This is a genomic window from Nocardia sp. GP40, assembly GCF_050434125.1.
GTDB lineage: Bacteria > Actinomycetota > Actinomycetes > Mycobacteriales > Mycobacteriaceae > Nocardia > Nocardia albiluteola.
Map to the genome: position 1 here is coordinate 170,274 of NZ_JBNPVW010000011.1, position 55,374 is coordinate 225,647.

The window sequence follows — 55,374 nt, forward strand, 5'->3', positions numbered from 1 at the left end:
CTCGGCGGTCAGCGCGCCGCCGGTGTAAACGTTGGCCATGGTTACGCTCCCAGCCGTGCCATCTCGGTGGTGAAAGTTTCTTCGGTCCAGGGTTTTCCGTCGGGACCGTGGATGCCGAGGCCGTTGAGCCCGGCGAGCAGGGCCTCGAGCGTGTGCTCGCCACGGCCGAAGACCTCTTCGATCGCCCCGGCGAGCTTCATCTCGTACGGCGTGGGTTCGGCCGAACGGGACTGGTGGACAACGAGATAACTCATCATGTTCTCCTAGAGGTCGAGCACGAGCTCGTCGGTGAGCGCGCGGGAGACGCAGATCATCATGGTTTTTCCGGCTTCCCGCTCGGCGCTGGACAGCACGTCGTCGCGGTGATCCGGAACACCCTGCAGCACAGCCGATTCGCAGCTGCCGCAGATGCCTTCCCGGCAGGAATTGGGGAGGTCGAGTCCGGCCCCCTCGAGGACGTCCAGGATGCGGTCGCCGGGAGCGGCGACGGCCTCGATACCGGACCGGTGGCAGATCACCCGCACCGCACGCTCACCCGAGACATCCTGTTCCGGGCGGGCTTTCGGAGCGAATCGCTCCAGCCGGACGGCGTCGGCGGGCCAGGTCGCGCCGTGCCGTTCGACGGCCGCGAGCATGCCCTCCGGGCCGCAACTGTAGACCAGCGTGCCCGGGCGCGGGGCGCCGAGCAGGCCGGGCAGATCCAGCATGCCCTCGCGGTCCTCGCTGACGAAGTGGACCCGGTCTCCGAAGGCCCGCAGTTCGTCCTGGAAGGCGAGGCCGGCGCGGGTGCGGCCGCCGTAGTGCAACTCCCAGTCGGCGCCACGGCGCTGTGCCTCGCCGATCATGGCGAGGATCGGGGTGATGCCGATGCCCCCCGCCAGGAACAGGTAGCCCGGCGCGTCCAACAGCTCGAAGTTGTTGCGCGGCACGCTGATCTGGATCTTCTGGCCGGGACGCAGCGAGTCGTGCACGTATCGGGAGCCGCCGCGGGTGTTCGGATCGCGCAGCACGGCGATGCGGTAGCCGGTCTTGTCGGCGGGGTCGCCGCACAACGAGTACTGCCGGATCAGGCCGTTGCCGAGATGCAGGTCGATGTGCGAGCCGGGGCCCCAGTCCGGTAGGACGGCGCCGTCGGCGTCCTCCAGCCGCACCGAGACGACATCCTGTGCCTCCCAGCGCAACTGGCGCACAACGAGTTCCAGGGTGTCACTCATCGCCGATCACCGCCCGCCGTGGGCACCGAAACCGGCGGGGTGAAGGCCGCGGGCATCGGGCCGTACGCCTCGAGATCCACCTCGACGATCACCGGCGACTGCAGTGCCGCGGCCCGGGCCAGCACCTCGTGCGCCTCGCCGGCGCCCCTGATCACCTCGTAGGGCACGCCGATCGACCGGGCGAGCAACGCGAAGTCGGGATTTACCAGATCGACTGCGTATGTACGTGTTCCACTGGCGCGCTGCATGTTTCGCAGTACGCCGTAGCCGCCGTCATTGCATACCAGCAGCACCAGCCACGGCCGCTCCTGTGCCATGGTGAGAATCTCGCCGAAGTGCACGGCCAAGCCGCCGTCACCGCACAGGGCGAGGGTGGGCCGGGTCTCGTCGGCCAGGGCAGCGCCGATCGCCATGCCCAGGCCCTGGCCGATCCCGCCGCCCCGCGGAAAGACATTGGCGCGTGGATCGTACATGGGCAGCAGCCGGTTGCCCCAGGAGCTGGAGGCGATGGTGACGTCGCGGGCGATCACCGCGTCCTTCGGCAGCGCCGCGCGCACCGCATCGCTGAGCACGGCGTGGTCGCCCAGCCCGGCCCGCTGCGCGGTCCGCGCCTGCTCGCGGGTCTCGCGGCCGCGCTCGGTCCATTTCTCGTCCACAGCGGTCAGACAGCCGGAATCCACAACGGCCCGGAGGAATTCGCCGACCTCCCCCACCACCGGCACCGTCACCGGGAACACCCGGCCGGGCGCGGCGGGATCCAGATCCACCTGCACGTGCGCGGCCGGCACGGCGATGGTGTAGTCCGCGGTCTCGTTGGAGCGAAAGTGCGTGCCCAGCGACAGCACCAGATCCGCGTCGGCCAGCAGCGACCGACCGGCCGGGGCGGTGGCGTAGTTGCCGATGCACAACGGATGATCCTCGGACACCGCACCGCGACCGGAGTTGCTGGTGAACAGCGGAGCACCCCACATCTCCAGCAGTTCCGCGAGTTCGGCTCCGGCGCGCGCCACACCGCCACCGGCCCAGATGACCGGGCGCTGCGCCGCGGCCAGCGCGGTGAGCGCGGCCGCGATCCCCGCCGGATCTGCCGGAAGCGGGGTCGGCACCACGAGTTCCTCGGTCGTGACGGTCTGCTCGGCGTACTGCAGATCTATCGGCCACTCGATGCTCACCGGACCGCCGGGGCGCGACAGCGCCCGGACCACCCCGTCGCGCAGCACCTTGCCCGCACTGTCAACGTCGAGAATCGTTGCGGCATGCGCGGATACCGCCTGCAGCATGCCGAGCTGATCCTTGGTCTCGTGGATGAAGCCGCGACCGGAGCCCAGATACCGCGTCTCCACCTGACCGGTCACGTGCAGCACCGGCGTTCCAGCGGACAAGGATTCGACCAGGGCTCCGGCCGCGTTACCCGCCCCGGTACCCGTGCTGGTCAGGGCGCAGCCCAAACCGCCCGTGGCACGGGCATATCCGTCCGCGGCGTTGACCGCGGTCGCTTCGTGCCGCACCGGCACGAAACGCAGCTCGCGGGCTACCGCCTCCACCAGCGGCTGGTTGTGCACGCTGACGATGCCGAAGACCGTGTCGATACCGGCCTCGCGCAGCACCTGCACCAGTAGATCTCCACCGTTGGGCATGGGTTCTCGTTTCCTCTCGGACGTATCAGACGTAGCGGGCGACGCCACCACAGACGTCGAGATCGGCGCCGGTCACGTAGGACGAGCGCGGGGACAGCAGCGTGACCACCATCGCGGCCACCTCCTCGGCGCGGCCGAACCGGCCGAGACCGACGCCGCGGTCGGCGGCGATCTCCGCCTCCCATTCGGCGAAAGACCGTGCGGTGCCGGATTCTTCGTAGCGGCGCCGCCACTGTCCGGTATCGACCAGGCCCAGCGACACCGTGTTCACCCGCACGCCCTCCGGCGCGAGTTCCAGTGACAGCGACTTGGTCAGGTTCAGCAGCCCGGCGCGGGCGGCGCTGGTGGTGACCAGCCGGGTCTCCGGCTGCCGGGCCAGCACCGCATTGATGTTGACGATGGCCGCCGCGTCGGACCGTCGCAGCCAGGGCAGCGCGGAATCGACGGTGTTGAGCACGCTCGTGAACTTCAAGTCGAATTCGTCGCGCCAGTCGTCGAGGGTCGCCTCGGCGCGCGGCACCATGCGGGACTTGCCCGCATTGTTCACCAGGCCGTCCAGGCCGCCGAAACATGCTGCGCCGGAGGCGATCAGCGCGGCGACGGCCTCCGGATCGCGCACGTCGCAGGACTGCGCGTACACCCGCTCGGCGCCGGGGAGATCGTCGATTGCCGCCTGCAACCGCGACAGATCGCGGGCACAGGTGATCACCTGTGCCCCCTCCTGCAGCAGGAGCGCCACCGTGGCGTGGCCGACGCCCGAACTACCGCCGGTCACCACGTAGGTGCGTCCCGTCAGATGCAGGTCCATTGTCGAAATCTCCTCGATGCCAAGCGAAATCAGTAGAGAACAAAGCCGCCGTCGACGACGAGCTGCTGTCCGGTGATGTACCCGGCCTCGGGGCCGAGCAGGAACGCCACCGCGCCGACCAGATCGGACGGTTGCTGCGGCCGGGTCAGCGCCCGGTTGAGCCGATACAACTCGTGCCGGTGTGCCGGAACGAATTCCGCGGATTCGCTCTCGGTGAGCCCCGGCGACACCGTGTTGACGGTGATGCCGTACTCACCGAGATCCCTTGCCGCGGTGCGGGTCAGCGCTGCCACCCCGCCCTTCGAGGCGACGTAGTGCGACAACCGCGGCGAGCCGTAGATCGCGGCGTCGGAGCCGATGGTGACGATCCGCCCGCCGGCGCCGGCGTCGATCAGCGCCCGCGCCGCGCCCCGGGTCACCAGGAAGGTGCCACGCAGGTTGACCCCCAGCACCCGGTCCCACTCCGCGACCTCGAGTTCGTGAACCATCTTGCCGCCCACGCCGTCCGCGAGCGCGGCATTGTTCACCACACCGTAGAGCGGCCCGGCGGCGGCGATGGTGGCGAACAGTGCGTCCACCGACCGCTCGTCGCGCAGATCGACCGGCACAAACCGGGCGTCGACACCGTCGGCGCGCAGTTCGGAGGCGGTCGCCTCACCCCAGTCGGCGCGCACATCGGCCAACCACAGTGTGGCCCGCTCCGCGCCCAACCGGGCGGCGATCGCCTTCCCGAGGCCGCGACCGGCACCGGTGATCAGGATCGTCTTGCCCTGCAACATCAGTCGCGGGTGATTCCGTGCATGGCGGAGGTCTCCGGGTAGGTCGGGACCTGCGGCTTCTGCGCGCCGATGATGACACAGAACAGGGCGGTCGTATCGCCGTTGTTCTTCAGGCTGCGCGGCACCCCGGCGGGCACCACGATCATGTCCCGGTAGCCGAGCGTGCGCTTCTCCACCTGGCCGTCGCGGTGGATGCCGACCTCGACCTCCCCCTCCAGCACGAAGAACGCCTCCTCGGCGTCGTGATGGGTGTGCTCGGGGCCCTCGGCGCCCGGCGGGAGCATCATGTTGGAGAAGGTGAAGCCCTGTGAGGGAATGATCCGCCGATCATCCTCGTGGTTGCCGGTGGCGCCAGAGCCGACATAGCGAATCTGCGCCCGCCGGAACTGGTCTCCGGCCTTGGCCTGGAAACCCAGTGCGTCCCAGTCCTCGTGGCGGCTGGCCTTGGTGAGGATCAGCGAATCGGCATATTCCTTCAGATCCGCAGTCTGGTAGTCCATCGGATGTCTCCTTACTCGATCGGTGTAAAACTCTCTGACAGGGAAGAATTCAGGCCGCGCGCAGGCGTTCGGCGATCTGGACGAAGGACTCCACCCAGGCGCCGAACGCCTCCGGCCGCTCCTGATTGGCCAGATGCCCGGCCCCACGCAGGGTGACGAATACCGCGCCCGGGATGCCGCCGGCCAGCGCCTGACTCGCGGGCGGGCCGGTGACCGTGTCCAGGTCGCCGCACAGCACCAGCGTCGGGACCTCGATGCGGGGCAGGTCGGCGGTGTGGTCGGTGGCGGCCATCGTGGCCGCGGCGCTGCGGTATCCGGCCGGGCGGATCGAGTCCGCCATGGCCGCGGCCACCGCCCGCACCAGGTCCGGATCGGCCTGCGGTGACAGAAGTTTCGCCGCACGCCGGGCCGCGAACGTCGCCGCGCCGTCGGCGTCGAGCTCGTCGGCTCGCGCTCGCATGGCAGCCGAGCCTGCCGCGGTGGCGCCGGAGCCGACCGTCGAGCTGCCGAGGATCAGGCTCCGCAGGAGTTCCGGATGCCGCAACGCCACCCGGGTCGCGATCACCCCGCCCCAGGACATGCCGACCAGGTGTGCACCCGCTCGACAGCGGTCCCGGATCAGGCCGGCCACCAGATCGGCGTAGTCGTCCAGGGTCAGCGGCGCGGCCGGATCGTCGCTGCGTGCGTAACCCGGTGCGTCCCAGGCCAGTAGCCGCAGCCGCGCCTCCCAGTCTGCGAATTGCGGCGCGAAAGTATCGGCGCTGCCGCCGATTCCATGAAGCAGGACCAGATCAGGCCCGGTGCCCAGATCGGTGACGTGCAGATCGGTCATCGGGATCAGTACCTTCCGGGCACGGCGACCGGAACCTCCGAGCCGATCTCGGAATCCGGTACGGCGCCGGGGATCTGCCGCCGCAACTCCGGGAACCGTTCGAAGGCACCGGCATCGGGCACGCCCGCCATGTGGGTACGCACATCCTTCGACGGCGGGCCTGCGGTGCCCCACGTGTCCGAGAGCTCCGGGACCCGCCGCCACACCCGGCACAGCCAGCTGTCCTCGTCGACCTGCGCGATGCCGCTGGTGTATTCGCACACCAGGCCGGCCGGGTCGGCGAAGTAGGAGAAGGTGTTGTCACCCGGACCGTGCTTGCCCGGCCCCCACAGTGGGAGTACGCCGTGGTGCCGCAGCCGCCCGATACCGCGCATGAAGTCGTCGACGGTCGGCATCTGATAGGCGACGTGGTTCACCGAGGTCCAGCTCGCCTGGTTGAACGCGATGCTGTGATGGTCGGCGCTGCAGCGCAGGAACGCCATCTGATGCTCGGACCAGTCCGAGACCCGCATGCCGAGCATGTCGGTGTAGAACGCGACGGCGGCGTCGATGTCGACGGTGTTGAGCACGACGTGGGTGACACCGACCGGCATCGCGTCGCCGGCCCGCCGGGGCACGGCGAAGGTGTCGGCGAGCAGTTCGATCACCCGGCCCTCCAGATCGGCGAACTGCAGCCCGTACCCGCCGCCGACCACGCAGGTCGGTCCGGGTCCGGCGAGCACCGGAATCCCCCGCGCCTCCAGACGCCGCGCCGCAGCATCCACCTCGGCCGGCGTCGCGACGGCGAAGGTGATGCGCCCCAGGCCGTTTCGCTGCGCGGTGGTCAGCTGCAAGACGTGATGCTGAGTGCCGGTACCGCGTAGCCACACCGCGTCCTTCTCGCGCTCCACGGCCTGCAGCCCCCAGATCCCGCTGTAGAAGTCCGCGGAGTCGGCGCAGGCGGTGGTGCGGAGTTCCACGGACCGCAGGGCGCGCAGGCGGACGATCGGTTCGTTCATGCGACACTGCCTCCAGTTAGCTTAGATATCAATAGTTTAGCACTAAGGTATTTGATCGCGCCAGACCCTCAATCCGCCCAGGGATTGGGTTCCAGGTCCATGCCCAGGTAGAGACTCTTCTGCCGGGAGTACCCCACGATTGCGGCGCGGCCCTTCTCGACGCCCAGCCCGCTCTCCTTCACCCCGCCGAACGGAGTCGAGATGCTGAACTGCTTGTAGGTGTTGATCCAGACCGTCCCTGCCTGCAGCCGCCGCGCCAGCCTCAGCGCCCGCCGATAGTCACGGGTCCAGATGCCCGCAGCCAGTCCGTAGACGGAATCGTTGGCCTGCGCGAGCAGATCGTCCTCGCTGTCGAATGGCAGCGCGACCAGCACCGGCCCGAAGATCTCCTCCTGGCACACCCGCGCCGAGTTCGGGACGCCGTCGATGATCGTCGGCAGGTACCAGGCGCCGGCCGGATCCAGCCCCGGATCATCGGGAATCGTTCCGCCACAACGGACCCTGCCGCCCTCGGCGCGCGCGAGATCCACATATCCGGCGACCGCGTCGCGATGCCGCACATGCACCAGCGGCCCGACCTGCACCCCGGGCCGCCGCCCCGGCCCCACCCGCAGGGCGCGGGTCTTGGCCACCAGCCGATCCAGGAACTCGTCGTAGATGCTCGCGTCCACGAACAGCCTCGCCCCGGCGACGCAGCTCTGTCCGGACGAGGAGAAGATGCCGTAGACGACCCCGTTCACAGCCTGCTCGAGATCCGCGTCGGCGAGCACCACGGTCGGCGACTTGCCGCCCAGCTCCAGCGAGATCGGCATCAACTTCTCCGCGGCCACGTGCGCCAGCGCCCGGCCGGTCGAGGTGCCGCCGGTGAACGTCACCTTGCCGACACCCGGATGCCGAACCACCGCGTCGCCGACCACCGAGCCCTTACCCGGCAGCACCGACAGCAGTCCGGGCGGCAGCCCCGACTCATCGATCAGCCGGGCCAGCGCCAGCGACACCAGCGGTGTCCATTCGGCGGGCTTGAGCACCACGGCATTCCCGGCGGCCAGCGCCGGCGCGATCTTCTGCGCGTCGCTGGCGATCGGCGAATTCCACGGCGTGATCGCGCCGATCACACCGATCGGCTCATAGGTGTTCATGGTCAGATAGTCGCCGCGCGGGGTGGTCAGATCTTGGTCGAAGGTCTCCACCGCGGCGCCGAAATAGCGGAAAGTGCCTGCGGCGCTGGCCACCAGCGCCCGCGTCTCGGCGAGCGTCTTGCCGGTATTGAAACTCTGCAACAGCGCCAACCGCTGTGCCGAACCTTCGATCGCGTCGGCGATCCGAGACAGATAACGAGCACGTTGATGCGGCAGCAGGTCCCGCCACGCCGGGTCGGCGGCGGCCGCGGCCCCGGCCCGCACGGCCTGATCAGCGTCCGCGGCGGTGGCCTGGCCGATCGTCTGCAGCACCGCACCGGTGGCCGGATCCACCACCCGACTCTGCGGGCCCGAGCCCTGTTTCCAGTGGCCGCCGAGCAGCATCTCGTCCGGAATCGGTTCGAACACCGAGGCTTCCCCGACGGTCATATCGGCAATCTCCTGAGTAGTAGATATCTTAGCGCTAAGGTATAGTCTCGGATCACACCCACGTCAACCCGCTCTCCCGGAGGAGACCCCGTGTCCACAACCGTGATCGCCCAGCACCCGTACAGCCCCGCCGTCGTGGCGGGCGGATTCGCCTTCGTCTCCGGCGCCCTGTCGGTCGATGAGAACTACGTGCCGGTCCCCGGCCGGGAGGCGGCCCTCGATGCCGCGGTGCAGCGCACCAGCGAGCGCCTGGCCACCGTCGGCGGCACCCTCGCCGACATCGTCAAGCTGACCTATTACGTCACCGACCTGTCACTGCGCGAGGAGGCCAACCGCCAATTCCTCGAGCTGTTCGCCGCGCCGCGCCCGGCCCGCACGTTCGTCGAAGTCAGCGGGCTGCCCTATGGCGCCACCGTGGAGATCGACGCAATCGCGCAGGTGCGCAACGGATCCACAGCGGCCGCCGGGTAGCCTGACCCTTATCGTCGTTTCGACGTCGGAAACATTGTCCGGCACAGTGGGAGGAACCGTGGCGCGCCAGTCGAAGCTCGACCGGGACGCGGTCGATCACATTGTCGCGCAGTGGAACGAGCAGTGGCCGGCCCTCGACGTTTCGGCGCTCGAGGTGTTCGGCCGGATGCATCGCACCTATCTGCGCTATCAGTCCTCGCTGTCGGCCCTGTTCGAGCAACACGGCATCAACATGGCAGCCTTCGACGTCCTCGCCGCCCTGCGCCGCTCCGGGCCGCCGTACCGGATGACCGCCGGCCAGCTCGCCGAGACCGCGCTGGTCACCACCGGCGGGATCACGCTGCGGGTCGACCGGCTCGAGAAGGCCGGGCTGGTGGAGCGCGAGCGCGATCCCGACGACCGCCGCGTCGTCTACGCCTGCCTCACCCCGGCCGGGCTGCAGGTCCTGGAGGAGGCCGCCGCCGAGCATTTCGCCAACGAGGCACGCATGCTGGCGGGGCTCACGGCCACCGAACAGCGCCAATTGGCCAAACTGCTGCGCAAGCTCGAACAGTCGATCGTCACGGCCGAGGCGGGCGATCCGGCCGCCGTGGACACGGCATAGCCCAACAGCGGCACAGCCGAGTCCACGCGACCGGAATCGATTACCCACAGGCCGGCCCCCGCCAACTCCACAGCCGGATCGGCAGAGCGGCGGGGGTCCGATTCGCATTCGAGTCAGCGTGGCCGATCCGCAAGAGCGGTACGGCGGCGAAGTTCCGCCACCAGGAGTAAGGCGGCCACCACCGGGACGCATGCGATCAGCACGATCGTGCGGGTCGGCACTCCGAATCCGAGCAGGATTCCGCCCACGATCGGGCCCAGCACGGATCCCGCCCGTCCCATCGAGGCGGACCAGCCGACGCCCGTAGTCGCCGTCCGGCTGGGGTACATGGCCGCCGCCATGCCGGTCTGCCCGATCATGGCAGCCTGCAGGCCGAGCCCCACCCCGCCGAATACGGTGAGCAGCAATGCCTTGTCCGCTCCCAATCGCGATGACAGTGCGAGAAAGACGATCGCCAGCACGGTGGTACCGATGAGGACCGAGGACATCCGGTACCGCAGCGCGGCAGCCATGATCACGATCGCGCCGATGATGCTGCCGACACCCAGGGCGGCCGATCCCAGCGGAGCCAACGTCACGGCGAAACCGTAGCTGGTCAGCAGGGTCGGCAACCAGGACGAGAAGATGAAGTACACGGTGAACATGAGAAATCCGAACGCCCACAGCAGAACAGTGCGTACCCCATAGCCGTGGTCGAACAGGCGCGCGACCGACGATGACTGTGCAGTGGGCCGGTCGGCGTCGTCGAACGTCGTGTCGGGCCCTTCGTCGGGCAGCCCGTACCACAGTGCAGGGAGCAAGAGCGCCGACGCTACCGCGCCCGCGACGAATACCGATCGCCAGCCGGCCAGGCCGATCAGCCGAACGCCGAGTAGTCCGGCCACCAGCGTGCCGACCGCGATAGCCATGGCGACGAAGATGGCGAGCGTCTGCCGGTAGCGAGCAGGGTTGGCCGCGGTGGCCAACGAGACCGCCGCCGGCAGCACCGCTCCCAATCCCAGCCCGGTGAACAGCCGAACGAGATCCAGTCCGATCATGGTGGTGACCATCGCGGTGAGCGCCGACCCTACGGTGAATACGAGCACCGCCGACATCACCACCCGTCGTCTGCCCCAGCGCGCCGACAGCCGGCCGCAGGTGAGATATCCGACCGCCACACCTGCGCTGGTGAGCGACAGGGCCGCGGTGAAATGCGATGCCGGAACATGCCAGGCCCGACTGAGTGACGGAATGCAACCGCCGAGCGCGGTGGAGTCGTAGCCGTCGAGCAACACGGCCAGAAACGCGAGAATGAGTACTGACCACCGCAATCTGGCATCACCCCGCGCGGGGTGAGCCACAACGGACGTTGTAAGCGATTCGCTCACGATGACACTCCCTTGTAAGGCCGATCGGGCCGGTACACGACCCGGATGCGCCTCGAAGAACGGCCGCCGACTGTGCGGCACGCCACATAAAAACCTTTGCGCTAAGAGTTCTAAAGTCTTAGCGCAAAGATGTCAACCCGCAATCAAGCCCTCTTTCGAGCGGATGAGGCGATCTTGCGGGTCCGTTCGAGCGCCTCGGCGACCGGCCCAACCTCGACGATATACCTTATCTATAAGATAATTTTCGAGCAAGCAGTCCTGCCACCAGCCGAAACGCAGCAAACCGGGCAGCTTACCAACAGCAATGGGGTTGACAGAGGTGTGATCCACGACTATATCTGAGCACTCAGAAATTGAGGCCTCAGATAGCTGCACGCGGCCCCGGTCGCGCAAGTAAGGAAAACCATGAAGATGAGGAACGTGGCCGCGGTGGCGGTGCCACTGGTGGCAGCCGTCGGCATGAGCGCCGGAGTCGCCGCAGCCGCACCGTCGCCATCCGACTCGGCCGGGCCGATCCATTACACGGTGAGCAGGTCGGGAGACTCGGCGGTGATCGCCACCGACGGACACTGGCTCCAGGATGCGGGCCGAATCCTGCTCGAGAATGCGTCCGGCGCAGTAGAGGCCATGCTGCCCTCGACCTATCGGATCGATGACACCGCCTACCCGGTACAAGCCCACATCGACGGCGGGACCGTGACCTTGACGCCCGTCCGGCACAACGGAACCCACGTCACCGACCCGACATACCCTTCCGACCTGGTCCCGGCCTCGAAACTACAAACGGTCGCCGAATCCTTCACCCCACGCGACCAACAGGCGTTGGCAGCCTTGGCCTCCCGCTCCACGATCGCCAGCATCTCCTCCGCGGTGTTGGGTGCGATCGTCGGCGGCGGTGCGGGCTGCCTGCTCGGCGCCGCGGTCGGCGCCACCAGCGTCGGCATCGCGACGCTCCTGACCGGTCTGGTACCCGGGGCGGTGGTCGGCTGCATTGTGGGCGCCGGCCTGCTCGGGTCTGTCGGAGCCATCGGCGGGATGATTCTCGTCGGCGGACCGATGCTGGCCTTCTCCGCCTTCCAGTACTTCTCGACGATCCTGTCGCCGTGCACGACTCCGGGAACGTACTGCGCCAACCCAGCCACCGGCACCCCGCGCGGCTGAGTCACTCCTCGCGAGCGCAGTTGTCCTGAAAGGAAAACCATGAAGATGAGGAATGTGGCCGCAGTTGCGGTTCCACTGGTAGCTGCCGTCAGCCTGAGCGCCGGAGTATCGGCAGCCGCACCGCCACCCTCCGATGCGGCCGGGGCGGTCCACTACACGGTGAGCAGGTCGGGAGACTCGGCGGTGATCGCCACCGACGGACACTGGCTCCAGGACGCCGGCCGAATGCTACTCGAAAACGCTTCCGGCGCAATAGAAACGATATTGCCCTCGACCTATCGGATCGACGACACCGCCTACCCGCTACAAGCCCACATCGACGGCGGCACCGTGACCTTGACGCCCGTCCGGCACAACGGAACCCACGTCACGGACCCTGTACATCCAACCGACCTGGTTCCGGTCTCGAAACTACAAACGGTCGCCGAATCCTTCACCCCACGCGACCAACAGGCGATGACGGCGCTGTCGCAGCGACTCATCATCACCAGCAGTGTCTCCGCGGTGCTGGGTGCGATCGTCGGGGGCGGCGCGGGCTGCCTGCTCGGCGCCGCGGTCGGCGCTGCCGGCGCCGGCGTGGCTACGCTCCTGGTAGGACTGGTACCCGGCGCCGTCGTCGGCTGCGTAGTGGGCGCCGGCCTGCTCGGGCCCGCCGGAGCCCTCGGCGGCCTGATCCTCGTCGGCGGACCGATGCTGGCCTTCTCCGCCTTCCAGTACTTCTCGACGATCCTGTCGCCGTGCACGACTCCGGGACCATACTGCGCCGACCCGGCCCACCCGCCGGCAACTGCGCCGCACGCCTGAGGTCGGGTGCCGTGAACCGGCGGCGCGCCCTGTCCAGGCTCAATTGGCGGCGGTTTCGGCCCACCGGAGCGACAGGGCCTCGGTGAGCTCGAGGGTGCGATCCGATCAGTCGCGGTATATCGCTACATAAGCATTGTTGGCGATCCCGACGCTGGTGGGACCCATGCATGTGGCCGTGCCCTGACCGGACGGAGCGAAGGAACCACTCCACGAGCCCTGATACGGACCAATGGCCATGAGCGGAAACGCATTCGGGATTCCGTGCAGGCCGACGCACTCGACGACGAGGGCGTACTCCCTGCCGGCGGGTGCGCCGATATCGTGGCACGCCGCCCGCGCGCCGAACAAGTCCCGGGTGACGGCACAATCCTGTGGTGCGGCATGGGCTGTGCCGGAACCGACTACGGCGGCAGCGCCCAGAATCGCCATGGCCCCGATCGTGGTTCGTGCGGCAGTGCTTGTCGTTCTCCTCATTCGAAATCCTCTCGACCATGTCCCGCAGCGACCGCGGCTGCCGCGGATCCGGCTGCTCATCGGATCGTCACGCGCTCGAAACCCACCGAGATCATATACAACGGCTGTCCGGCCCTGGGCCGAACAGGCTGTGCCGTTCCCTGTGACGGCCAGGTCGTCAGGGCGCAACATCGGGGAACACGGCTCCCGGCCCCCGGTCACGCGGCGAGTGTCGGTCCTCGATGTTACGTTCGCGGACGCGACATCCGATAGACAGGTGCGGCACCGCGTTTCATGGTGCTCGCGGCACGGGGGACCGAGTCGCCCTGTGCCGGTGGCGATCAGATTTGGAGGGACTGATGACAGCCTTGAAGACCACCGCCGCGGTGTTGCTCGCGGTGGGGACGCTGGCACTGGCGGGATGCACTTCGGGAAGCTCCGGCCCCGCCCCGTCGCCCGTCATCACGTCCGAGAGCCCGGGCACTTCAACCGGCGCCACCACGCCCGCCCCGAGCACCACCGAATCCACATCCACTCCCGTCGGCCCCGCGCTGTGCCACACCGCGGATCTGAAGCTGTCCACGGGCCAATCCGACGGAGCAGCGGGAAGCGCGTACACCCCGCTCATCTTCGTCAACGCGGGCACGGCACCCTGCACCCTGACCGGATTCCCCGGAGTCTCGTTCGCGGACAGCCCCACCGGCGACCCGATCGGCGCCCCCGCCGATCGAGACACCCCGAAACCGACGGTCACACTGGAGGTCAACGGAACGGCCTCGGCCGTACTCCGCATCACCGATGCCGGGAATTACGGCGACAGGTGCCATCCGATCACCGCCGCCGGCCTGCGAATCTACCCACCGGACAACACCGACTCACTCTACCTGCCCTGGCAGGGCAGCGCCTGCGCCAATTCGGATGTGCACCTGCTGAGCATCACGTCGGTCGTAGCGGGCGTCGCAGGGAACTGAGACCGCTTGGCGCACAGTAATACTCAGGCCAACAAAAGCCCACCGTCGACGGTCAGAATCGTCCCCGTCACGAAGCTGTTCTGCATGAAGTAGAGATGGGATGCGGCGATCTGTTCCGGTTCGCCGATCGTCCCCTGCTCGAACAGCGAGATGACGTCGGCCTCGCTGCGAAGGTCGGCAACGACCCCGTCGCAGTCCTCCGGCAGCCCCGCCAGTGCGGTGTGCAATCGCTCCTTGTTGCGCTGGGCGAGTCGACAGCCGTTGTGGTGGGCCATGATTGGGGCGCGAACACCGCATGGGCGGCCGCTGAAATGCACCCCGATCGATTCTCCGCCGTCGCCGCGCTGAGCGTGCCGTATCGTCCTCGCCCGCCGCACCCGCTCCCGACCGTACTTCGCGCGCAGGCCGGTGACCGGTTCAATTCAGAGGGCGATCGGCGTCGGCCAGGCCCGCCGCCAACCGCTCGAGCCCTTCCCGGAACCGCCCTTTCACGGTGGGTAGCGGCCGCTAGCCGATCACCGCATTCATGATCGTCCCCGCGCTGGTCGCCACGATTCCGCCGATCATGGCCCCCGCCACCATCTTCGGGGACTGCGAGCCACCACCGGTCCACTTCTCCCAGGCGAAATGGCCTCCGGCGTAGGTGATTGCCATGATGCCGGACAGGATCACGAACCAGGTGAAATACCGCACCAGCTTCATCAGCTTGTCCGCCGCGGGCGGGGTCTGCGGGGTGGGATTGCCGAGCTGCGCGTGAACTACGTCGTGAAGGGCGAGGAGTATCATGGCGAAGCTCTTTCCCGTAGACCATCTCATAACGTCTCGAGAATGATAGCGGCAGAACGTGATTGACTTCATTCGAACCATCACGCACACGGCGTGTCGGGGAGACGCGCACGAGTTACACTGAGCTACAGCCAATTCGAGACTCAACGCAACAACAACCATGACATGTCCAGCGCTCGACAAGGGCCTGATCGCCTACGAGACAGCCGGACTGTGCGGGCACAACGTCGAATCCCGGCGAAACCTGCTGCGCTGAGGCTTGTCTCGTTCCACGATGGTGAGATAGGTCACGGCCTCACCGATTCAGCCGATGTTGATGGTGCCGGTGTTGTCGCGGTGGATGTTCACCTGCCGGGCATCGTCGAATGCCTGCGCGATGAAGATCTCGGCCGAGCGGTCCTTCTGCGCGGCGGACACCAGCACGTCGACTTCGGCCGCGAATCCCGAGTCCGCGCGGGCAGCCTCGGCGATCCGCTGCGCCGCCGCGGCCTGCGCTTCGGGCGTGGCGGACTCGGCCGAAGCCGTTATCGCGGAGACAGCTTCGGGATCGTGACGAAACTTGTCGGCGACCAGCTTGCGAAGGCGCTCGACCGCATGCCACGCGGTGTCGCCGGCATCCTTGGCGACCTGCTCACCGAACTTCGACGCCACCAACGCCGCGGCGGCGATACCGAGCGAAACCGGATCCATCCCCATCCCCTCTCGACAGCACAGGTCATGCTGAGCCCAGGGTAGTTCCCCACCGCCCTGCCTGGCCGAACAAACCACTGTCACATGACCGGCCGCGGTGGACCGGTCCGAATCGTCGACTCCGTTGCCGGGTTATCGGCCCACCTGCTGCAATGCCCGCTCCCTGCGGACGGCCAGCGCCGATCCCGATTCGCGGCGGGCCATCCGGCGCAGCACCGCGGGCGCCAGGACCATGCCCGCCACCGCCCAGATACCCAGCACCGCAGCGGTTTCGACATGCCGCCAGGAATGGCCGAGTTCGGCGGCCAGCGCACCGTGTGGCAGCAGCGCCGAGCGCATGCCCAGGCCGAGCCAGTACACCGGGAAGACCTGGGCCACCCACTGCAACCAGCGTGGCATCGCGGTGACGGGGTAGAAGATGCCCGAGATCGCGATCATGCCCATGACGACAACGGAGACATATCCGACCGCGCGAGGGGCGGAGACCAGCGAGCCGAGCATGGCGCCGATGGGCTGCGTCGCCATGAGTCCCAGCGGGACAACCCAGGCCAGGGTCAGCCAGGCGCCCGCGCTACCGACCGCCAATCCATGGACCAGCAGCAGTCCGGGACCGGAGATGATCACCAGATAGACCCCGACGGTCGCCGATACAGTGACCATCTTGCCGATCAGATAGCCCTGAATGCCGTTCGGAATTATCTTGGCCCGCAACAGGGTTCCGTCGTCGCGCTCGACGGCGAGGTACTGGATCACCAGCAGCATCCCCATCGCCACATAGGTTCCCAGGACACTGGGCAGGATGAACGCTCCCAATGTGCCGTTACCGGGCAGCGGCCGGTTACGGAACACGAAGATGGACACCAATGTCACTACCGGCCATAGGAGTTGGCCGATCATGGCGGTACCGGCGAAGGCCTGCCGCAGCTCGATCAGGCCGCGTCGAGTACCGCAGCGCACGGCGGTCGGGATCATGATGCCTCCGGAAGAGATGCGTCCTCGGCGTGGCGCACCAGCGCGAGATAGGTGTCCTCGAGCGTGGCCCGGCGGACCTCGAGATCGGTGATGGCACGGCCGTGCTCGGAGAACAGGTCGTGGACGAATTCGGTCGAGGCGGGCGTGGACTTCTCGAACGACGTTCCATCGCAACGCCATCGGACGGTGTCGTGGCCGACGATCGTGGCGGCGAGCTGAGCCGGGGTGCCGTCGGCGACGATCCGCCCGTCGTCGAGGATGGCAATGCGCGCACGCCAATCCTCGCCCCCATGCGCCGGATCCACTCCGAGCACCCGTACCCGTCCACCCGAACGGATCCGAAAGCCTTCCAGCACTTCGATCGTGGTGCTCTTACCCGCACCGTTGGGGCCAAGCAGCGCCAGGACCTCGCCGCGCCGCACCGCGAACGTGACATCGCGCAGCACCGTCCGGTCCCCGTAACTCATTGCCAGACCCTCGACGTCGACCAGGGGTTCGCCGGTCATGCTCACGCCTCCCCCAACGCGGCCGATACCTGTGCATCCAGCTCGGCACGATCGACTCCGATGAGATCCAGTGCCCGCGTGGCCGTTCCGGCCTGCGCGCGCACGATGCCTTGCAGCAGGTGGGCGGGCCGGAAGTCCCGCGGATCGGCCGCGGCCTCGACGCCCCGGGCGATGGCGAGCTTCGCCGATGCGCCCAGGGCCGAGGCCGGATCCGGTGTGGCGCTGGGACGCGGCAGCCCGCGGGCGAGCTCGGCGACGCCGACCAGACTCAGGCTGTGCTCGAATTCGCGATAGAGTGCGTCGCGAATCGCGGTGTGGTCGAGTCCGACAGCCGTCAGCGCCCGCCGCACGGTGGCATCGTCGCTCGCCGCGAGGGCCAGCAGCAGGTGTGGCGCCTCGACCGTCGCCGAACCGTCCCGCTGCGCCTCGAGGCGACTTCTCGCCAGCACCGGATTGATGAATTTGCCTGTGCCCATGGCAACCACGGTCACCGCCTCCTCAGTGTGACGCCCGCGGCGATCAGCCGCTTGACGTGCTTCTTGTGCACGGCCTGCCGAGTCACGCCGAGGGCCTCGGCGACGCGCGGCCACCCCCACCCGGCCCGCATCGCCCGCTCGACCGCCGCATCCTCGAGCAGATCGGCGAGGCGGCGAAGCGCCACCACGGCGGCCAGCGCGTCAGCGGGATCCTCGACTGCGGTGGGTATCTCGATCTCCGACATGCAAGCAACCGTAGTTGACTAAATCGCGCTAGTCAACCGAAGTTGCTTATTGTCGGGCGTCGGGGTCCACGAGACCGGCATCCACACCGTCGGCGAGCAGGAAGTACCCCAGGAATGTGACGCCGTCCTCCTGGGCGTCGAAGCGCGCGATACGCACACCCTCCGGCTCGTAGAACACATCACCCGGCGTGAGCACCGACTCGGGCTCGCCCTCGATCCGGTAGATCGCCGAGCCGGTCTCGATGTTGCCGAAGACCGGCCCGTTGTGAATGTGCAGCCCCGCCGGATGCCCGGGCGCGATGGTGATCCGCCGGATTTCGACGCGCTGGGTGGCCAGCGACTCCGGCAGCTTCTGATCCATGACGATCACCCGACTCATCGGGGGCGTCGGCTCGGCGAGTTCCCCAGTGCCACCGTTGTATTCGGCGTCCGTCACCGCCTCCGCGAACTCAGCCGCGCGCCCGTCCCCGGGTAGTTCCTCGATGGCCACATGGGTCATCGGGCTGTCGGATGTCGCACCGTGCCAATGCCATTCACCGGCCTCGATCCGGACCGTGTCACCGGCGCGGATCGTCTCGACCCGTGCGCCACGGCGCTGCACCAGGCCGGTGCCGGCGGTCACCACGAGCACCTGCCCCAGCGGGTGGCGGTGCCAGCGTGTGCGGGCCCCGGGCGCGAAGCGAACGCTGTCGACCTGGGTTCGCGACGGCCCATCGGGTGTGGCGAGTTCCTCGATGCGGGCATTGCCGGTGATCCACTCGGACGAGGCGGACACGGCGGTATGGGGTGCGCGGGAGATACGCATGCTTGCTGAGTTCCTTCGATTGTGTGTTGTTCGATGTTCAGTGCGCGGCATGACAATTGAGCAGGCCCAGGATGCCCTCGACCGCCTGCTCGAACGGGGCCGAGCTGTTGGCGGCGCGGGCCAGGATGTACCCGCCCTGCAACGTGGCCAGGATCGCCGACGCCGTGGCCGCGGGCTCGAGAGCCGAGCTCAGCTCACCGGCGTCGACGGCCTCCGCTACCACGCCCGCCAGGCGCGTGCGCAACCAGGCGAGGGTCCGCTCGACCGGCTCGCGAAGGACGGGTGCGGCAATGATGTCCGGGTCCTGGGTCAGTCCACCAATTGGGCAGCCCTTCAAGATATCTCGCTCGCGACGCAGGTAGGCCGAGAGGCGTTCGAGCGCGCTACCCGGACCGGAGAGTTGCGCGTCGACACCGGCACACAGCTCCTCGGCCGTGACATCGATCGCCGCGCGCGCCAGCTCCTGTTTTCCGGTGAAGTGGTGGTACATGCTGCCCTGACCGGCCCCGGCCCGCTGCTGAATCGCCTTCGGGCTGGTGCCGACATAGCCGCGTTCCCACAGCAGCGCCCGTGTGCTCTCGATGAGGTTGTCTCGCGTGCTCATACAGAGCACTATACATACTAGTAGGTACAGAGATGCGTGGCAGTGGTCGCTTCTGCTTTACGGGGCGACACGCCATATCTTGACGGCGCGGGAATAGGGCGGACGCAAGGAATGTTAGAATCCGGCATGGCAAGCGAATCCGCAGAACTGAGCCCCACGGACTGGGTGCAGGACCAAACCAAGACGATCCTCGAGACCGGGACCACGGCCGGCGTCGAGATACTCGGGTCGCCGGTGGTGTTGCTGACCCTGCGCGGCGCGAAGACCGGCAAGCTCCGCTACACCCCCGTGATGCGGGTCGAGCACGGCGGTAGCTACGCGGTGGTGGCGTCCAAGGGCGGCGCGCCCGAGCACCCCACCTGGTACTACAACATCAAGGCGCACCCGGAGTTTCCGCTGCAGGACGGCACAGCGACGAAGGAATACGTCGCCCGCGAGGCCGAAGGCGCCGAGCGAGCCGAGTGGTGGGCCCGAGCCGTGGAGGCCTACCCGCCCTACGCCGAGTACCAGACGAAGACCGACCGCCAGATCCCGGTATTCGTGCTCGACCCGAAGTAGCCGGCTGCGGTGCCGGCGCGGAACACACCGCGCCGGCACCGTCCGGGAACCGCGCCCGCCCCGGTCGCGGCGACGTCGCCATGCATCGAGGCGATCGGCAGGGCACCATCGACCGGTGAGCATTCTGGTCGAATTCTTCATCGCGCCCGACGACGACACCGCGGCAACGGTAGTGGAGGGTGGCCCCGAGGACCACTTCCCCGCCGTCACCGATTACGGCAACTTCCTCGTCTTCCAGGCCCTCGCCGAATGGGAGAGCCTGTTCACCGGCCGATCACTCGACGATCTCGTCAGCGCCGGCGAACCACGCGCGGTGACCGACGACGAGAGCGGTTCCGCGATATACGCCGCCTCCCCTACCCTCCAGCGGGCGCTGACGACGGCCGATCCCGCCGTCCTGGCCGAGATCGGCACCCGCTGGAAGCAGGACACCACCAGCACCGGAGCACCTTTCGACCCGGAAATGATCGACGCTCTCCTGAGCGACGTCGCGGAGCTCGCACGAACAGCCACCGGGCAGAACCACTCGCTCTACTGCTGGATGTGCTGAGCACTCGGCGAAACAGCCACGCCCCGAACAGGATCAGCGAAATTCGGCGCGGCGATCGGCGAGCATTTCAGTCGACGACCATGCCGCCGGTGAGATTCGCGATCGCGCCCGTCATGGCACGGGAGCGGTCGGAGGCGACAAAGGTCGCCACGTCGGCGATTTCGGCGACCGTCGGCAGCTGCTTGCGAACGGTCAGGCTTTCCATGCGCGCACCGAACTCGTCACGGCTGATGCCGTAGGCGTCGGCGTGCAATCCGTACACCTCGGTGAGCTGCGGCGTTTCCGGCATTCCCGCGGCATTCAGGCACACCACGCGCACGCCGTGCGGGCTGAGTTCCGCGGCCAGGCCCCGGGAGAGCGATTCGATCGCCGCCCAGGCCGGTGCCATTCCGCCCATGCGCGGCGTCGCCGTCCGTGAGGGGCTCGCGGTGATCGTCAGGATCACCCCCGATCCCTGTTCGACCATGCGCCGGCCGGCGGCCCGGGCGGTCAGGAAGTTGGCCTTCGGATACGTCGCCATCGGCAGATCGAAGTTCTCGGTGGGCAGATCGATGAGCTGGGTGCCCTGAATTCCGGTCTGGGGCAGGCTGATCGCATTGAAGGAGATGTCGAGGGATCCGGCGGCGCGGACCACGGCATCGGCATGCGAGTCGACGGCCTCCTCGTCGAGTACGTCGACCACCGCGACGTCGGCGGCGCCCCCGGCCGCCTGGATCTTCTCCGCGACCGATTCGAGCGCGGGGCGGCTGCGGCCCGCGAGGAAGACCCGCGCACCCTCCGCGGCGAAGGACCGGGCGACCTCCGCGCCGATGTAACCGCCTGCCCCGTAGATGATCGCGTTCTTGTTGTCGAGCAACATCATTCGGCTCCTGTCTATGAGTTGCGCCGGCGGCTTCCCCGACCCGCAACTGGTCTTGTGATGCAACCAGATGACCGTAGCATCGGCCAGTTGCGTCATGCAACCACCCCGGAGATACACTCGTGGACATGCTCGGTAGTACGTATGAGACTCAAGACTGTTCCGCGGCGCGGGCGCTGGAGATGGTCGGCGAGCGGTGGAGCCTGATGATCATCAGGCACGCACTGTTCCGTGGCGTCACGCGTTTCGCCGACTTCCAGCGCAGCCTGGGCATCGCCCGCAACGTCCTGACGGCGCGGCTCGACAAATTCGTCGAGGACGGGCTGATGTATCGCCGCCCCCACGCGTCGGGCTCGGCCTACCAGGAGTACATCCTGACCGAGAAGGGCCGAGAACTACAGCCGGTGATCATCGCCCTGACCCACTGGGGCGACCGCTGGGCCGCACCGGCCGATCCTCCGGTCGTCCTCACCCACGCCGGCTGCGGCGGCGAGGTTCGCCAGCGGACGATCTGTCGCCACTGCGGCGAGGATGTACCCATCGACGAGGTGAAAGCCGTACCCACAGCGCATGATTCGCCGCGGTCGTAGAGCACACGGAATTACTCGACGCGGTGGTTGATGTGCGACGCCGAGACAATCCGGCCCCGGGTCGGTAGATCGAGATTCCGACCTCTTGTCACCGACGGTACGTAAGCGTACCGTTCCGTGGTACAGAGACGTACCACGGACAGGAGTCCCCATGGCCGCTATCAAACTTCCCCCGGGACCCTCGGCGCCGACCATCGTGCAGGGTCTGGAGGTGTTGACTCGACGCACGCAGCGGTGGCGGCGGCTGCATCAGCGTTATGGGTCGGCGTTCACGGTGTCCGTGCCGCGGCTGGGCCGGATGGTGGTGCTGTCCGATCCGGCGGAGGTCAAGTCGGTGTTTCTCGCCGGGACCGACGTCTCGGACAACATGGACGTCAATCTGGGCCAAGTGCTCGGTCCCGGTTCACTTTTCGCACTGTCGGGCAGCGAGCATCGCCGGCACCGCAAGCTGCTCGCCCCGCCCTTCCACGGGCGGCGCCTGGGCGTGTACGAGGAGCTGATCGAGCAGGAAGCGGTGCGGGAGATGGCATCCTGGCCATCGAACCGGGAATTCGCGACAATGGACTCGATGATGCGGATCACGCTGAACGTCATCCTGCGCGCCGTATTCGGCGCGGAGGGAGCGGAATTCGAGCAGCTGCGCGAACTGCTGCCGAAGGTGGTGCTGGTCGGCTCGGCGCTGGTCGCGGTGCCGATGCCGCAGAAGATGCTGGGCCGCTTCGGTCCCTGGGGCAGATTCGCCGTCCTGCGGGCCCGCTACGACGAGATCGTGGGCCGGCTGATCGATCGCGCCGCCGCCGATCCCGAACTGTCCGAACGCAATGACGTGCTGGCGATGATGCTGCTGGCCCGCTACGACGACGGGTCCGCACTGACCCGCGGCGAAATCGCCGACGAGCTGCTCGCCCTGCTCACCGCCGGGCACGAGACCACGGCCACCACGCTGGCCTGGGCCGTCGAGCGGCTGCGGCGGCATCCGGATGTGTTGCGCCGCTTGGTCGCCGAGGTCGACGAGGGCGGTTCGGAACTGCTCGAGGCCACCCTGCTCGAGGTGCAGCGAGTGCGGCCGGTGATCGACATGACCGCGCGCCAGGTCATCGCGGACCAGCTCGAGGTGGGGCGGTGGACGCTACCGAAGGGCCAGCGGATCGCGCTCAACATCCGGCTGATGCACGACAACGAGGAGCTGTTCCCCAACGCGCGCGCCTTCGATCCGGATAGATTCGTCGGTGTGCGGCCCGGCACCTTCACCTGGATTCCGTTCGGCGGCGGCGCGCGTCGATGCATCGGCGCCGCCTTCGCCACCATGGAGATGAACGTCGTCCTGCGCACGCTGCTGCGAGATTTCACCCTGGAGCCCACCACCGCGCCCGACGAGCGGACCCATTGGCGCGGAGTCGCCTTGGTGCCCGCACAGAAGGGACGCGCGGTCGTGTATCGCCGCACCCCGGCCCCCGCCCCGGAGCGAACCGAATCCGAGCGGGTGACCGCGTGATCGAACAGTCCGCCGACGTCGGGCGCGGAATCACCCTGACCTATCAGCGATTCCGTGCGGACGGCAGCCCGCTGGTGCTGATCGCCGGACTCGGGCAGCAGCTGCACGAGTGGCCCGACGATCTGTGCCGGATACTCGCCGAGCGCGGATTCGACGTCGTCCGCTTCGACAACCGCGACGTCGGCACGTCGACACATCTGCCGTTCCCGCCGCCGGCGCCGCCGGACCTGCTGCGCCGCCGCTGGCATCGCGATCAGTACGACGTGGGTGACATGGCAACCGATACCGTCGGTTTGCTCGATGCGCTGGGATTCGAGCGGGCGCATCTGGCGGGCATGTCGATGGGCGGGATGATCGCGCAGACCGTCGCCGCCCGCCATCGAGGCCGCGTCGCCTCGCTCACCTCGATCATCTCCGGCCCGGGCGGATTCCGGTACGGCCGACCGGCGTGGTCCACGTGGCGTTATCTGCTCGGCAAGCCCGCGCGATCGCGGGACGAGCATGTGGATCGCGCCGAGCGCATCTACCGGCACATCGGCTCGGCGGGATATCCATTCGACGCGGCCGCGGTGCGCGCCACGGCGGGACGGGTCTGGGACCGCGACCCGCGCCCGGCTCCCGGCAGTGGCCGTCAGCTCTCGGCAATAATGAAGTCCGGCAACAGAACCCGTGAGCTGACCCGGATCACCACACCCACCCTGGTACTGCACGGCGACCGCGACCGGATGGTGCATCCCAGCGGTGGCGCCGCGACCGCACGGGCCGTCCCGGGCGCGCGGCGGCACACGCTGCCGGGCATGGGCCACGACCTGCCCGCCGAGCTGTGGCCCACCCTGGCGGACCTTATCCACGACCACATCCGCGCCGCCGAATCCGCCAGCCCCACACACCCACGCTGAGAAGGACCACCGATGCCCCGAAAGTCCAGACCACTGTCCGGCCACCCCGTGATGATCACCGGCGCCGCCTCGGGCATCGGCCGCGGCCTGGCCCAATTGCTTTCCCGCCGTGGCTCTCCGGTGGCGATCGCCGACCTCGACGAGGCCGGGCTGAAGCAGACCGCCGAATCGCTCGGCGGTCCCGTACTGACCCGCGTGCTCGACGTTCGCGACGCCGCCGACCAGCGCGCCTTCGCCGACGAGGTGCGCGAGTGGATAGATCGGAGTGTCCCCACCCACCCCGCCGGCTCGGCAAGCTCCGCCGGCTCACCATCCCCGAAGTTGGCCGCGGTGTTCAACAACGCCGGCGTGGCCGTGACCTCCTCGGTTCTCGACGCGGTGCCCGAGGACGACGAATGGCTGCGGCAGATCAACTTCGACGGCGTAGTCAACGGCACCCGGGCCTTCCTGCCCCTGCTGGTCGAGCAGAACTTCGGTGTCATCGTGAACACCTCCAGCGTGTACGGCCTCGGCGGGATCCCCCATCAAAGTGCCTACTGTGCGGCCAAGTTCGCGGTGCGCGGCTTCACCGACGCACTGCGGCAGGAGCTCAGGGGCACCGGGGTCTCGGCGGTCACCGTGCACCCGGGCGGGATCACCACCAACATCGCGCGCAACGCCCGGATCCGCAAGGATCCCCTCGGCATGGGCCGCACCCCCGAGCAGATGGCCGCCGAATTCGAGGCGGTCACCCTGACCTCGCCGGACAAGGCGGCCGAAATCATCTGCCGCGGTGTCGAATCCGGTAAGGCGCGGATCCTGGTCGGCCCGGATGCGTACCTGTTCGACGCGATCACCCGCATCACCCCCACCCACTACTACGACGTGCTCGGGCTCGTGATGCGAGCCGGCCAAGCGCGTGCACGGAGGGCCGCCCGATGACCGAGCACGTCGATGTCCTCATCGTGGGAGCGGGACTGTCGGGCATCGGGGCGGCCCGGCATCTGCAGGACGCCTTCCCGCAGCGCACCTACGCGATCCTGGAGGCACGCAACGCGATCGGAGGGACCTGGGATCTGTTCCGCTATCCGGGCGTGCGGTCGGACTCCGACATGCACACCCTCGGTTACCGATTCCGCCCGTGGACCGACGCCAAGGCGATCGCCGACGGACCGTCGATCCTGCAGTACGTGCGCGACACCGCCACCGAGGCCGGAATCGACAAGCGAATCCGGTTCGGGCACCGCGTGATCGGCGCGGACTGGTCGAGTTCGCAGGCCCGCTGGACGGTCCGGATCGAGCACGATGGCGAAACCTCCGAACTGACCTGCGATTTCCTGTACGTGTGCGGCGGGTACTACCGGTACGACCGGGGATTCACGCCGGAGTTCGCGGGCATCGGCGAATTCCGCGGCCGGGTAGTGCATCCCCAGCAGTGGCCCGAGGATCTGGACTATGCCGGGAAGCGCGTGGTCGTGATCGGCAGCGGCGCCACCGCGGTGACTCTCGTTCCGGCGCTTGCGGAATCGGCGGCGAAGGTGACGATGCTGCAGCGCTCGCCGACCTACATCCTGTCCCTCCCCAGCGAGGACGCCGTGGCCAACCGCCTGCGCACACTGCTGGGTCCGCAGCGGGCCTACACGATCACGCGCTGGAAGAACGTGGCGGTCGCCACGCTGATCTACCAGCTCAGCCAGCGCCGTCCGGCGATGATGCGCGGCTTCATCCGTAGCCAGACCGTCAAACAGCTGCCCGCCGGATACGACGTCGACACCCACTTCAAACCCACCTACGGCCCGTGGGATCAGCGGCTGTGCCTGGTGCCCGACGGCGACCTGTTCCGGGCCATTCGCCACGGCAACGCCGAGGTGGTCACCGATCGCATCGAGCGCTTCACCCCGGACGGACTGCGCCTCGAGTCCGGCGCCGAACTCGAGGCCGACATCGTGGTTACCGCAACCGGTCTGGATCTGCTGCCGATCGCCGGCATCGAACTGCGGGTCGACGGGCGCACCGTCGAACTACCGAAAACCATGGCCTACAAGGGCATGATGCTCGGCGATGTCCCGAACTTCGCGTTCACCATCGGGTACACCAACGCCTCCTGGACGCTCAAGGCCGATCTGGTCGCCGAATTCGTCTGCCGCCTCCTGCGTTACATGGACGCGCGCGGCTACGACAGCTGCACGCCGACGCCCGATCCGGCGGTGGACCGCCGGCCGCTGATGGACTTCCAGGCCGGTTACGTGCTTCGGGCGCTGGATCGGTTCCCCTCGGCAGGCACCCGGCAGCCGTGGCGGCTGGGCATGAACTACGCGCAGGACGTCTACACCCTGCGCCACGGCCGGATCGCCGACGGTGCGATGCGGTTCGCGCGGCGCGAGCCGCAGGTGGTCGGCGAGCATGAGCGTGGATCCGAACCCGCCACCGCGTAGGGTGCGGCCACTAGGGGTGCGACCGGCCGCTGTCCGGGTCGTCGGCATCGGCACACTAATCTGTGTTCCGTGACCCGTACCGAGCCCGCCCGCAGCCCCGTCGAGGAGGGGTCGCCGGAATCCGCTTTCCGGCGGCGGCTCCTGGATGGCATGGCCGTGGCCGTGCGCGAGAATGGGTATGCCGAGGCCACCGTCGCCGACATCGTGCGGTACGCCCGCACCTCCCGGCGCACCTTCTACGAGCACTTCAGCAGTAAGCAGGACTGTTTCGTAGCGCTCATGACCGAGCGCAACACCGAGATGATCGCGCACATCGCCGCTGCGGTCGACGCCGCCGCGCCCTGGCGCATCCAGGTCCGCCAGGCCATCGAGGCGTGGATCGGCGCCTCGCGCGAGGATCCGTGGATCACCCTGTCCTGGATTCGCGACTCGCCCGCCCTCGGCGAGCTCGCCCGGCAGCTGCATCGCGGCGCGGCCGAGGCGTTCATCGTGCTGATCCAAAACCTGGCCAGCTCAACAGCTTTCGAATCCAGCGGGTTGCACCGGCCCAGCCGCGAGATGGCCACCATCGTCTTCGGCGGATTCCGCGAGCTGATCGCCATCACCGTCGAGGACGGCGGCGACATCGAGACCCTCGTGGACGTCACGGTCGAGGCCGCCATCGCCCTGCTCGGTGCCAACGCCGATCCCCCGGCCTCGACCTGAGCTCTCACCGACGCCGGACATTTGTCCGATGGACCGGGCCGCTCGACCGCAGCATCCGCCACGGCATTGCCCGACATCCCCGACGCGAGCTAGGGCCCGCATGCCTTCGACATCAATATCGTCCAGCGGGATCTGCTGAACGTCGTCGCTGCCGAGAGGCGGCCTCGGCTCGATCACCGAGCCGCCGCCCGATAAGATCTTCGCCACCATCGCCGGATTCCTCGGCTGCTTCATCGGAATGTTCCTCGGCATACCCGCGATCATCTTCGCCAATGAGGCGAAAACGAAGTGGGAGGCCGGCGATGCGGAGGGCGCCCGGTCCGCCGCCGATCGAGCCCAGGGCTGGGCGCTCGCGGCAACCCTCGGCGACATCGTCGGCTTCGTCCTCGCCGCGATCGTCCAGCCGCCGCCGATGCCGGCCACCAGCAATCCGGCCAGCGCCGGGCCTCCGATCGCCGACCCGTTCTTCACCGCCGCCATCAGTGCGTTCGCCCGCTGCCGCAGCTCGGGCTCAAGCAGCTGCGGCAGCGCCCCGCGGGCGGCGGGCGTGGCGAAGGCGGTCAGCGTGCCGTTGACGTATTCGACCGCGATGATGGCCACGGTCGACCACCTCGGCCGTGCAGGCCTCGCCACCCACCGCCAGGCGGGATCGTTGCCCGGCAATCAGATTCGCGAGACCGGCGTGGGTGACCGCCACACCTTTGGGCCGCCCCGTGGTGCCCGAGGTAAAGATCAGATAAGCCAATTCGTCCGGATGCGGATACCGGGTCACACCGTGCTCCTGCGGGGGCGGCGGCAACTCGTCGACGAGCATCAGCTCGGCATGCGGCGGCAGCAGGCCCTTGATCCGAGGACCGAACTCCGCGGCCGTCACGACCAGGGCGGCGCCCGAATCATCCAGCATGGTACCGATTCTCGCGTCCGGGTAGGACGGGTCCACCGGCACATAGGCCCCGCGCACCCGCAGCACGGCAATGATTGTGACGATCAGCCCGATCGACCGCGGCAGCGCGACAACCACCAGGCCGTCCGAGCCGACTCGGCCCGCCAGCCCAGCCGCGAGTTCGTCTGCGGCAAAGGATAGTTCGCGATATGATAGGTGTCGCGCTCACCGGACCCGCGCACGCGGATCCGGCAACCGGCCACAGGCGGCCGCGATGATCGAAGCCACCGTGGCCAGTGCCGCCGCCGGGGGGCTGGCCAAGGTCGCCGACTTCGCGCTCTACGCGAGTTCGGTGCTCGACAATGGTCTGGGCCGGCACGACCGCGCGTGTGTGGCGGCCCCACGAGTCTTCGACAGCGACCATATTGGCCTTGCCGCGCTGGTCATTCCGGAGCTGACCGAGGCCGCCGCACATATCGGAGACACCGAGTTGATAAGGCGCGCTTTGGATTACGTCGACGAACAAACGCAGGTGGTGGCGGCCCCGTGGGCGTTGGGCATCCAAGCTCGGCTGCGCGCGATGCTCGCCGTAGGCCAGGACGCGGATGCCTACTACCGCGAATCGCTCGAACACCTCGGACGCACCCAGGTCGGCGTTGAGTTAGCGCGTGGACACCTGTTGTACGGCGAATGGCTACGCAGGGAAAACCGGCGGGTCGACGCACGCGGTGCACTGCGAGTTGCCGACCAGATGTTCACCTCCATAGGGGCCGACGGATTCGCCGAACGGGCCCGCCGTGAACTTCGGGCCAGCGGTGAAACGGCGCGCCACCGCACCAGTGAGACACGCGAAGACCTCACTCCGCAGGAGCTGCAGGTGGCGCGGCTGGCGCGCGACGGATTCTCGAACGCCGAAATCGGCACCCAGCTGTTCATCAGCGCGCGCACCGTCCAGTACCACCTGCGCAAGGTGTTCGCCAAGCTGGGCATCCGATCCCGTGTGGAGCTCACTCACGCACTGCCCGCCAATACCCCTTCCCCCGACGAGGCGGGGTAGCGGCACGGCGCTCGGTCGGTTGGGCGTGCCGTAGGACTGGCCGAACCGACTGGCCGACGGCGGATGCGAGCGCCGGGCGTGCGGAGGGAGGCTGACGAGTCGCCTTCAACGTGCGGGTGCCATCGCGCAGCCAAGGAGCAACACCAGTGACCAAGTGGTCGAACGTCCCCATCCACGTGCGGTTCCGCACAGTCGACGGGCTGACCGTGCGGGTGGCAGAAAGCGAGGAACGTGGCCAACACGCATTGCTGCTGAGTCCCTGGCCGGAAAGCGTGCTCGCCTACGAGCAGATCTGGTTGCCCCTGGCCGAACACGCTCGGCTGGTGGCCGTCGACCTCCCAGGATTCGGTCGCTCCGAACACAGTGACGCCCTGCTCTCGCCGTCAGCGATGGGCGACTTCATTGTTCGCACCGCCGACGCGTTCGGGTTGGAGACTCCGCACGTGCTCGCCCCGGCCCAGAACACAGCGGCCGCGCTTTTCGCCGCTGCATACCACGTCGGGAGGTTGCGCAGCCTGGTCGTGGGCGGCGGGCCAGCAACTGTTCCGGCCGAATTCGGCGGGCTTCTGGCAGATTTCGTCGATCGAGCCGACCCGACCGTCTGCTGCAGTCCGTGGCCTATCTGCGGAGCTATCCGAAGCAACTGCCCGCCTTGCACATGTTGCTCCCCCAGATCTACGCCCCGGTGCAGATCATCGCCGGGCGCCATGACCCGATGGTGCCCCCGGTGAACGCCCAAGCGCTGCACCAACGGCTACCCAACAGTGCCCTCGCTCTCATTGATGCGGGTCACTTCGGGTGGGAAGACGCGCCCGACGAATACGCGGCGCTGGTGAGCAATTGGTGGTCGACCCACCGAACCGACATCACCCCACGCCGGTGACGCCGCGGGACCGTCTCCACCGGCCGCCGGGCTCGGCAAACCGGTCGAACTCGGGACAATTCCGATGTTGTGCCGGCGGGAAATTTCACCCAGTTATGGAGGAACGATGGTCACGGTTGGTCTGCTGATGCGCGTCGAGGTAAAGCCCGACAAGATTGATGAGGTCGAGGCCCTGCTTCTGGAGGGCCTCGAGGCGGTCGAGAAGTGGGTTCCCAATCGGCCCGGCGGTGGCACAGTGGATCGGAGGCGAGCTCGAGTGAGGAGTAACAGGCGATGAGCGGACGTACCCCCAGCCAGTGGGAGGAGCTCACCGCTGCCGACCCTGCGCATTCGACGTGGTACGTGGAGCGGTTCCGGGGATTGGCGGCGCAAGGCACGGACATCGTCGGGGAGGCGCGGCTGGTCGACGCAATGCTCGAGCGCGGTGCCCGAGTCCTGGACGCGGGATGCGGTCCGGGACGTGTGGGTGGGTACCTGCACCGAGCTGGTCACGTCGTGGTCGGCGTCGACATCGATCCGGTGTTGATCGCCGCGGCGGAGCATGACTATCCAGGTCCCACCTGGATAGTCGGTGATCTCGCTGAACTGGACTTGCCCGGCCGTGGGATCGCCGCCGACTTCGATGTCATCGTGTGCGCGGGAAACGTGATGACATTTCTGGCGCCGTCCACCCGGCAGGCCGTGCTGGCCGGGTTCACCCGCAACCTCGCCCCGGCCGGCCGCGTGGTTGTGGGGTTCGGCGCCGATCGTGGTTACGAGTTCCGGCAGTTCCTGGCCGACGCCGAGGACGCCGGACTCACCGTGGATCTGCGGCTTTCGACATGGGATCTACGCCTGTTCACCGACGAGTCCGACTTTCTAGTGGCGGTGTTCTCGCGCGCAGAGTGAAAGCCTGCGCCGGTCGATTCTGCAGCGCGCGGAATCACCGCTCCGGGTGCCGGTGTTCATCTCGGCTATCGCGACTCGGGAATGGATGGCTGGGACGCCAACCAGCTACCGTCCCCGGGTGGTCGTCATCTATGACGAAAGCTGTGGCGAATTGCGCCGGCGGGCGGAGCGGTCCGGGCGTGACGATCGTTGTATCGTCCGGGGCCAGGTGACCGGTGGCCGGTTCGTGCGGTCGGCTGGGTGGTGGCGCTAGTGCGACTGCTGCCGCGTGGCGGGGTGAGGAGAGGGTGACAGTGGACAAGGTCGATCTGCCGGGTTTGACCGTTCGCCATCTGCGCTACTTCGTGGCAGTCGCTCAGGAGCACAGTTTCACCAAGGCCGCGCAGCGGCTGTTGGTCGCCCAGCAGGGGGTCAGTGACCAGGTCCGTCAGCTGGAGCAGAACCTCGACGTGCGGCTGTTCGAACGGTCGTCGCGGCGGGTGGAGCTGACCGCGGCGGGCGAGGTGTTCCTGGCCGAGACGGTCGGGTTGCTGGCTCAGCTGGATCGGGCGGTGGATCGAACCCGGTCCGTGCACCGTGACGCCACCCGGCGGGTGAGGATCGGTTTCGGTGAGGGTGCGGCGTTGACGCTGACTGAGCCGATCCTGGAGGCGATGCGCGCCCGGCACCCCGACGTCCATATCGAGTTGCGGCAGTTCAACTACGACGATCCCTCGGTGGGGTTGGGGCACGGGTCGGTGGATGTGGGGCTGCTGCGGTTGCCGGTGTCCACTCCGGGTCTGACGGTCGAGCGATTGTTCGCCGAACCGGTGGTGGTGGCGTGCGCGGCATCGCACCCGCTGGCGCAGCGCAGTGACGTCTCGGTGCGTGAGTTGCTGTCCGAGCCGTTGCTCGGGTCGGCCACCGACGATGCCGCGTGGAATGCCTTCTGGCAGTTGGAGGAGTTCCGTGACGGCGCCCCGGCACCGGTGGTGTCGCGGTCGACGACCCTGCTCGAGGAACTGGCCAAGGTGCTGGCCGGAGTGGGTGTCGTGGTCACCGCCGCCGCGGCGCGCTGGGTTCCGATTCCCGGGATCGTGTATGTGCCGATCAGCGACGCGCCCGCGAGCGTGGTGGCGGTCGCGGTGCGCGCGGATCGGGCGACCGCGTTGGCACAGTCGTTCGTCGAGGTGTGCCGGCGGGTGCGCGACGAGAATCCGGAGCTGATCGCGATGCTCGAGTCGGCTTCCGCCACCGAACCGCCGTGGACCGTCGACAACCCGAATCCGTAGATCGACCGGATAGCGGTGTTTCTGTTCTGCCACCGGCGTTCTAGCGTCGAGGGCATGGTCACACCTGCTGTATGGACGAATTTCGCCGGCGATCAAACCTGCCGGCCGGCGGTCATGGAACGGCCGGCCGATCGTGCCGAGCTGATCGCGGCGGTCGGCCGCGCCGGCCGAGCCGGGCAGGTGGTCCGGGTGGCCGGTGGCGGGCATTCGTTCACCGAGGGGGTACTCACCGACGGCATGCTGATCTCGCTGGCCGGGATGAACCGGGTGCTCGGCATCGACACGGGCACGGGGCTGGTGCGGTGTGAGGCGGGCATCTCCCTCGGCGCGCTGAGTGCGGCGATGTGGCAGTGCGGCCTGGCCTTCGCGAACCTCGGCGACATCGACGTGCAGTCGATCGCGGGCGCGACCGCCACCGGGACCCACGGCGCCGGTATCGGGCTGCCGAACCTGTCCGCGTCGCTGCGCGCGATCGAGCTGGTGCTCGCCGACGGTACGGTACTGGAGATCGACGCCGCCACCGAGCCCGAATTGATCCGGGCCGCCCGAGTGTCGTTGGGCGCCCTCGGAGTGGTCAGTGCCGTCACGCTGCAGGCGGTGCCGGCATTCACACTCGACAGTGTGGAGACCACCGTTCGGCTGGACGAGGTGCTGGGCAATATGGACGAATTGGTCGACGGCAACGACCATTTCGGCTTCTTCGCATTCGGGCACAGTCCGCTGGTCATGACGAAGGTGTGGAACCGGGCCGAGGCACCGCCCGCACCCCCGGGACGGACCCGGGAGTGGCTCGAGGACGTCCTGCTCACCAATTACGGATACTGGGGTGCCTGCGCGGTCGGAAAGGCTGTGCCGTCGTGGATTCCGGCGATCAATCGCACGGTGACCCGGCTGTCCGGTTCCCAGCACCGGATCGACCGGTCCTACCGGGTGTTCGCGACCCCGCGCCGGGTGCCATTGACGGAGATGGAGTACGCGATTCCCCGGGAGCACGCGGCCGAAGCGGTACTGCGGGTACGCCATGTCGCACAACGTCATCCGGTGCCCACACCACTCGAGGTCCGGTTCGTGGCGGGTGACGACTCGTATCTGAGCCCCGCCCACGACCGCGACAGCTGCTACATCGCGGTCCACCAGTACCGCGGGCTGCCGTGGCAGCCGTTCTTCGGCGAGGTTGAACAGATTCTGATGGAGTACGGCGGTCGGCCGCACTGGGGCAAACGGCATTTCCGCACCGCCGAAACTCTCCGCAACGCCTATCCGGAATGGGATCGGTTCGCCCGGATCCGCAGCGAACTCGACCCGCACGGTCGTTTCACCAATCCCCATCTGGCCGAGGTGCTGGGACCGGTGATCCCGTGACCGCACTGCTGCACAGCCGCTTTCCCGCTCTGCGGGAGACGCTGCCCCGACTCCCTCTGGGATCGGGTCCGACGCCGGTCCGGGAGTTGCCGAACCTGTCGCCGGGGCCGGTGTCGCTGTGGCTCAAGGACGACGGTGCCTACGGTGACGGAGGCTGGGGCGGGAACAAGGTACGCAAGCTGGAATGGCTGCTGGCCGAGGCGGTGCGCCGCAACCGCACAGTGCTCACCGTGGGCGCGCTGGGCACCAACTGGGGGTTGGCGACCGCCCGTTACGGCGCCGACCACGGATTGCGTACCGCGCTGGCACTGGTCGACCAGCCGCTCGACGATCACGTCCGCGCGCAGTTACGGCGCCTCGCCGATTCCGGTGCACGGCTGCACTTCACGCACACAAAAGCACGCACCATCGCGGCCGTGCCGTACCTGATACTGCGGCACCGGCTGCCATACATCGTTCCGGCCGGCGGATCCAATCCGCTCGGTGTGCTCGGATATGTCGAGGCCGCGTTCGAACTCGCCGGACAGATCGCCGCGGGGGAGTTGCCGGCCCCGAGCCACATCGTGGTCCCGGTGGGATCCGGTGGTACCGCCGCGGGACTGCATCTCGGCCTCCACCTGGCCGGGCTGCCTGACATCACGGTCGTCGCGGTCGTCGTGAACGACACGCTGCGGCTGGATGTGGGAACGCTGCAGCGGCTCGCGTACCGCAGCGCGGCCCTGCTCGCGCGGCGCGGAGCACGGCTACCCCAGCTGTCCCTCTCCGCCGAGCGGCTGCTGGTGACCCGGGACTGGCTGGGCGCCGGCTACGGGCATCCGACCCCGTCGGCGGGGGAAGCGTCGTCGAAGGCGCGCGAACTCGAAGGACTGTGCCTCGAGCCGGTCTACACCGCGAAAGCCCTTGCCGCGGCGCTACATCTGACCGCTCGCGGTGAGCTCGGTAGCGGACCGGTCCTGTTCCTCAACACCAACGGACCCCGATGACATCACCGACCCACCGCTGGGCAACCGAATTGGCCGCCTTCATCCGCTAGTGCGCTGACCGCATACGTTCACCTGCTCGTTCAGCCTGTTGACAGCACCGGCGTGTGTTCTGGTTCGGCAGCCTGCAGGGCCGCCGCCGCGACCTGAGCTATGACCCGGAACTGCTCTACATCGGGGCGATGTTCCACGACCTCGGGCTGAACCGGCAGTTCCACGACAGCGGCCGCCGCTTCGAGGTGGACAGTGCCGACGAGGCCCGCCGCTTCCTGCGCAGCCACGGCGCACCCGAGGACAGCATCCGGCGCGTCTGGACCGCGATCGCACTGCACACCACCCCGGGCATCCCCGCCTTCATGGAACCGGAGGTCGCCCTGGTCACCGCCGGCGTCGAATTCGACGTCCTGGGCATCGGATACCACGACATCGGCGACACCGACCGGCTCGCGGTGACCACGCTGGAACCACGGCCGGACTTCAAGCGCAGCATCCTCGCGGCGTTCACCGCGGGCGTCGCACCCAAACCGGAGACTGCCTTCGGCAATGTCAAGGACGATGTACTGGCGCACTTCGTCCCGGGTCATCGGCACATCGACTTCGTGGAGATCATCCAGAACTCGCCCTGGTCCGAGTGAAAACCGGCACCACCGGGATCGCGGTGCCAGGATCGGGTGTCGCGAGCGGCAACGGCCCGCAACGACGCGGATGCCGTGTTACTCGGGGCTCGACCGGAACCGGTGGAGCTGTGTTACCAGCCCTTCGCGCGGTCTGAATCCCCTTCGGAATTCCAGTCTCGCTCCAGCGACGCGACGAGTTGTGCCACGTCGCGCCGGTGGGAGCCGGCAGGCCATACCGCCCAGGTCCGCCGGACCAGCGGGTGGCCGGCCAAGGGGGACCAGATCACCGAGTCGGGTATCGGCTGGGACCAGTCGGGCGGGGCGAGGGCGAAGGCGCCGCCTGCGGTGACGGCGGCCAGTTTGACCTCGGCGATCAGTTCCTGTCCCGCGGGTGCGTCGGGGCCGAGTTCGAGGCCGTGGCTGCGCAGGATCGCGGTCAGCTCGTCGTACCAGGCGGGACTGCCGGACCGGGGGAACCCCACCCAGTCCAGACCGGTGAGGGCATCGAGCCGAATGCCCTCGGGCCCTGCGAGTTTGGTGGCAAGTGCGGTGGCCAGTAGCACGCCGAGGCGTTCCTCGGCGGCGAGGACTGCATCGAAGTCGTGCCCGATCGGGTGCTCCCGGACCAGTCCCACGTCCAGCTCGCCGGCGCGCAGGGCATCGAACTGCGCGGCGGTCGACAGATGCCGGGCTTGCACCCGGGTGCCGGGGTAGGCCGCGGCGAGGTCGGCCAGCGGCTGGTTCAGCAGCTCTGCCGGCAGTTCCAGTGGAATACCGATGCGCAGCATGCTGGCGCCGGATCCGGTGTGGCGGGCCACCGCCGCCACTGCTTGGTCGTAGCGAGCCAGGACGGCCCGCGCCTCGGTCAACAGCGTCATGCCGGCCTCGGTGGCCTGTACTCCGGTGCTGCGGCGGGTCAGGAGTGGGATGCCGAGCTGTCGTTCCAGCGCGGCCATCGTCTGGGACAGGGCCGGCTGGCTGATGTGCAGGCGCCGGGCCGCGGCCGACAGGCTGCCTTCTTCCACCACGGCGACGAACGCGCGCATCTCCCGCAGCTCCACCTGCCCATCTCACCACACGTATGCGCGAGGCTGGAGCATCGCGCAGGTGCTCTCGCATCTCGGCAGCGCTGCCGAGATCGGAGCCATCCTGCTGCAGCGGGTATCGATGGTGAAGACACCCCGCCGGGCGAGCGGGACACGACACCGGTGTGGCAGCGCTGGGATGCCATGTCCACAACCGAGCAGCGTGACGCCTGGTTGGCAGCGGATCGCCCAGCACCACGGCCGAAATCACCCGAACGACCACGTCACCGCCGCGGGCGCGGTCACCATGGAAGATCTCCGTTCGTTATTTCCCGGCTACTGATCGGAGCGAAGATGAACTCTCTCGATGCGGACGTGCTGGTCGTCGGACTCGGCAAAGGCAGCAAGATCGCCGCGGCGAAACAGGATCCGTCCGGCGAATTGCGTCCGTTCTCACTCCGCCTTATGACCGCTATCGGAATTCGCTCTCGCCGGACGGGATCGATTCCGGGGAAAAACACATTGACTCCATAGCGCAGTTGAATCGAACACCGACAGGAGATAGCAAATGCCTGAACCGAGCTATTTCGGCAAGTACAAGGATCTCGCCTTCGAGCGCACCGAGGACGGCATCCTCACCCTGCGCTTCCACACCGATTTTGGCCCGATCATCTTCACCGGTCGCACGCACGAGGACCTGCCCAAGGCACTGGAAGACGTCGCGCTGGACACCGACAACAAGGCGATGATCCTCACCGGAACCGACGACGTATTCATGGACAACATCGACGGGCCCAGCCTCGGTGAGATCTTCAAGCCTGCTGTCTGGGAGAAGATTCGCAGCGAGGGCCTCGCGGTGCTGCAACGGCTGCTCACGCTACCGTTTCCCGTGGTCGGCGTCGCCAACGGTCCCGCGACCGTGCATTCGGAATACCTGCTGCTCACCGATATTCACATCGCCTCCGAGCGCGCCACCTACGGCGACTACCCGCATCCAGCATTCGGTATCACCGCCGGGGACGGTCTGCAGGTGGTGTGGGAAGAGGTCGCCGGCATCGCGCGGGCGAAGTGGTTGTTGTGGACGGGGGAGAGCATCGACGCCGCGACGGCCGAGCGGTGGGGTGTGGTCAACGAAGTGGTTCCGCACGATCGGGCCTATGCCCGGGGGCTCGAGATCGCCCGAACGTTGGCGGCCAAGCCGCGGCTGTACCGGTCACTGCAGAAGCAGACACTCAATCAGCGGTTGCTGCGCCGCGTCGTCGAGGGTGTGCCCTTCGGCATGGCATTGGAGGGCCTGACCGCCGCCGATCTCGCGTACCAGCAATAGCAGCTCAGAGGAGGATTCACCGATGCCGAACAAAGTGCTCGTGACCGGGGCCAGCGGGCTGCTGGGAGTGGCCGCCATCGAGAAGTTCCTGTCCGCGGGCTGGGAGGTGGTCGGCGTGTCGCGCCGCGAACCACAACTGCCGAGCGGACGCGAAATCGATTTCCTGTCAGTCGATTTGCGTGATGCTGACGCGGCACGCGCGGCCTTCGAACCACTGACCGACCTCACGCACATCGCCTACACCGCGCTGTACGAGAAGCCCGGACTCGTCGAAGGCTGGTCGAGTCGCGACCAGATCGACACCAACAACGCCATGCTCCGCAACGTGCTGGAGCCGATCACCCGGGTGGCCGGGGACTTCCGGCACATCAGCATCCTGCAGGGCACCAAGATCTATGGGGTGCATCTGCACCCGATTCCGATTCCGGCCCGCGAACGCGACGTCGATCCCGATCACGCCAACTTCTTCCTCGATCAGGAGAAGTACGTGCGGGAGATGGGCGCTGGGCGTGGATTCACCTACACCGCGCTGCGACCGCAGCTGGTCACCGGCGCCACTCCGGGCTCGCTGAACGTGCTGCCCGCCATCGGCGCGTACGCCGCGATCCGGCGCGAACTCGGCGAACCATTCGGATTTCCCGGCGGCCCATCGTTCGTCTGGGAAGCCGCCGACGCCGACCTGGTCGCCGACGTCATGGCTTGGGCCGCACGCGAACCCCGCGCCGCCAACGAGGCGTTCAACATCACCAACGGGGACGTGTTCGAATGGCGCAGCCTGTGGCCGGCACTGGCCGAGACACTCGGGGCCGCGACCGGCCCGGACACCCCGACCAGCGTGGCGGCCTACCTCGCCGACCACACCGCGGATTGGGCCCGCGTCGCCGCGAAGTACGACCTGCGCACCCCGGATCTGCGTGATCTGGTCGGATACGGCGACCAGCACGCGGACTTCGCATTCGCCTACGGCGCCCCGGCCGGGCCGCGAGCGTTCGTGAGCACCGTCAAACTGCGCCAGGCCGGATTCACCACAGTGATCGACACCGAGGACTCCTTCCGTAACGCGCTGCAATCCCTCATCGACCGCAAATTCCTGCCGCCCGCGCCGCAGTGACCACCGGCGGCTCGAAGGGTATCGGCCACGACGTCGCCACCAGGCTGGCCGCGGCCGGGCACCATCCGTGTGCCACAGCACGCCGGCCAGATGCGTGGCGAAGGTGAGGTACAGGACGTAGGCGGCGACGATGTGCGCCTGCAGCAGTGCGGCGAACACGGTGATGTTCGCCGGCGCGATGGCCGGTAGGTACCACGATCCGAACAGGACGATCGGCTGTCCCGATGCCGACACCAGACCCCACCCGAACAGCGGCTGCAGCACGAGCAGAACGTAGAGCAGTCGCTCGGAGTACTGGAGCATCCGGCGTCAGCGCCGCCTGCCGCGCGAACACAGCCGGGATGGACAGCTCCAGGCCCGTGGTACCCATTACGACACTCCTCGGCTGGAGACGCCGCGGCGGACATCGAGAGGGCCACACACCACGAACCGAAACTACATACCGCAATATAATGTGCCGTTATCTAGCAACACAATTGGGTGACTTCTCGGCGCCGGGAGGCCTCACTCCACTATTCTGCGCACCGACACCGGCAGATCCCGGGTGCGCCGATATGGGCCGGCCACCGACGCCGCGAACGGGCGCGAGAGGAGTTTGCGGGCCACGGCCGTGACCTCCTCGGTGGTGACCGCGTCGATGCGGGTCAGGGTTTCCGAGACGCTGCGGTGGTTGCCGTAGCTGAGCTCGCTGCGGCCGATGCGGTTCATGCGGGAGCCCGAATCCTCCAGGCCCAGCACCAGACCGCCACGCAGGGAACCCTTGGCGCGGGCGCATTCGGCATCGGTGATGCCGTCCGCGGCAACCTCTTCCAGTACACCGCGCGCCAGACTCGCTACCTGCGCGAGGTTTTCGGGCTGACAGCCGAGGTAGACCGAGAACGCGCCGGTATCGGCGAAGGTGTCGACGCTGGAGTACACCGAGTACGCCAGGCCGCGCTCCTCCCGGATGCGCTGGAACAGGCGCGAACTCAGGCCACCGCCGAGCACGGTGTTCAATACCGAAAGGGGCCAGCGCTTCTCGCCGTCATGCCGCCCGAACGCGCGCACGCCGAACACCAGATGCGCCTGTTCGCTGTCGCGCCCGACCCACTCCAGCCGCGGCGGAGTGTGGGCGCGGAAGCGGCCCTCGCGCCGTGGCGCGGGATCCCGGGTGGGATCGAGGCGATCGGCGAAGGCGCGATACACCAGCTCGACCGTGTGCTCGTGCTCGACGTTGCCCGCCACCGCGACCACCATCCGCTCCGGGCGATACCGGCGCTGATGGAAGCTGCGCAGCTGCGCCGAGGTCATCGACTCGATCGACTCGACCGTGCCGATCACCGGGCGCCCGACCGGATGGTCGCCGAACAGCGCGCTCAGAAAGGCGTCGCCGACCATGTCCTCGGGGTCGTCGTCGCGCATCGAGATCTCCTCGAGCACCACCTGGCGCTCGACCGCCACATCCTCCGTACGGCACAGACCGTTCAGCACGACGTCGGAGACCATGTCCATCGCCAGCGGCAGGTCCTCGTCCAGCACGTGCGCGTAGTAGCAGGTCTGCTCCTTCGCGGTGAACGCGTTCAGCTCACCGCCCACCGCATCCATGCGCTGGGCGATCTCCAGCGCCGAGCGGGTCGGAGTCGCCTTGAACAGCAGGTGTTCCAGGAAGTGCGCGGCGCCGGCCACCGTCGGGCCCTCGTCGCGCGAGCCGACGCCGACCCACACCCCGATGGACGCCGACCGCACCCCGGGCACATGCTCGGTGACCACGCGCAGCCCGCCGGGCAGCACGGTGCGCCGCACCCCGCTGTCGGCCAGGGGTGCGTCGATCGTGGTCTTCAGGAGAGACGAACCCCCCTGCTCGCCAGTGAGCAGGGGGGTCTTCGCGTTCTTCTTCACACGAGAATCTTTACTCGGCACCGGCCTCGACCGCAGCAGTGTTGTCGGATGCATCACTCGCCGAATCTTCTTCCTCGACCGGAACGAGCGAGATCTTGCCGCGGTTGTCGATATCGGCGATCTCCACGCGCAGCTTGTCGCCGACGTTCACGACGTCCTCGACCTTGCCCACGCGCTTGCCGTTGCCCAGCTTGGAGATGTGCACCAGGCCGTCGCGCCCCGGCAGCAGCGAGACGAACGCGCCGAAGGCGGTGGTCTTGACGACCGTGCCCAGGAAACGCTCGCCGACCTTCGGCAGCTGCGGGTTCGCGATCGCGTTGATCGCGTCGATCGCGGCCTGCGCCGACGGGCCGTCGGTCGCGCCGACGAACACCGTGCCGTCGTCCTCGATGGAGATGTTGGCGCCGGTCTCCTCGGTGATCTGGTTGATGACCTTGCCCTTGGGTCCGATCACCTCGCCGATCTTGTCGACCGGGATCTTGATCGCGGTGACGCGCGGCGCGTACGGGCTCATCTCGTCCGGGGTGGCGATGGCCTCGGCCATCACGTCCAGGATGGTCAGGCGCGCGTCGCGGGCCTGGTTCAGCGCGCCCGCGAGCACCTTGGACGGGATGCCGTCCAGCTTGGTGTCCAGCTGCAGCGCGGTGACGAACTCGCGGGTGCCGGCGCACTTGAAGTCCATGTCGCCGAAGGCATCCTCGGCGCCGAGGATGTCGGTCAGCGCGACGTAGCGGGTCTCGGACTGGCCCTGGTCGTTCGAGATCTCGTCCGAGACAAGGCCCATCGCGATGCCCGCGACCGGAGCCTTCAGCGGAACACCGGCGTTCAGCAGCGACAGGGTCGAGGCACACACCGAACCCATCGAGGTGGAACCGTTGGAGCCCAGCGCCTCCGAGACCTGACGGATGGCGTACGGGAACTCCTCCTGCGAGGGCAGCACCGGCACCAGCGCGCGCTCGGCGAGGGCGCCGTGGCCGATCTCGCGCCGCTTCGGCGAGCCGACGCGGCCGGTCTCACCGGTGGAGAACGGCGGGAAGTTGTAGTGGTGCATGTAGCGCTTGCTGGTCTCCGGGCCGAGCGAATCGACCTGCTGGGCCATCTTCACCATGTCCAGCGTGGTGACGCCCAGGATCTGGGTCTCACCGCGCTCGAACAGCGCCGAGCCGTGCGCCCGCGGCACCACGGCGACCTCGGCCGACAGCGCGCGGATGTCCGCGAGGCCACGGCCGTCGATGCGGAAGCCGTCGGTCAGGATGCGCTGGCGCACAAGCTTCTTGGTGACCGAGCGGAATGCCGCGCCGATCTCCTTCTCGCGGCCCTCGAAGGTCTCGGCCAGCTCGGACAGCACCGCGAGCTTGATCTCGTCGGTCTTCTCGTCGCGCTCCTGCTTGCCCGCGATGGACAGCGCCTCGTTCAGCTCGCGCTTCGCGGTGCCCTCGACGGCGACGTAGACGTCCTCGCCGTACGGCGGGAAGAGCGGGAACTCCTCGGTGGGCTTGGCCGCCAGGGTGGCAAGGTCCTGCTGCGCGCGGCACAGCCGGGCGATGAACGGCTTGGCGGCCTCGAGGCCCTCGGCCACAACGGTTTCCGTCGGCGCCTGCGCGCCGCCCTCGACCAGGGCGATGACGTTCTCGGTGGCTTCGGCCTCGACCATCATGATCGCGACGTCACCGTCGACGACCCGGCCCGCGACGACCATGTCGAACACGGCGCCCTCGAGCTGCTCGACGGTCGGGAACGCCACCCACTGGCCCTCGATCAGCGCGACGCGCACGCCGCCGACCGGACCGGAGAACGGCAGGCCCGAAATCTGGGTCGACGCCGAGGCCGCGTTGATGGCGACCACGTCGTACAGATCCTTGGGATCCAGCGACATGACCGTCACGACGACCTGGATCTCGTTGCGCAGGCCGTCGACGAAGGACGGGCGCAGCGGGCGGTCGATCAGGCGGCAGGTCAGGATCGCGTCGGTGGAGGGACGGCCCTCGCGGCGGAAGAACGAGCCGGGAATGCGGCCCGCGGCGTACATGCGCTCCTCGACGTCCACCGTCAGCGGGAAGAAGTCGAACTGGTCCTTGGGGTGCTTACCGGCCGTGGTGGCCGACAGCAGCATGGTCTCGTCGTCCAGGTAGGCCACGACCGCGCCGGCGGCCTGCTTGGCCAGGCGTCCGGTCTCGAAGCGGACGGTGCGGGTGCCGTAGGACCCGTTGTCGATCAGGGCCACCGATTCGAACACTCCGGGTTCGACCTCTACGGCGGTGCTGGTCACTGTGTCTGACATTTTCTGTTCTCAACCTCTCGTCTTCGCCGGATCAAGCGCACGTTTGCGCGATCCGGCTGTAGTAATCCCCCAGCCATGTCCCCGGCTGGAGAATGTGCCGTACCCAGGTGCGGGCGCGCGGCAGTCACCCTGACTGCCGCTCACACACCCGACCGGTTCCCCCTAGGAAGCGGCGACGCGGAGGCGGCCTTCGATCGAAGCCCTCCGGTGGACCGTATGTCCTGCCGAAAGGCCACTACCGAGGACCGACGCCACGAGGACGGGTGCATACGGCGTTGTGGCCGGTACTGTACGAGACCCCGATCGGGTCCATATACACGACTAGCCGACGGGGAGATTGTATGCCTCCCCGTCGGCTGCCATGTCAACCGGCCGGTGTGTTGCTCTCTTTCGAGATCAGCGACGCAGGCCCAGGCGCTCGATCAGCGAACGGTAACGCTCGATGTCCTTGGCCTGCAGGTACTTCGACAGGCGACGACGACGACCGATCAGGGCCAGCAGGCCGTGACGGGTGTGGTGGTCGTGCTTGTGCACCTTCAGGTGCTCGGTCAGGTCGGAGATCCGCTTGGACAGCAGCGCGATCTGGGCCTCCGGCGAACCGGTGTCCTTCTCGTGCAGGCCGTACTCCTTGAGGATGGCCGTCTTCTGCTCGGTGGTCAGAGCCACGAAATACTCTCCTGTTGTTTCAGTCCGCGCTCGAGGGACCGGGACGAACCCGGGCGGGCGCCACCGCGAACCGCAGCAAACCCGACGTACCACCTTACAGGAAGGGCCGCGACCAGCCGAATCGGGCGGTGCCCCGGCCCGGGCCGTGCCAATGCGTACCCCCGCCCCACCGCCCCGGTCACCCCGACAGCCCGTGGATCACGGCGGTCAGCACGTCCGACAGCGCCGCGCTGCCGGTACCGGAGAGCTGCGAGAGCATCCAGTTCACCAGCGGCCCCATGCCTCACTCCGCCGCGATGAGTATCTGCCGGGCGCGCTCCACGTCGCGACCCATTTCGGCGGTGAGCTCATCGATCGAGGAGAACTTGCGCATACCGCGCAGGTGCTCCACGAAATCCACCGCGACGTGCTGGCCGTACAGGTCGGCCTCGGTGTCGAGCACGAAGGCCTCGACCGTCCGGGTACGGCCGGAGAAGGTCGGGTTGGTGCCGACCGAGATCGCGGCCATCATGCGCTCGCCGGGCTCGGTCGTGCCCACGGTCTGCCCTGGGGTCAGCACGGTGAACCAGCCGGCGTAGACGCCGTCGGAGGGAATGGCGGCGTACATCGGCGGCGCCACGTTGGCGGTGGGATAGCCCAGGTCACGGCCGCGGCCGTCGCCGTGCACGATCACGCCCTCGAGGCGGTGCGGGCGGCCCAGCGCATCCGCGGCGGCGGCCATGTCGCCGGCGTCGACGCAGGCGCGAATGTAGGTGGAGGAGAACGTGACCGCGTGCTCGCCGACCAGCTTGACCCCGTCGACCTCGAAGCCGAACCGGCCGCCGAGTTCCTTCATCGTCGCCACAGTGCCCGCGGCCTTCTTGCCGAAGGTGAAGTTGTCACCGACCACAACCTCGGTCACGTGCAGCTTCTCCACCAGCAGGTCGTGCACGTAACGCGCCGGAGTGAGCTTCATGAACTCGTGGGTGAACGGCATCACGAGGAAGACGTCGATGCCCAGCTCCTCGACCAGTTCCGCGCGGCGGGTCAGCGTGGTGAGCTGCGCGGGATGCGAGCCGGGACGCACCACCTCCATGGGGTGCGGATCGAAGGTCATCAATACCGAGGGAACCCCGCGCACGGCCGCGGACTTCACGGCGCGGCTGATCAGCTGGGCGTGACCGCGGTGCACACCGTCGAAGACGCCGATCGTGAGCACACACCGGCCCCAATCCGCGGGCATTTCCTCGAGACTTCGCCATCTCTGCACACCGGCAGCCTAATCACCGCGGGCGCTTCCGAGCATTTCGCGGTGCGCTTGTTAACGGCCGCGCAGGGTGCGGATCGGCGGTTGGTCACGCCGCCGTCATCTGCCCGCGAGCCGGACCCGGCCCGGGGTACGCGGGCTGTGTCCGGTCGCACTCACCCGGTGTTTCCACGGCTAAGCTCAGGTGCGTGCCCGGAAAACGAGATATCGCCACCCGTCGTGAACTCGTCACCGCCGCCGCGCCGCACGTTCTCGCCGACTCGAGCGCCGCGGCGGGGAGCGTGGCGCCCGTCCTGTCCTCGGTCGCCCAGGACTATCTGAAGGTGATCTGGACCGCGCAGGAGTGGTCGCAGGAGAAGGTGTCGACCAAGCTGCTCGCCGAGCGCATCGGCGTCTCGGCGTCCACGGTGTCCGAGGCCGTGCGCAAGCTTGCCGACCAGGGCCTCGTCGAACACGCCCGCTACGGTTCGATCACCCTCACCGAGGACGGCCGCCGCGCCGCGATCGCGATGGTGCGGCGGCATCGGCTCATCGAGACCTTCCTGGTCAGCGAGCTCGGCTACGGCTGGGACGAGGTCCACGACGAGGCCGAGGTCCTCGAGCACGCGGTCTCGGAGACGCTGATGGACCGCATCGACAGCAAGCTCGGCCACCCCGATCGCGATCCGCACGGCGACCCGATCCCCTCGGTCGACGGCGCGGTGCCCACCCCGCCCGCGCGCCAGCTCAGCGATTTCCAGGCGGGCGAAAACGGCCGCGTCGCAAGAATTTCCGACTTCGATCCGGCCATGCTGCGCTACTTCGACTCGGTCGGCATCGCGCTTGACACCCCGATCGCGGTCGTCGAGCGCCGCGATTTCGCGGGCACCATCGCCGTGCGCATCGGCGAGCGCACCGTGGATCTGGGCAGCCCCGCCGCCGAGGCCATCTGGCTCACGGTCGTCGGCGCGAGTTAACGATCCCGGCAGTGCAACCGAAGGACCTACCGTGACCCGGACAACTCGACGATCGGCCGCCTCCCTCCTGGGCGTGCTCGCCACGCTGTCGGTATCGGCCGCGACCCTGGCAGGCGGCGCGACCGCGGACCCGGCGCCGTCCACCCCGCCCGTCCCACCGAATCTGCACTGCCACACGCCATGGCAGCTGCCCGTCTACACCGGCGGGCAGTGGCGGTGCGCCGGTGGCCCCGGTCCGGTGGTCCTGCCCCACCGGCCGTTCTCGCACAACTGATCCGGGCGCCGGGTTCGTCACCGCAGGCCCGGCATCACCTCCCGCTCGAACAGCTCGATGCCGGGCGCCGGACCGCGGACAGCAACGCCGCCGGCGAGGTAACCCCGTCCGCCGCGGACACCCAGGCGCCGCCGAAACGAGTCAGTTTTCTCATGGTCCCCCATCGTCGGCAGCGGCAGTTCCGCGAGCAGCGAGCCCGGCGAACGCCGGCCCTGGACGACGGTGGCACAGGCGAGTTGACTGTTCAATATCAACGGGCCCGCCCGCGGTACATCGCTCGATCGATCAGCGATCTCCGGCGCGCGAATCGCCGGACACACTGGGGCGCAGCACCATCCGCACGATCTGCGAGAGCAGGGCGACCGATATCGACGGGTCTACCGCGCGCTGGATGCCCACGCCCAGACCCACGCTGAGGATCAGGTCGGCAGCATCCTCGACCGGTAGCGACAGCTCGACGGCGGAATCGGCGGCCAGGCCCGCCAACTGCGCCGCGACCATGCCGCGCATCGCGGCCAGATTCGACGCAATGGCCGCCTGTAGGCGCGGATCGTCGCGGGCGGCCACCGCGAATTCGAATTCCAGCAGCGTCCACTCGACATCGCCCAGGGTGCGCTCGGCCCAGACGCGGAGCCGGCCCACCCGGTCCTCGAGGGTGCCCTCACCCACCAGCTCCGCGGTCACCTCCCCCAGCTTCGTCTCGTGGATCGAGGCCAGCACCTCGAGGCAGAGATCGGATTTGGTGTGGAAGTTCGAGTACACCGCGCCCTTGGAGTAGCCCGCCGCCTCGGCGACGCGTTCCAGGCTCGTCCCCGCGTAGCCCTCGGCGAGGAAGATCGCGCGGGCGGTGTTCAGCAGGTTCTCCCGGGTGCGGGCCTGCGATTCGGTGCGTGTCAGACGTGCCACGAGACGATTCTAAATACCCACGCCTTCGGGATTCCATCAGTATCCGAATACTGTTAGTATCCGAAACTGTGGGTAACACATTCGGTACACATCGACGTGGACTGGCCATCGGCTGTGGCGGCACCCTCGGCGCGGCGTGGATCGTGGCCGCGCTCGCCGCGGCACGCGATGTGCTGGGCTGGGATCCGCGCGAGGCGGACGCGCTGATCGGCACGTCGGCCGGGGCGGAAGTGGTGACGATGCTCGGTAGCGGCGTGGACGTCGGCGAACTCGTCGACATGCAGCTCGGCACCGCCACGCATCCGGTGCTGGCGCGGCATCACCGCGACGGGCCCGGCAGATTCCCGCCGCTGCCCCGCCCGTGTCTCGGCTCGCCACGAATGACCCTGCGCGGCAGTGGATCTCCGCAGCACATGCTGATCGCGGGCAGCGGGCTGCTGCCCCGCGGCGGCGGCGACGCGAGCTGGCTGCAGCGGCTGGCCGACGGACTCAATCCGGGCCGGGACTGGGTGCCGCATCCCGCGACATGGCTGGTGGCAACGGATTTCGAGACCGGGACCCGGGTGCCGTTCGGGTCCCCCGGCGCGCCGCGCGCGGAACTCGGTGCGGCACTGCGGGCATCGTGGGCGGTCCCCGGGTGGTACCCGCCCGTCCCGATCGGCGGACGCCGCTACGTCGACGGCGGGGTCGCCTCGACCGCCTCGGTCGATCTGCTCGCACCGCTGGAATTGGACGAGCTGGTGGTGTTGGCGCCGATGGCCTCGGCCGGCCGCATCCCCGCCTCCGGTCCCGGCCACCTCCTGGAGCGCCAGCTGCGAAATCGCATGAGCGACACTATCGATGCCGAGATCGCGGCCGCGCGGGCCGGCGGCACCCGGGTACTGTACGTCGGTGCTTCCGCCGCCGATCTCGCGGTAATGGGCCCGAATTTCATGGACGCCCGGCGCCGCCGGGCGACCCTCGACCACGCCATGGCCAGTACCCGCCGCACCATCGAACAAGGAGAATTCGTATGACGATGCTGTCCCGCTACCCGGCCGTCGAACCGCGCGGCGCCCGGGTCCTGATCACCGGCGCCGGGCGCGGCATCGGCGAGGCGACCGCGGAGCTGTTCGCCCGCAACGGATCCGAGCTCGCGCTGGCCGATATCGACCTCGAGGCCGCGCAGACCGTGGCGGACCGGTTGGGCGCCCGGGCATTCCAGCTGGACGTGCGCGACCGCCCCCGCTGGGAGGAGGTGGCCGCGGAGTTCGGTGATATCGACATCCTGGTCAATAATGCCGGCGTCATGCCCGCCGGGCCGTTCCTCGAGCAGCCGGATTCGGTGGGACACACCACGATCGACATCAACGTCTGGGGCCTGATCCACGGCATGCGCACGGTGGCGCCCGGCATGATCGCCCGCTCGCGCGGGCATATCGTCAATGTCGCGTCGCTGGCGGGCAAGATCCCCGTCCCGGGCCTGGCGGTCTACAACGCCAGCAAGTTCGCCGCCGTCGGGCTGTCCGCCGCGACGCGGCTCGAGTTCGCCGAATACGGCGTCAGCGTCAGCGCGGTCCTGCCCCCGGCCGTGCGCACCCGGCTCTCCTCGGGCCTGACCCTGGGCCGCGGCATGCCCACCGTCGAACCGCAGGACGTGGCCGCCGCGATCCTCGAGACCTGCCGCACCCGCCGCGCCGAGACCGCCGTCCCGTCGTATCTCGGCCCGATCGACGCACTCCTGGCCGCTACTCCCGAACCGGCCGTGCGGCTGGTCCGCCGCCTGTTCAACGCTGACCGCGCGCTGCACCCGGACGACGCCGGAGTCCGCGCGGCCTACGAGGATCAGGTGCGGGCCATCGGCGAGGATCACGCATGAAAACCTCACCCGGATCGCGTGATCCGCGCATTGTCATCATCGGCGCCGGGGTCGCCGGCATCACCGCCGCCTACACGTTCACCCGCGCCGGTTTCACGAATGTGACCATCCTGGAGAAGGGTTCGGACGTCGGCGGGGTCTGGCACTGGAACCGCTATCCGGGCCTGACCTGCGATGTGCCCTCGACCCTGTACCAGTTCGGATTCGCGCCGAAGCCGGACTGGTCGCGAATCTGGGCCACCGGCGGCGAGATTCAGCGCTATCACCGCGAGGTGATCGAGCACTTCGGGCTGGACCGGTACCTGCGCCTGAACAGCGAGGTGACCGCCGCCGAGTTCGACGGGCACCAATGGCAGGTCACGGTCGCCGACGGCACGGTCCTCGAGGCCGACTTCGTCATCGCCGCCACCGGCGTGCTGCATCATCCGGCCGTCCCCGACATTCCCGGCATGGACGACTTCGCGGGCCCGGTCGTGCACACCGCCCGCTGGCGCGACGACATCGCCACGGCCGGAAAGAGAATCGCGGTCGTGGGCACGGGATCCACCGGCGTGCAGGTGGTTTCGGCGCTGCAGCCTGAGGCGAGCACCCTGCTGCACTTCGTGCGCAGTCCGCAGTGGGTGTTGTGGGCTCCCATGGGAATTCCGCAGCCGGAGGCACTCACCCGGCTGCTGCGGAGCGCACCGCCGCTCGCGCACCGGCTGTACGGGCTCGCGCTGGAGGCATCCGGGGTGTTCACCGACATCGTGCTCCGGCCGAGCTGGCGGCGAAAGCTGGTGCAGTCGTATGCCCGCCGCAGCCTGGACGCCCTGGTCCGCGATCGCGACCTGCACGCCCGGCTCACCCCCGAGTACGAGCCGCTGTGCAAGCGCCCGGTCGTGTCCGGAAGCTACTACCGGGCCATCACCGCGCCGAATGCGGACCTTGTCACCGACGCGATCACGGAGATCACGCCCACCGCGATCCGCACCGCCGACGGCCGCGAGCACCCCGTCGACGTCATCGTGCTCGCGACCGGTTTCCGCGCCCACGAGTACATGCGCCCGATGGATCTGCGCGGGCGCGACGGCGTCACCATCGACCAGGCGTGGGCGCAGGGACCGCGGGCCTACCGCACGACCGCGATCCCCGGCTTCCCGAACCTGTTCACCGTCCTGGGACCCAACTCCCCCACCGGATCGATATCCCTGCAGTACACCGCAGAGCGCACCGCCGCGTATATCACGCACTGGCTCAACAGGTTCCGCGACGGCGACATCGATACCGTGGAGGTCACCGAGTCGGCCACCGACGCCTACTACAAGGACGTGGACGAGGCGATGGGGCCGACGGTCTGGAACACCGGGTGCGACTCCTGGTATTTCACCGAGGGCCGCACCATCGACCTGTGGCCGTTCGACCGCCGCCGGCTGTCTGCGATGCTCGCGGTACCCGACCCGGCCCACTATCGGATCACCCGTCCGCGGGATCGGGATTCGGACCGCGGCGCGGTGGGTGCTCGGAGCCGATAGCCCGGCCTACCCATCCTGTGCGGGCCGAGCTCGGCGGCGCCGCATGATCGGGTTGTCCGGCGCGGCCCAGGTGATCTCGAAGTAATTGTCCTCGGGATCGTGCAGGTACGCGGAGCGGCCGGTGAAGAACTCGGCGTCGACGGGTTCCTTGGTGACCTGCGCGCCGGCGTCGCGCATCTGCTCGGTGAGGCGATCGACATCCTCGGGCGTGTCGACGATGACCCCGATACTGAAGCGGATGCCACCGTTGCCAGGATCGGGCGCGGTCTGCCCGTCGCGGGCGAGTTCGCCGATCGGGAACACCGCCAGGACGACGCCGCGTAGCTCGAACGCGGCGAAGTCGTCGTCTTCGATGATCAGCGGCAGGCCGCAGCGGCGATAGAAGTCGCGGAGCCGGGGAAGATCGTGCGCGCCGAGAGTGATCATGACGTCTGCGAGCGGTGCCGATGCGTCCATGGGACAAAGTATCCGCCCGCTTGCTCACTCGTCCGCCGCAGGCTCCGGGCCCGTCGGTCAGCCCGCGAGTTCGGCGGCCCGGGCCGCGATGGCCGCGCCCAGATCGGTCGTCGTGCCGGCGCCGTCGAGGTCGGGGGTGCGGATCGCGCCCTCGGCCAGGATGTCGCAGACCGCCTGATCGACGGCGGCGGCCGCCGACTTCTCGCCCAGGTGGTCGAGCATCATTGCGGCGGCGAGGATCTGGGCCACCGGGTTGGCTATGCCCTGCCCCGCGATGTCGGGTGCGCTGCCGTGCACGGCCTCGAACATGGAGGGGGCCTCGCGATGGGGGTTGATATTGCCCGAGGGAGCCAGTCCCAGGCCGCCGGTCACCGCGGCGGCCAGATCGGAAAGGATGTCGCCGAACAGGTTCGAGCCGACGATGACGTCCAGGCGGTCCGGGTGCAGCACGATCTCGGCGGCGAGGGCGTCGACGTGCATCTGGCGGGTTTCCACGGACGGATATTCGGCGGCGATGCGCTCGAAGATGCTGTCCCAGTATGGCATCGAGTGAATGAGGCCGTTGGATTTGGTGGCCGAGCACAGGCGGCCGTCGCGCTCGGCGGCCCGCTCGAACGCGTACCGGATGATCCGTTCGCAGCCGATGCGGGTGAACACCGACTCCTGCAGCACGAATTCCTCGGGGCGGCCGGGATTGTGGGTGCCGCCGATCTCGGAGTACTCGCCCTCGGAGTTCTCCCGGACGATGAGAATGTCCAGATCCTCGGCGGTGCGGCCACGCAGCGCGGACTCGGTGCCGGGCAGCAGCCGCACCGGCCGCAGATTCACGTACTGCCCGAAGGCCCGGCGCAGCGGAATCAGCAGGCCCCACAGCGAGATATGGTCGGGAACGCCCGGAAAACCCACCGCGCCCAGCAGAATCGCATCGAACCCGGCCAGTCGCGCCGGGCCGTCGGGCGGCATCATCGCGCCGGTGCGCAGGTAGTTCTCACAGGACCAGTCGAATTCGGTCCACTCGATGCCCGGCAGCACCGCATCCAGCACGCGCACCGCCTCCGCGGTCACGTCCACGCCGATCCCGTCACCGGGGATGGTCGCAATTCGGTAGGTACTCAACGAATCTCCCTCGTATCCGGATTCCGGGCTCACAGTTTCACGCCGATGTACTTGGTTTCCAGGAACTCGTCGATGCCGGTGAAACCGCCCTCGCGGCCCAGGCCCGACTCCTTGACGCCGCCGAACGGTGCGGCGGGATTGGACACCACGCCCTGGTTCAGCCCGACCATTCCGGTGTCGAGGGCCTCGCAGACGCGCAGCCCGCGCCGCAGATTCTCGGTGTACACGTAGCTCACCAGGCCGTACTGGGTGGCGTTGGCGCGCTCGATTGCCTCGTCCTCGGTGTCGAAGACGGCGATCGCGGCGACCGGGCCGAAGATCTCGGTCCGGCACAGCGCCGCATCATCGGAGACTCCGACGAGAACCGTTGCGGGATAGAAGTTCCCATGGCCGTCGGCCGCGGATCCACCGAGTAGTACCGTGGCGCCGCGCTCCTGGGCATCGGCCACCAGCCAGGTCACCTTCGCGACCGCGTCGGCATCGATGAGCGGGCCCACCACCACGCCCTCCTCGGTGCCCCGGCCCATCGGCAGTGCCGCCATCCGCGCGGCGAGGCGGTGCGAGAACTCCTCGGCGACGCCGCGCTGCACCAGAATTCGGTTCGCCGCGGTGCATGCCTGCCCGATGTTGCGCATCTTGGCCGCGAGCGCACCCTCGACCGCCTCGTCGAGATCGGCGTCGTCGAACACCAGGAAGGGCGCGTTGCCGCCCAGCTCCATCGAGGTGCGCATGACCGTGCGGGCGCACTGTTCGAGCAGCACCTTGCCCACCGCGGTGGATCCGGTGAACGAGAGTTTGCGGGAGCGCTCGTCCAGGATCATCGGCGTCATCACCGACGCGGGGTCCGAGGTGGTGATCACGTTCACCACCCCCGCGGGCAGCCCGGCCCGGACCAGCACCTCGGCGAGGGCGAGCATCGACAGTGGCGTCTGCTCGGCGGGCTTGATCACGCACGTGCAGCCCGCGGCCAGGGCGGGGCCGATCTTGCGGGTGCCCATGGCCAGGGGGAAGTTCCAGGGCGTGATCAGCAGGCTGGGCCCGACCGGCTGCCTGGTCACCAGGAACCGCGAGCCACCGCCGGGCGCGGGCATGTACCCGCCGTCCAGGCGCACGGCCTCCTCGGCGAACCACCGGAAGAACTCTGCGGCATAAGCGATTTCGCCGCGCGCCTCGGCCAGCGGCTTACCCATCTCGAGGGTCATGACCAGCGCGAGGCGCTCGGTGTCGGCGAGCAGCAGACGGTGCGCGCGCATGAGCAGATCGCTGCGCTCGCGCGCCGGGGTGCGGGCCCAGGCGGCCTGAGCGCCGGCGGCCGCGGACAGGGCGGCCAGGCCGTCCTCGGGTGCGGCGTCCGCCACCTCGCAGAGTAATTGCCCGGTCGCGGGGTCGGTAACGGGCAGTCGCGCGGCGGTTTGCCGCCACTGCCCGCCGATGAACAGTCCGGTGGGCACGCTGTCGATGGCGGCCCGCTCGTCGGACTCCAGGCCGGCACTGGTCTGCGTCACTGCCCGCTCCTCACGCTTGTTTCCTGCATTCGTGACCCGGGCGCCGCAAACCATTGCTGTCGCCCTGCCCGCCATGATATTCATATTGTCAACAATCCGACAATAGACAATGATCGTCGAGAAGTGAGGCGGCTCACATGTCCGAACTCTCCCCCGTCCTCGAGCAGGCCACCCCGGTCACCGTCGATCACGGTGAGGGGTGCTATTTGTACGGCACCGACGGCCGCCGGTACCTCGATTTCACCGCCGGCATCGGGGTCACCAGCACCGGCCACTGCCATCCGCGGGTCGTGGAGGCCGCCCGCGCGCAGGTCGGCAGCCTCATCCACGGCCAGTACACGACCGTGCTGCACCGGCCACTGCTCGAGCTGACCGAAAAGCTGGGCACGGTGCTGCCCGCCGGACTCGACTCGCTGTTCTTCTCCAACTCCGGCAGCGAGGCGATCGAGGCCGCGCTGCGCCTGGTACGCCAGGCCACGGGACGGCCGAATGTGATTGTGTTCCATGGCGGTTTCCACGGCCGCACCGTCGCCGCGGCCACCATGACCACCTCGGGCACCCGGTTCTCGGCCGGATTCAGCCCGCTGATGGGCGGGGTGCACGTCGCGCCGTTCCCGACCGCCTACCGCTACCGCTGGAGCGAGGAGCAGGCCACCGAATTCGCACTGCGCGAACTGGATTACCTCTTCCAGACGCTCAGCTCGCCCGCGGAGACCGCGGCGTTCTTCGTCGAGCCCGTGCTCGGCGAGGGCGGCTACATCCCCGGCAACACCGCGTTCTTCCAGGGCCTGCGCGAGCGCGCCGACCGGCACGGCATCCTGCTGGTGATCGACGAGATCCAGACAGGATTCGGACGAACCGGAAAGTTCTTCGGGCACCAGCACTTCGGCGTGCGGCCCGACGTCATCACCATCGCCAAGGGCCTGGCGAGTGGCTTCCCGCTCTCGGGCATCGCCGCCCCGGCCGCACTGATGGCCAAGGCGTGGCCCGGCTCGCAGGGCGGCACCTACGGCGGCAACGCGGTCGCGTGCGCCGCGGCCATCGCGACGCTGGAGGTCATCGAGTCCGAGGGCCTGGTGGACAACGCCGCGGCCCGGGGGCGCCAGCTCATCGAGGGCGCGCGCAAGTCCGCCACCACCGCGGTGGGCGACGTGCGGGGGCTCGGCCTCCTGATAGGCTCCGAATTCACCACGGCCGCAGGCGAACCCGATACCGCCACCGCGGCCGCCGCGCAGCGCCTCGCGGGCGAGAAGGGCCTGCTGCTGCTGACCTGTGGCGCCTACAGCAATGTCGTGCGGATGATCCCGCCGTTGATCGTGTCCGAGAGCCAGGTCGACGATGCGCTCGAGATCTGGTCCGCCGTCCTCGACGAGCTCTGAGCTCACCCACCCCGCGAAGGGAGTCTCCGTGGCCCGCTACCTCACCATCACCCTGACCAAGGCCGGAATCACCTGCCGCGCACGCCTTCTCGACGAGGAGGCCCCCCGCACCTGTGCCGCGGTGTGGGATGCGCTGCCGCAGGAGGGCAGTGCCTTCCACGCCAAGTACGCCCGCAACGAGGTGTACACCCTGGTCCCCCGCATTTCCGCCGCCCCGCATCGCGAAAACCCCACCGTCACACCGATTCCCGGCGACGTATGCCTGTTCGACTTCGAGCCTTGGGAGATCGGCAACCCCGCCTACGGCTACGAGCCCGGCTCCGAGGCACATCACGCCCAGGGTGCCACGGATCTTGCACTCTTCTACGGCCGCAACAATTTACTGATCAACGGTGACATGGGCTGGGTTCCGGGCAGCGTCTTCGCTACCATCGAAGAGGGCCTCCCCGAGCTCGCCACCGCCTGCAACTCCCTGTGGCTGCGGGGTGTAGAGGGCGAAACCCTCGCTTTCGCCCGAGCCTGAGCCGCGCGGCCCCATCGCACGGACGACCGGACCTCGGTAACCCCACACCGGCCTGGGTCGGGTTACCGCATCCACCCCGTGATCTCGCGACGAG

General features: G+C 68.3%; 63 protein-coding genes and 1 pseudogene (1 of these 64 cut by a window edge). 31 read left to right on the forward strand and 33 right to left on the reverse strand.

The features are described 5' to 3' along the window. The 10 genes from ABH933_RS29990 to ABH933_RS30035 form a co-directional block, all read right to left on the reverse strand. Nucleotides 1-39: the beginning of a Rieske 2Fe-2S domain-containing protein gene (locus ABH933_RS29990; RefSeq protein WP_429422305.1), read on the reverse strand. The gene continues 993 nt to the left of window position 1, outside the view; the window shows 39 of its 1,032 coding nt (coding positions 1-39); its start codon is at nt 37-39; its stop codon lies beyond the left edge, outside the window. Between the two features lie 2 nt (nt 40-41). Next, on the reverse strand, nt 42-254 hold the full coding sequence (locus tag ABH933_RS29995; protein WP_429422303.1) for a recombinase-like helix-turn-helix domain-containing protein: 213 nt from the start codon (nt 252-254) through the stop codon (nt 42-44). A gap of 9 nt (nt 255-263) precedes the next feature. Beyond that, nucleotides 264-1,214 carry a PDR/VanB family oxidoreductase gene (locus tag ABH933_RS30000; protein ID WP_429422302.1) on the reverse strand — a complete coding sequence of 317 codons (951 nt, stop codon included), beginning with the start codon at nt 1,212-1,214 and terminating at the stop codon, nt 264-266. After that, nucleotides 1,211-2,851, reverse strand: a complete 1,641-nt coding sequence (locus tag ABH933_RS30005) for a thiamine pyrophosphate-binding protein (protein ID WP_429422300.1) — start codon at nt 2,849-2,851, stop codon at nt 1,211-1,213. Before ABH933_RS30005 ends, ABH933_RS30000 begins: the two co-directional genes overlap by 4 nt. Before the next feature lie 25 nt (nt 2,852-2,876). Beyond that, complete coding sequence (locus ABH933_RS30010; protein ID WP_429422298.1) at nt 2,877-3,659, reverse strand: SDR family oxidoreductase; 783 nt, start codon at nt 3,657-3,659, stop codon at nt 2,877-2,879. A 29-nt stretch (nt 3,660-3,688) separates the two neighbouring features. Then, on the reverse strand, nt 3,689-4,438 hold the full coding sequence (locus ABH933_RS30015) for a 3-oxoacyl-ACP reductase family protein (protein ID WP_429422296.1): 750 nt from the start codon (nt 4,436-4,438) through the stop codon (nt 3,689-3,691). Beyond that, entirely contained in the window at nt 4,438-4,938 is a 501-nt protein-coding gene (locus ABH933_RS30020) for a cupin domain-containing protein (protein WP_429422294.1), read from the reverse strand. Before ABH933_RS30020 ends, ABH933_RS30015 begins: the two co-directional genes overlap by 1 nt. Before the next feature lie 49 nt (nt 4,939-4,987). Continuing rightward, a complete protein-coding gene (locus ABH933_RS30025) occupies nt 4,988-5,770 on the reverse strand; it encodes an alpha/beta fold hydrolase (RefSeq protein ID WP_429422291.1) in 783 nt (260 codons plus the stop codon). Between the two features lie 5 nt (nt 5,771-5,775). Then, a complete protein-coding gene (locus ABH933_RS30030; protein WP_429422289.1) occupies nt 5,776-6,768 on the reverse strand; it encodes a VOC family protein in 993 nt (330 codons plus the stop codon). A 68-nt stretch (nt 6,769-6,836) separates the two neighbouring features. Beyond that, nucleotides 6,837-8,336, reverse strand: coding sequence for an aldehyde dehydrogenase family protein (locus tag ABH933_RS30035; RefSeq protein WP_429422287.1), 1,500 nt, complete (start codon nt 8,334-8,336; stop codon nt 6,837-6,839). A gap of 90 nt (nt 8,337-8,426) precedes the next feature. Between ABH933_RS30035 and ABH933_RS30040 the strand changes: the two genes are divergently transcribed. Both ABH933_RS30040 and ABH933_RS30045 read left to right on the forward strand, forming a co-directional pair. Further along, nucleotides 8,427-8,807 carry a RidA family protein gene (locus ABH933_RS30040; protein WP_429422285.1) on the forward strand — a complete coding sequence of 127 codons (381 nt, stop codon included), beginning with the start codon at nt 8,427-8,429 and terminating at the stop codon, nt 8,805-8,807. A gap of 58 nt (nt 8,808-8,865) precedes the next feature. Further along, on the forward strand, nt 8,866-9,411 hold the full coding sequence (locus ABH933_RS30045) for a MarR family winged helix-turn-helix transcriptional regulator (RefSeq protein ID WP_429422283.1): 546 nt from the start codon (nt 8,866-8,868) through the stop codon (nt 9,409-9,411). Nucleotides 9,412-9,524: 113 nt separating this feature from the next. Here the strand turns inward: ABH933_RS30045 and ABH933_RS30050 are convergent, their stop codons facing one another. Further along, on the reverse strand, nt 9,525-10,778 hold the full coding sequence (locus ABH933_RS30050) for an MFS transporter (RefSeq protein WP_429422281.1): 1,254 nt from the start codon (nt 10,776-10,778) through the stop codon (nt 9,525-9,527). A gap of 405 nt (nt 10,779-11,183) precedes the next feature. Here ABH933_RS30050 and ABH933_RS30055 point away from each other — a divergent pair, with 405 nt between their 5' ends. Next, nucleotides 11,184-11,939 carry a hypothetical protein gene (locus ABH933_RS30055; protein WP_429422280.1) on the forward strand — a complete coding sequence of 252 codons (756 nt, stop codon included), beginning with the start codon at nt 11,184-11,186 and terminating at the stop codon, nt 11,937-11,939. A 39-nt stretch (nt 11,940-11,978) separates the two neighbouring features. Then, nucleotides 11,979-12,743 (forward strand): hypothetical protein, encoded by a 765-nt coding sequence (locus tag ABH933_RS30060; RefSeq protein WP_429422278.1) that lies wholly within the window; start codon nt 11,979-11,981, stop codon nt 12,741-12,743. Nucleotides 12,744-12,848: 105 nt separating this feature from the next. Here ABH933_RS30060 and ABH933_RS30065 read toward each other — a convergent pair whose 3' ends face one another. Then, nucleotides 12,849-13,217, reverse strand: coding sequence for a hypothetical protein (locus tag ABH933_RS30065; RefSeq protein WP_429422276.1), 369 nt, complete (start codon nt 13,215-13,217; stop codon nt 12,849-12,851). A 338-nt stretch (nt 13,218-13,555) separates the two neighbouring features. Between ABH933_RS30065 and ABH933_RS30070 the strand changes: the two genes are divergently transcribed. Then, complete coding sequence (locus ABH933_RS30070; RefSeq protein WP_429422274.1) at nt 13,556-14,167, forward strand: DUF4232 domain-containing protein; 612 nt, start codon at nt 13,556-13,558, stop codon at nt 14,165-14,167. A 23-nt stretch (nt 14,168-14,190) separates the two neighbouring features. Here ABH933_RS30070 and ABH933_RS30075 read toward each other — a convergent pair whose 3' ends face one another. Then, on the reverse strand, nt 14,191-14,484 hold the full coding sequence (locus ABH933_RS30075) for a hypothetical protein (protein WP_429422610.1): 294 nt from the start codon (nt 14,482-14,484) through the stop codon (nt 14,191-14,193). Between ABH933_RS30075 and ABH933_RS30080 the strand changes: the two genes are divergently transcribed. Next, nucleotides 14,434-14,697, forward strand: coding sequence for an alpha/beta fold hydrolase (locus ABH933_RS30080; RefSeq protein ID WP_429455177.1), 264 nt, complete (start codon nt 14,434-14,436; stop codon nt 14,695-14,697). The two genes, ABH933_RS30075 and ABH933_RS30080, sit on opposite strands and share 51 nt — an antisense overlap. Here the strand turns inward: ABH933_RS30080 and ABH933_RS30085 are convergent. From ABH933_RS30085 to ABH933_RS30120, 8 genes are all read right to left on the reverse strand, one after another. Then, nucleotides 14,675-14,953 (reverse strand): hypothetical protein, encoded by a 279-nt coding sequence (locus ABH933_RS30085; protein WP_429422269.1) that lies wholly within the window; start codon nt 14,951-14,953, stop codon nt 14,675-14,677. The two genes, ABH933_RS30080 and ABH933_RS30085, sit on opposite strands and share 23 nt — an antisense overlap. 303 nt (nt 14,954-15,256) lie before the next feature. Continuing rightward, a complete protein-coding gene (locus ABH933_RS30090; protein ID WP_429422267.1) occupies nt 15,257-15,643 on the reverse strand; it encodes a hypothetical protein in 387 nt (128 codons plus the stop codon). A gap of 132 nt (nt 15,644-15,775) precedes the next feature. After that, on the reverse strand, nt 15,776-16,615 hold the full coding sequence (locus ABH933_RS30095; protein WP_429422265.1) for an ABC transporter permease: 840 nt from the start codon (nt 16,613-16,615) through the stop codon (nt 15,776-15,778). Beyond that, on the reverse strand, nt 16,612-17,121 hold the full coding sequence (locus tag ABH933_RS30100) for an ATP-binding cassette domain-containing protein (protein ID WP_429422263.1): 510 nt from the start codon (nt 17,119-17,121) through the stop codon (nt 16,612-16,614). Before ABH933_RS30100 ends, ABH933_RS30095 begins: the two co-directional genes overlap by 4 nt. Before the next feature lie 2 nt (nt 17,122-17,123). After that, nucleotides 17,124-17,612 (reverse strand): Clp protease N-terminal domain-containing protein, encoded by a 489-nt coding sequence (locus tag ABH933_RS30105; RefSeq protein WP_429455168.1) that lies wholly within the window; start codon nt 17,610-17,612, stop codon nt 17,124-17,126. Beyond that, complete coding sequence (locus tag ABH933_RS30110) at nt 17,609-17,842, reverse strand: hypothetical protein (RefSeq protein WP_215922372.1); 234 nt, start codon at nt 17,840-17,842, stop codon at nt 17,609-17,611. Before ABH933_RS30110 ends, ABH933_RS30105 begins: the two co-directional genes overlap by 4 nt. 46 nt (nt 17,843-17,888) lie before the next feature. After that, nucleotides 17,889-18,647 (reverse strand): (R)-mandelonitrile lyase, encoded by a 759-nt coding sequence (locus tag ABH933_RS30115; protein ID WP_429422260.1) that lies wholly within the window; start codon nt 18,645-18,647, stop codon nt 17,889-17,891. Between the two features lie 37 nt (nt 18,648-18,684). Continuing rightward, on the reverse strand, nt 18,685-19,251 hold the full coding sequence (locus ABH933_RS30120; protein WP_429422258.1) for a TetR/AcrR family transcriptional regulator: 567 nt from the start codon (nt 19,249-19,251) through the stop codon (nt 18,685-18,687). 126 nt (nt 19,252-19,377) lie between these two features. Between ABH933_RS30120 and ABH933_RS30125 the strand changes: the two genes are divergently transcribed. Both ABH933_RS30125 and ABH933_RS30130 read left to right on the forward strand, forming a co-directional pair. Further along, on the forward strand, nt 19,378-19,809 hold the full coding sequence (locus ABH933_RS30125) for a nitroreductase family deazaflavin-dependent oxidoreductase (protein WP_429422256.1): 432 nt from the start codon (nt 19,378-19,380) through the stop codon (nt 19,807-19,809). Nucleotides 19,810-19,924: 115 nt separating this feature from the next. Next, a complete protein-coding gene (locus ABH933_RS30130) occupies nt 19,925-20,359 on the forward strand; it encodes a hypothetical protein (protein WP_429422255.1) in 435 nt (144 codons plus the stop codon). Between the two features lie 67 nt (nt 20,360-20,426). Here the strand turns inward: ABH933_RS30130 and ABH933_RS30135 are convergent, their stop codons facing one another. Then, nucleotides 20,427-21,221: an SDR family NAD(P)-dependent oxidoreductase gene (locus ABH933_RS30135; protein WP_429422253.1), complete on the reverse strand. Its 795-nt coding sequence runs from the start codon at nt 21,219-21,221 to the stop codon at nt 20,427-20,429. A 125-nt stretch (nt 21,222-21,346) separates the two neighbouring features. Between ABH933_RS30135 and ABH933_RS30140 the strand changes: the two genes are divergently transcribed. The 7 genes and pseudogenes from ABH933_RS30140 to ABH933_RS30170 all read left to right on the forward strand — a co-directional run. Then, on the forward strand, nt 21,347-21,808 hold the full coding sequence (locus ABH933_RS30140; protein WP_429422251.1) for a winged helix-turn-helix transcriptional regulator: 462 nt from the start codon (nt 21,347-21,349) through the stop codon (nt 21,806-21,808). A 151-nt stretch (nt 21,809-21,959) separates the two neighbouring features. Then, nucleotides 21,960-23,303, forward strand: coding sequence for a cytochrome P450 (locus ABH933_RS30145; protein WP_429422249.1), 1,344 nt, complete (start codon nt 21,960-21,962; stop codon nt 23,301-23,303). Next, nucleotides 23,300-24,202, forward strand: coding sequence for an alpha/beta fold hydrolase (locus ABH933_RS30150; RefSeq protein ID WP_429422247.1), 903 nt, complete (start codon nt 23,300-23,302; stop codon nt 24,200-24,202). The genes ABH933_RS30145 and ABH933_RS30150 overlap by 4 nt, the downstream gene beginning before the upstream one ends. A 12-nt stretch (nt 24,203-24,214) precedes the next feature. Beyond that, nucleotides 24,215-25,123, forward strand: a complete 909-nt coding sequence (locus ABH933_RS30155) for an SDR family NAD(P)-dependent oxidoreductase (RefSeq protein WP_429422245.1) — start codon at nt 24,215-24,217, stop codon at nt 25,121-25,123. Further along, nucleotides 25,120-26,616, forward strand: a complete 1,497-nt coding sequence (locus tag ABH933_RS30160; RefSeq protein ID WP_429422243.1) for a flavin-containing monooxygenase — start codon at nt 25,120-25,122, stop codon at nt 26,614-26,616. The genes ABH933_RS30155 and ABH933_RS30160 overlap by 4 nt, the downstream gene beginning before the upstream one ends. Before the next feature lie 69 nt (nt 26,617-26,685). Then, on the forward strand, nt 26,686-27,321 hold the full coding sequence (locus tag ABH933_RS30165; RefSeq protein ID WP_429422241.1) for a TetR/AcrR family transcriptional regulator: 636 nt from the start codon (nt 26,686-26,688) through the stop codon (nt 27,319-27,321). 172 nt (nt 27,322-27,493) lie between these two features. Next, nucleotides 27,494-27,697 (forward strand): annotated as a pseudogene (locus ABH933_RS30170) (CD225/dispanin family protein); the annotation flags it as partial. Nucleotides 27,698-27,832: 135 nt separating this feature from the next. Here ABH933_RS30170 and ABH933_RS30175 read toward each other — a convergent pair. Beyond that, complete coding sequence (locus ABH933_RS30175) at nt 27,833-28,372, reverse strand: AMP-binding protein (RefSeq protein ID WP_429422594.1); 540 nt, start codon at nt 28,370-28,372, stop codon at nt 27,833-27,835. A 106-nt stretch (nt 28,373-28,478) separates the two neighbouring features. Between ABH933_RS30175 and ABH933_RS30180 the strand changes: the two genes are divergently transcribed. The 7 genes from ABH933_RS30180 (at nt 28,479) to ABH933_RS30210 (ending at nt 35,280) form a co-directional block, all read left to right on the forward strand. After that, on the forward strand, nt 28,479-29,261 hold the full coding sequence (locus tag ABH933_RS30180) for a helix-turn-helix transcriptional regulator (RefSeq protein ID WP_429422239.1): 783 nt from the start codon (nt 28,479-28,481) through the stop codon (nt 29,259-29,261). A 613-nt stretch (nt 29,262-29,874) separates the two neighbouring features. Next, a complete protein-coding gene (locus ABH933_RS30185) occupies nt 29,875-30,144 on the forward strand; it encodes an alpha/beta fold hydrolase (protein ID WP_429422237.1) in 270 nt (89 codons plus the stop codon). Nucleotides 30,145-30,417: 273 nt separating this feature from the next. Then, a complete protein-coding gene (locus tag ABH933_RS30190) occupies nt 30,418-31,032 on the forward strand; it encodes a class I SAM-dependent methyltransferase (RefSeq protein ID WP_429422235.1) in 615 nt (204 codons plus the stop codon). A gap of 287 nt (nt 31,033-31,319) precedes the next feature. Further along, a complete protein-coding gene (locus ABH933_RS30195) occupies nt 31,320-32,303 on the forward strand; it encodes a LysR family transcriptional regulator (protein ID WP_429422233.1) in 984 nt (327 codons plus the stop codon). Nucleotides 32,304-32,357: 54 nt separating this feature from the next. Next, nucleotides 32,358-33,665, forward strand: a complete 1,308-nt coding sequence (locus ABH933_RS30200) for a D-arabinono-1,4-lactone oxidase (protein WP_429422231.1) — start codon at nt 32,358-32,360, stop codon at nt 33,663-33,665. Next, entirely contained in the window at nt 33,662-34,648 is a 987-nt protein-coding gene (locus ABH933_RS30205) for a 1-aminocyclopropane-1-carboxylate deaminase/D-cysteine desulfhydrase (protein WP_429422229.1), read from the forward strand. The genes ABH933_RS30200 and ABH933_RS30205 overlap by 4 nt, the downstream gene beginning before the upstream one ends. A gap of 104 nt (nt 34,649-34,752) precedes the next feature. Beyond that, nucleotides 34,753-35,280: an HD domain-containing protein gene (locus ABH933_RS30210; protein WP_429422227.1), complete on the forward strand. Its 528-nt coding sequence runs from the start codon at nt 34,753-34,755 to the stop codon at nt 35,278-35,280. Between the two features lie 113 nt (nt 35,281-35,393). Here ABH933_RS30210 and ABH933_RS30215 read toward each other — a convergent pair whose 3' ends face one another. Beyond that, nucleotides 35,394-36,323, reverse strand: a complete 930-nt coding sequence (locus ABH933_RS30215) for a LysR family transcriptional regulator (protein WP_429422225.1) — start codon at nt 36,321-36,323, stop codon at nt 35,394-35,396. A 532-nt stretch (nt 36,324-36,855) separates the two neighbouring features. Here ABH933_RS30215 and ABH933_RS30220 point away from each other — a divergent pair. Together ABH933_RS30220 and ABH933_RS30225 are read left to right on the forward strand one after the other, a co-directional pair. Next, the gene (locus tag ABH933_RS30220; protein ID WP_429422223.1) at nt 36,856-37,614 is read left to right on the forward strand and encodes an enoyl-CoA hydratase/isomerase family protein; all 759 of its coding nucleotides are present in this window, start codon (nt 36,856-36,858) and stop codon (nt 37,612-37,614) included. 22 nt (nt 37,615-37,636) lie between these two features. Continuing rightward, nucleotides 37,637-38,725 (forward strand): NAD-dependent epimerase/dehydratase family protein, encoded by a 1,089-nt coding sequence (locus ABH933_RS30225; RefSeq protein WP_429422221.1) that lies wholly within the window; start codon nt 37,637-37,639, stop codon nt 38,723-38,725. 504 nt (nt 38,726-39,229) lie between these two features. Here the strand turns inward: ABH933_RS30225 and ABH933_RS30230 are convergent. The 4 genes from ABH933_RS30230 to ABH933_RS30245 all read right to left on the reverse strand — a co-directional run bounded on the left by ABH933_RS30230 (nt 39,230) and on the right by ABH933_RS30245 (nt 44,799). Next, a complete protein-coding gene (locus ABH933_RS30230) occupies nt 39,230-40,657 on the reverse strand; it encodes a M16 family metallopeptidase (protein ID WP_429422592.1) in 1,428 nt (475 codons plus the stop codon). Further along, a complete protein-coding gene (locus ABH933_RS30235) occupies nt 40,614-42,884 on the reverse strand; it encodes a polyribonucleotide nucleotidyltransferase (RefSeq protein WP_429422219.1) in 2,271 nt (756 codons plus the stop codon). The genes ABH933_RS30230 and ABH933_RS30235 overlap by 44 nt, the downstream gene beginning before the upstream one ends. A gap of 396 nt (nt 42,885-43,280) precedes the next feature. After that, a complete protein-coding gene (rpsO, locus tag ABH933_RS30240; RefSeq protein WP_215922383.1) occupies nt 43,281-43,550 on the reverse strand; it encodes a 30S ribosomal protein S15 in 270 nt (89 codons plus the stop codon). Between the two features lie 283 nt (nt 43,551-43,833). Continuing rightward, nucleotides 43,834-44,799 carry a bifunctional riboflavin kinase/FAD synthetase gene (locus ABH933_RS30245; protein ID WP_215922384.1) on the reverse strand — a complete coding sequence of 322 codons (966 nt, stop codon included), beginning with the start codon at nt 44,797-44,799 and terminating at the stop codon, nt 43,834-43,836. Between the two features lie 278 nt (nt 44,800-45,077). Between ABH933_RS30245 and ABH933_RS30250 the strand changes: the two genes are divergently transcribed. After that, a complete protein-coding gene (locus ABH933_RS30250; RefSeq protein WP_215922572.1) occupies nt 45,078-45,752 on the forward strand; it encodes a metal-dependent transcriptional regulator in 675 nt (224 codons plus the stop codon). A 31-nt stretch (nt 45,753-45,783) separates the two neighbouring features. Then, a complete protein-coding gene (locus ABH933_RS30255) occupies nt 45,784-46,026 on the forward strand; it encodes a hypothetical protein (protein WP_429422217.1) in 243 nt (80 codons plus the stop codon). 17 nt (nt 46,027-46,043) lie between these two features. Here ABH933_RS30255 and ABH933_RS30260 read toward each other — a convergent pair whose 3' ends face one another. Both ABH933_RS30260 and ABH933_RS30265 read right to left on the reverse strand, forming a co-directional pair. Beyond that, nucleotides 46,044-46,280 (reverse strand): hypothetical protein, encoded by a 237-nt coding sequence (locus ABH933_RS30260; RefSeq protein WP_429422215.1) that lies wholly within the window; start codon nt 46,278-46,280, stop codon nt 46,044-46,046. Nucleotides 46,281-46,311: 31 nt separating this feature from the next. After that, complete coding sequence (locus tag ABH933_RS30265) at nt 46,312-46,932, reverse strand: TetR/AcrR family transcriptional regulator (RefSeq protein WP_429422213.1); 621 nt, start codon at nt 46,930-46,932, stop codon at nt 46,312-46,314. Between the two features lie 68 nt (nt 46,933-47,000). Between ABH933_RS30265 and ABH933_RS30270 the strand changes: the two genes are divergently transcribed. Genes ABH933_RS30270 through ABH933_RS30280 form a run of 3 tightly spaced genes read left to right on the forward strand, consistent with a single transcriptional unit; the run spans nt 47,001 to nt 50,301 of the window. Then, the gene (locus ABH933_RS30270; protein WP_429422211.1) at nt 47,001-47,948 is read left to right on the forward strand and encodes a patatin-like phospholipase family protein; all 948 of its coding nucleotides are present in this window, start codon (nt 47,001-47,003) and stop codon (nt 47,946-47,948) included. Nucleotides 47,949-47,950: 2 nt separating this feature from the next. After that, entirely contained in the window at nt 47,951-48,790 is an 840-nt protein-coding gene (locus tag ABH933_RS30275; RefSeq protein WP_429455179.1) for an SDR family oxidoreductase, read from the forward strand. Then, the gene (locus tag ABH933_RS30280; RefSeq protein ID WP_429422209.1) at nt 48,787-50,301 is read left to right on the forward strand and encodes a flavin-containing monooxygenase; all 1,515 of its coding nucleotides are present in this window, start codon (nt 48,787-48,789) and stop codon (nt 50,299-50,301) included. Before ABH933_RS30275 ends, ABH933_RS30280 begins: the two co-directional genes overlap by 4 nt. A 6-nt stretch (nt 50,302-50,307) precedes the next feature. Here ABH933_RS30280 and ABH933_RS30285 read toward each other — a convergent pair whose 3' ends face one another. Genes ABH933_RS30285 through ABH933_RS30295 form a run of 3 tightly spaced genes read right to left on the reverse strand, consistent with a single transcriptional unit; the run spans nt 50,308 to nt 53,378 of the window. After that, nucleotides 50,308-50,757: a VOC family protein gene (locus ABH933_RS30285; RefSeq protein WP_429422207.1), complete on the reverse strand. Its 450-nt coding sequence runs from the start codon at nt 50,755-50,757 to the stop codon at nt 50,308-50,310. Between the two features lie 57 nt (nt 50,758-50,814). Continuing rightward, entirely contained in the window at nt 50,815-51,873 is a 1,059-nt protein-coding gene (locus ABH933_RS30290) for a tartrate dehydrogenase (RefSeq protein WP_429422205.1), read from the reverse strand. A gap of 29 nt (nt 51,874-51,902) precedes the next feature. After that, the gene (locus ABH933_RS30295; RefSeq protein ID WP_429422203.1) at nt 51,903-53,378 is read right to left on the reverse strand and encodes an NAD-dependent succinate-semialdehyde dehydrogenase; all 1,476 of its coding nucleotides are present in this window, start codon (nt 53,376-53,378) and stop codon (nt 51,903-51,905) included. Between the two features lie 137 nt (nt 53,379-53,515). On the opposite strand from ABH933_RS30295, the gene ABH933_RS30300 reads away from it, so the two are divergent. Both ABH933_RS30300 and ABH933_RS30305 read left to right on the forward strand, forming a co-directional pair. Further along, nucleotides 53,516-54,757: an aspartate aminotransferase family protein gene (locus ABH933_RS30300; RefSeq protein ID WP_429422201.1), complete on the forward strand. Its 1,242-nt coding sequence runs from the start codon at nt 53,516-53,518 to the stop codon at nt 54,755-54,757. 28 nt (nt 54,758-54,785) lie between these two features. After that, nucleotides 54,786-55,280, forward strand: coding sequence for a DUF3830 family protein (locus ABH933_RS30305; protein ID WP_429422199.1), 495 nt, complete (start codon nt 54,786-54,788; stop codon nt 55,278-55,280). Nucleotides 55,281-55,374 lie beyond the last annotated feature (94 nt).

Bases quoted from the DNA above. Each gene is read 5' to 3' on its own strand.
- ABH933_RS29995 (WP_429422303.1), bottom strand. From the start codon at position 254: ATGAGTTATCTCGTTGTCCACCAGTCCCGTTCGGCCGAACCCACGCCG.
- ABH933_RS30000 (WP_429422302.1), bottom strand. From the start codon at position 1,214: ATGAGTGACACCCTGGAACTCGTTGTGCGCCAGTTGCGCTGGGAGGCA.
- ABH933_RS30005 (WP_429422300.1), bottom strand. From the start codon at position 2,851: ATGCCCAACGGTGGAGATCTACTGGTGCAGGTGCTGCGCGAGGCCGGT.
- ABH933_RS30010 (WP_429422298.1), bottom strand. From the start codon at position 3,659: ATGGACCTGCATCTGACGGGACGCACCTACGTGGTGACCGGCGGTAGT.
- ABH933_RS30015 (WP_429422296.1), bottom strand. From the start codon at position 4,438: ATGTTGCAGGGCAAGACGATCCTGATCACCGGTGCCGGTCGCGGCCTC.
- ABH933_RS30020 (WP_429422294.1), bottom strand. From the start codon at position 4,938: ATGGACTACCAGACTGCGGATCTGAAGGAATATGCCGATTCGCTGATC.
- ABH933_RS30025 (WP_429422291.1), bottom strand. From the start codon at position 5,770: ATGACCGATCTGCACGTCACCGATCTGGGCACCGGGCCTGATCTGGTC.
- ABH933_RS30030 (WP_429422289.1), bottom strand. From the start codon at position 6,768: ATGAACGAACCGATCGTCCGCCTGCGCGCCCTGCGGTCCGTGGAACTC.
- ABH933_RS30035 (WP_429422287.1), bottom strand. From the start codon at position 8,336: ATGACCGTCGGGGAAGCCTCGGTGTTCGAACCGATTCCGGACGAGATG.
- ABH933_RS30055 (WP_429422280.1), top strand. From the start codon at position 11,184: ATGAAGATGAGGAACGTGGCCGCGGTGGCGGTGCCACTGGTGGCAGCC.
- ABH933_RS30060 (WP_429422278.1), top strand. From the start codon at position 11,979: ATGAAGATGAGGAATGTGGCCGCAGTTGCGGTTCCACTGGTAGCTGCC.
- ABH933_RS30065 (WP_429422276.1), bottom strand. From the start codon at position 13,217: ATGAGGAGAACGACAAGCACTGCCGCACGAACCACGATCGGGGCCATG.
- ABH933_RS30070 (WP_429422274.1), top strand. From the start codon at position 13,556: ATGACAGCCTTGAAGACCACCGCCGCGGTGTTGCTCGCGGTGGGGACG.
- ABH933_RS30085 (WP_429422269.1), bottom strand. From the start codon at position 14,953: ATGATACTCCTCGCCCTTCACGACGTAGTTCACGCGCAGCTCGGCAAT.
- ABH933_RS30090 (WP_429422267.1), bottom strand. From the start codon at position 15,643: ATGGATCCGGTTTCGCTCGGTATCGCCGCCGCGGCGTTGGTGGCGTCG.
- ABH933_RS30095 (WP_429422265.1), bottom strand. From the start codon at position 16,615: ATGATCCCGACCGCCGTGCGCTGCGGTACTCGACGCGGCCTGATCGAG.
- ABH933_RS30100 (WP_429422263.1), bottom strand. From the start codon at position 17,121: ATGACCGGCGAACCCCTGGTCGACGTCGAGGGTCTGGCAATGAGTTAC.
- ABH933_RS30110 (WP_215922372.1), bottom strand. From the start codon at position 17,842: ATGTCGGAGATCGAGATACCCACCGCAGTCGAGGATCCCGCTGACGCG.
- ABH933_RS30115 (WP_429422260.1), bottom strand. From the start codon at position 18,647: ATGCGTATCTCCCGCGCACCCCATACCGCCGTGTCCGCCTCGTCCGAG.
- ABH933_RS30120 (WP_429422258.1), bottom strand. From the start codon at position 19,251: ATGAGCACGCGAGACAACCTCATCGAGAGCACACGGGCGCTGCTGTGG.
- ABH933_RS30125 (WP_429422256.1), top strand. From the start codon at position 19,378: ATGGCAAGCGAATCCGCAGAACTGAGCCCCACGGACTGGGTGCAGGAC.
- ABH933_RS30135 (WP_429422253.1), bottom strand. From the start codon at position 21,221: ATGATGTTGCTCGACAACAAGAACGCGATCATCTACGGGGCAGGCGGT.
- ABH933_RS30140 (WP_429422251.1), top strand. From the start codon at position 21,347: ATGCTCGGTAGTACGTATGAGACTCAAGACTGTTCCGCGGCGCGGGCG.
- ABH933_RS30145 (WP_429422249.1), top strand. From the start codon at position 21,960: ATGGCCGCTATCAAACTTCCCCCGGGACCCTCGGCGCCGACCATCGTG.
- ABH933_RS30155 (WP_429422245.1), top strand. From the start codon at position 24,215: ATGCCCCGAAAGTCCAGACCACTGTCCGGCCACCCCGTGATGATCACC.
- ABH933_RS30160 (WP_429422243.1), top strand. From the start codon at position 25,120: ATGACCGAGCACGTCGATGTCCTCATCGTGGGAGCGGGACTGTCGGGC.
- ABH933_RS30180 (WP_429422239.1), top strand. From the start codon at position 28,479: ATGATCGAAGCCACCGTGGCCAGTGCCGCCGCCGGGGGGCTGGCCAAG.
- ABH933_RS30190 (WP_429422235.1), top strand. From the start codon at position 30,418: ATGAGCGGACGTACCCCCAGCCAGTGGGAGGAGCTCACCGCTGCCGAC.
- ABH933_RS30200 (WP_429422231.1), top strand. From the start codon at position 32,358: ATGGTCACACCTGCTGTATGGACGAATTTCGCCGGCGATCAAACCTGC.
- ABH933_RS30220 (WP_429422223.1), top strand. From the start codon at position 36,856: ATGCCTGAACCGAGCTATTTCGGCAAGTACAAGGATCTCGCCTTCGAG.
- ABH933_RS30225 (WP_429422221.1), top strand. From the start codon at position 37,637: ATGCCGAACAAAGTGCTCGTGACCGGGGCCAGCGGGCTGCTGGGAGTG.
- ABH933_RS30230 (WP_429422592.1), bottom strand. From the start codon at position 40,657: ATGCATCCGACAACACTGCTGCGGTCGAGGCCGGTGCCGAGTAAAGAT.
- ABH933_RS30235 (WP_429422219.1), bottom strand. From the start codon at position 42,884: ATGTCAGACACAGTGACCAGCACCGCCGTAGAGGTCGAACCCGGAGTG.
- ABH933_RS30275 (WP_429455179.1), top strand. From the start codon at position 47,951: ATGCTGTCCCGCTACCCGGCCGTCGAACCGCGCGGCGCCCGGGTCCTG.
- ABH933_RS30280 (WP_429422209.1), top strand. From the start codon at position 48,787: ATGAAAACCTCACCCGGATCGCGTGATCCGCGCATTGTCATCATCGGC.
- ABH933_RS30285 (WP_429422207.1), bottom strand. From the start codon at position 50,757: ATGGACGCATCGGCACCGCTCGCAGACGTCATGATCACTCTCGGCGCG.
- ABH933_RS30300 (WP_429422201.1), top strand. From the start codon at position 53,516: ATGTCCGAACTCTCCCCCGTCCTCGAGCAGGCCACCCCGGTCACCGTC.